Raw genomic sequence first — 57,671 nt, forward strand, 5'->3', positions numbered from 1 at the left:
ACAATCTTCTTGAATGGTCAGCTTGTGTTCGATCTTGCCCGCCAGTTGGGACTCGATCATAATCCCTTCAATGTACGGGTTCGTTTTGGTAGGCATAAAAGGAGGGTCGAGTCTACCGCCTACCAAATAACTTGCAAAATTTGCTCCGCTAGACATTCGCTACACCGCCTTAATATATTCGAGTTCCAGATTCTTAAATAATCCGTTCTCTCTGATAATAGTCGCTCTAACCGTACTGAAAGATGCGATATCCGTTTCCTCTTCTAATTCCTCATTGACTAAGGAAGGATATGTAATCTCTATCAGAAAACCTTCCACGATCAAATTCTCATCCCGTTCAAGGGTCAGAACTTCGATTACACCATTATCGTATGTGTATACCACAGAGGTTACGAGAGCAGAATAATCTGCCAATTCTCTGCGGGCTTCCACGTTAATTACATTCGGTTCTACAAGTGCGTCCATGACAGTTAAATCATCGCCGCCAGTGTATAGACCAGACTTCTTCATCTCCCTACGGATTAAATCCAGTATGGGATAGATTTCATTCGCGTTTACAAAGTTTCTAGTGTCCATAGCATACACCTCACCTTCCATAGCATTATAAGAAAAAGCAGGGAACAATTAGCGCCTTAAGCGTAAGTGCTCCCTGCCTATGTGGTTATCCTACTTCTGATATAGACTGCCACGTCAACTCTAGGTAGTTGACGATGCCATCGCTGTTACCGACGATTCTGTTCCCTTTAACCAAGAAGTAATTGGCAGTGAACGTCTTGGAATCGTATACGTAGACAGAGTCCAGCAGTTCGATTAACGGATTACCTTTGACGACGACGTTCTTCGTTCTTGCCTGACGTTTGTAATCGAAGAAAATCTTATTGGCTACATCCTCCTTCAAGTCCCTCATGGAGTTTCCGTCGATCTCTTCAATCCAGTCCAACTGAGCGCCCGCCGTGCGGATATTCCCCTTGGTTGCGATAATCAGAGACTTGTCGAAGAAGTGTTCCACGATACCCGCTGTACCGGAAACCATCAAGTGATTTCTGACACGGGAGTAATCCGTAGAAGAAGTAACTTCCAGTAGATTTTCTCCGTCAATGAACTCCCACTTCATGCCTGCTACCATAGCCCAGTCTGGTGAATCGAGGAAGTCCATCTTCTCCATTCGAAACGTCCCATACCTGTCGCAGTACGCACGGTAAGGAATATCTTGGATCAGGGACTGTACGGCATCTGCAGCGTTCGTACCTATTGGGAAGGATACACTTGCCACGAACGGATTCTGCCAGCCGCCTACTTCCATAATATTTTCCTGAGTCACGGCTTCAAGTTCTCCGCTCTCCTTATTGATTTTCATGAAGGTGTTCTTCCCTTTATTCACGTCAATATAAACCGTGTCCTCAATCACGTAGTCAGGATTGCTCATATCCTCCGAATGAAACTTCCATGTGCTCATTCCTGCATGGACAACAATGTCTTCTACAATGCTTGATTTTATCCAGGAGAACGCCCCGCTATCTCCTGAATAAGCTTCTTCCGGTGGGTACTGCATAGGCTTGTAGAAGATAAACTCCTCAAGCATGTCGTACCTGTCTACGCAGCTAAACGAGACGGTCTTATCTTCGGAGTTCTCCGTAATTTCGCCTTTAATCATTCCAGTGAATACACGGACAACTTCTTCCCCGTATCCCGCATAGATCCTGATTGGTGTGTACTCGCTTATAACATGCCGCAGTTCCCCTTCTTCGTAATAACTCAACGGAGACTTATCAGTCTTAAATGAGTCAGGGAACTCTGGTCTACGCTCCCAAGATGGAGAATAAATACCGGAAGAGTTGTCCAGCGTTAGCCGTGCGGTGCTGATCGTCGCATCGAGGTGTGTGTTGATTTCCCAACTCATGACGTCCTTGTCGATGGAGTACATATCCTCATATACGAAGTCCCCAACTTCGTACCACTTCTCGTCATACGTGTCACCGATCGCAGTAGCTAGTTGCTCAATGGCGTAGTCGTTGGAAGCGTACTTCACACTGTCGAGATACATCGTTCCATCCGTCACTGCGAACAGGATTCTGCTTTGGTACGGATAGTCGAATGCAGCCCCACGGATTCCAGTGTTGACCCAGACATCATTCATCTTCACATACACGTCGATATCCGTTTGGTCGTGGCAGACTACGGTGTACTCGATAAAATCAGAAGTCGTATTTAGCTTATACGTGCCGCCACCAGAAGTATAAATTTGGTCATCCTTGATGTTCAGAAGAAAACCCTTCTTTCCATCACTTATAACTAACTTACCGCTGGTACCTGCAGCTGTCTTCAGGCTAAAATTAATCGTAAACGGAAACTTCTTGATTTTACCCAGCCGCTCGATCCCAGCTTCCCCTCCGCTGGTCGAGATTGCCTGATAATCTCCCTTGTCCTTCTGTACAACTGTGCTGTACGGAGTCCACTTGTTGGCACTATTCATTCCATCTTCAAAGTCCCACATTGCCTTCGACTCAACGGTCTCTACATCGAACTCTTTCGCTCTGAGCCACAAAATACCGAACTTTCCTCTCGATGCTTTCGAAGAATTGGCAAAAGTGAATTTCACCACGTTATGTCCTTTGGGCATCGGGATGGAAGGTGGGTATGCCACTCCGTTTTTAGCGCTAACCCCGTTGATACGAACTACTTCGTAATCATTCACTGTGACGATCATCGTATCATCCAGTTCAAGGTCAGAGAAGTATGCCCAGCCAAGGTTTCCTGCCTTAAACCAATCATGCTCGAAAACCAGCGTCTTGGCCTGACCTGCCCCGCCCGTTCCGTTAAATCCGAGAACGTTCATCGGAGTCTTGTCATCAACAACGGTCATCTGCACTGCACCGTTTGTCTCTGTGTACTTCTTCACGTCAAGTGTGGTCTTCTTAGTTGTGAAATCCTTGAAGTAAGTTTGTTTAGTGGTTGTCCTGTTGTATTGGTACGTGACGATTTCCTTGTCGATGCTGGCATCTCCCGCCGAGTCTGCCGATCTTGGTTTACCATCGCCCCAGGACTTGACTCTTACAACAACGGGCTGTCTTCCAAACTTGAGGGCATTCGCCTTCGTATCATAAAGAATGTCAATCCGGTTGCCTTTGATATCCCCGCCCGTGTCATCCGCAAGATACTCTCCCCAACTCGTTCCATTGACAATCAGTTCAACTGTACTCTTCAAAGGAATAAGAGAGGGATCTACCGCGATGATCTTCCAGTTCCGCCATGTTTTTACGTTAGTTCCGCCCTTTGTAATTCCAATACAGCCGGGGCAGTCTGATACATATGCCGTTGCTTCCATATTGTATTCCACGTAGGAGGTCGAGTCTGCCATTACCTCTGAAGCGTCCATTAGAACAGACGCATCCTGAATGTTCCTTCGGTCAATTTTCTTGCTTGCTGTCTGGATGGTTTTCTTGCCCCGCAAGTATGGTTCGGGATTCTGTGGTACGTCGTTAAATCGCACTTCAAAGTGTAAGTGTGTTCCGTCACCGCCACCACTGGAGATGGAGCGTCCGGTATTGCCTCCAAGACCTACAAGACCACCCGCGTTAACCTTATCCCCCACACTGACACTGATTTTGTTTAAGTGCGCATATCTTGTCTGCCATCCGTTTCCATGATTGACGTAGACGACTTTACCGTATCCTCTTAAGGTACTGGCGGTGACTACTGTACCTGCCCACACAGCGTATACAGAATCGTTCATCGCAAGGTCAAGGTCAATCCCTTTATGTCTCTTACGGGAACAGCGGGGGTCTGTCTCGAACCAGTCGGTGATATACATCCCGTTGATGGTACGCTTGCCATTCTCTTTCCCGTGCATCGTTGAACTTGTTTTTATTGGCATGGAGAAGTCTGCGTTTCTCAGATCGGTGCTGGTATCAACCAGCGTACCGTCAACGTAGTTCGTAATCTTCTCCGCTTTGTCGATGGACAGCATATCATTCACTGCACTGTCTACCACGTACTGGACTGCATCGTATTTTCTACGAAAGCCCCGCACATATGATGTTTTGTCTAACTCTACGATTACCTTCGGCTCGTTCCCTAGCGCGTTCACACGCTCCATGATTCCTTGTAGCAACTGCCTTGAAGGGTAATTAACGTTAGATACATAAGCCACTTTAGCCACCTACCTTATCTATATTTCTCTGTAATCCACTCGATCAATCTGTTGAGAAAGGTTACGGCTTCCGCTCTTGTAATACATGCTTCCGGTTCGAACTTACCATCCTCATAAAGTGGGAACACATAACATCCGTCATGAAATTTTTCATCTAACAAGGTCAGTACATCGTTCGAGTACCATTTGGAAAGGATAACATCCTTATCCACAATCGGCCTTAGCGGCGTATCATTGTATGTGAATGCACGGTCGGTGTAACGATTATGCAGATTCTCGTAAATACGGCTCATGAGTGCGAAGAAGTCTCCGCGACGAATACGAACGTCTCCGAAAAATCGGTCGTTGTACGTCACTCGCCCTGATTCCACGACGACTGTTTCACTTGTACGTCTACTAACCTTTTTAATTTCGGCGTTATACCCTATGACAGCAGGGAAGCCATTGTACATGTATGGCAAGTAAACTTCACCTTTATGAATGACAAACACGTCACGCTGAAATCCGATCGCGTTCCGGATAACCACGCCCGCATCACTTCCTGCGCCAACGGTGACGAGAAGTCTCTTCAGCTTCACGCCAAGGACTGTACAAGACTCCGGTTGATTGCTGTAGCTAAAATGGTATGTAGAAGCATACTTCAGGGTAGCGTGTGGCATTCGGTAGTCACCTGATGCGCTGTAAGGGGTATTGACACACCCGATATCTTTCCGGTCAGGGATGCCATAAGCAATGACCACAACTTCAATGCCCGCCGACAGCGGGTTGGTCATGGTCACTTTTCCGTTCTCTACCTTCTCAGGAAGAACCTCCACCCCGTTCACGATCACGAACACCGGATTGTTTACGTGGTATTTGTAATCGGGTACAAGAAACTCTTGCTGTCCGCTTACGGTTACGAACCGCTTGACCATTCGTTCGTACCCCTCTTTGAACACGTTGTACGTCATGCCACTTAAAACCTCTACGTCACCCGTCAAATCCGTTCTCAAACGGGTAATCTCAAGTGTATCCCGGTAATACCAATCCAGCGGATCTACGTCAATCCATCTTTTCATTTCTTAGTACCCCCTCAGCAACTTGTCTACGTGTCGATATGTCCGCATAAGGAACGTAATGGATTCTGCTCTTGTAGCCGCTTCGTCCGGACGGAAGTAAACAACAGACTCCCCGTCTGCTTCCCAATTCGTTGCGATAAGTCCAAGCTGCTGCATATTGTCGATATATTTGTTTGCCCAATGATTTTCGATATCAATGAACTCTGTCATGTACTTGTACTCAAAATCTTGCTTGCGGACCAGAGTCATGCCGATGGTTACGATGTACTTCGTTTCCATCTCAGCGGTTTTAATATCGGGTTCTCCGGTCACGATGCCGATGTAAACTGTCCCCTTCTCGTCGTAATACTTATGTTGAGAGCCAATGAACTGAAGCCAGTCGGCATATTCCTTCTTAGAATAAAACAGCATGGTTAGGGTAGCGTTATAATGAGACGTTCCGTTCTGCACAAGTCCTGCTGAAGATGCCAAGGTCTGGTTTACATGGGTCTTCAGGTAAGGCGCCGGCGGTTTGTACTCCGTAATCAGCTTTGCCTTGACCTGGTTGAACTGTACTCCATTGTCGTAAAACAGTTTCTTCTTATATACCGAATCCTCTGACAAGAGGTCATTTTGTTGTGTCATGCTCATACCTCCTTATAAAATAACTCCCCATCTCATTATAAGACGGGGAGTGGTTTCGCTAACTTCTATAGTTGCTAGGATTCATAGCCTGTTGGCTACGAAGGTTTCCTACCCGACCGACAGACAATCCTTGTCCAATGGATTGTCCGACTTGTTGCAACTGGCGGTTTGTCATACCGTTGGTGATGTTAGGAAGCGTGATGTTGACGGTGACATCCCCTGTACCGATGGTTGTCGTGTTGTGAGTGTTGCCACGGGTAAGGTACTCGTAGCGGCTCATAGCACTTACTCCATTAGGCATGTTAAACGTTCCCGCTGTGGATTTCATTTCATCCAGGATACCCAACTGAGTCTGTAAAGATTGCTTTTGCAAGTCTCGGATTTCGGCGTTAATCTTAGTCGTTTCGTCCGCTCCCGCCGAAGGAAGTTTAGCTCTCAGATCGGCAATGACTTGATTGATTTCAGATACCTCTTGCTTGGCATTGGCAATCCGCTTGTTACGCAGGATGGGCGAGGAGTCGTCAGGGTTTCCAGTCCGTAACTTGAGTTCCAGCAACTCATTCTCACGGTCAGAACTGTTGTCCTGAATCTTAGCTCTGCCAATTCCGATGGAAGCAAGATTGTACTCCTTAATGCGCGCTTGCTCATTGGCGATTGTATTCCGAAGCTGTAAAACCTGCATGGCTTGGTCATCGGTGAGATCTCCGCTGGCTTGGATGGCTTGTAGATTCGCCAACTCATTTTTCATCTGAGATAGCTTACTCAGTGTAATTTTCTTCATGATGTCCAAGTATTCTTGAGACTGAGTGTCCATGTCGTACGCCGCCGCCAGTTCCTTGGCTTGAGCAATAAGGTCAATGCGGGACAAACTGTTGTTAACCTTACGAACCTGACTTTGATACGTTTCTTGTTTTGAGTTCAACTCTTCCGGCATAATAACAGCGTTTCCTTCGGATTCCACTTTATCTCTTGTCGAAACAAGTTTATCGTAAGCCGCTTTAGCATCGGTGTACTCTTGTGACCCAGGGGCAGCGTTGTCCATGACCGCCTTGGCGTTGGCAATATACTTGTCAATGATAGCCAGTTCTTCATTTAATACTTGTCGCATGGATTCAGTCTGCTTCTTACGAAGTGCAATGTACTCGTCGGAATCAGTCTTCATTCCACCCATGAGCGCACGAAGCGTGTCAATTTGGCTGGTGTCTTTAATCTCATTGATTCGGTCAGAAACACGGCTTAGAACAGAGCCAGAGTCGATGGAAGAGAACTGGGCTGCACCTTTCTTGTATTTGTCGTCATATTCCTTCTCCGCATTCTCTTGGAGTCTCTTGTCCTCTGCCTCTTTAAGCTTTGTTGCTTCGTACTGCTTGTTAATGGCTTTCTGTCGCATCTTTTCTGTTTCTGCAGCACGTCCAGACTTTGCATTAAACTCAGCAACGGCTTCCTCTACTGTCTGTCCGCCGCTGCTTTCCCGTTGTTTGAGCCATTTTGAAAAGTCTTCACGACTTCCTGAAAAATTGAAATAATTCTTCATCTCGTCCATCATCTCTTCGCCTTCATATAAGCCGAAGTTGGATGGAGTTCCATTGAATGCGGATGATATCTGGTTCATTGCGGAGTAGTAAAGCCCTGTAATATCATTCAGATCCCGACTCCAACCGCCTTCAGCCTGCGCGGTAATCTTGTTAGACAAGCCTTTCAGGTCGTTGTCACGGTCGTCAGCCTGAGCAAGTAACCTTTCGTCCTCTGTTGACATGTAAGACTCTGTCAATCCTTTAGCCGCTTGAGCGAGACCGATTGCCCCTGCAATCTCCAGCGCCATCTTAGCGAAACCTCCCGCCAGATTCTTAACAGAAACCAGAGCTCCCTTGCTCAAATCAGGAATATCCTTCAAAAACTGCTTGAACCCATTTTTGAGGGACGCCGTAGAAGACATTGAGGAGTTCATGCCTCGTACAGCATTGGACAGATCTCCGAAGGCAGGGGATGCTTGCCGAGCAGAAGCAGCGGCTTCCCGCTGGGTTTTCTGGTAATCATCCATCGCAGCACTCAGCTTTTGGATATCGTCAATCGGGGGTAAGCCGTTTCGCTGTCTGTCCACCAAATGGTCTTCAAATCCCTGGAAGTCTCCTTGCGACATTTGGGACATCCTATCGGTCAATTTAGAGTAGTTGTTATCGCTTGCTCTATGTGTATTAAACACTCCTTGATTAGCGGTGCTGCTGTTCAGGGTGGTCAAGAGGCTAGGGGTAATGACCGAAGCCAGTTCAGCTCGGGTACTTAGGCGATTGTGATACTGCTTCGTTCGGTCGAATTTTTCACTATTAGTTAAATCCTCCACTTTCTGCCAATTTTTAGATTCATCCATCGTACTAAATAGAGTCTGCAAGTCTTTGACCTCTATATCATTAGACTTCAGGTAGCTCTTAAAATGGTCGCTTTGCTCTTTCGTCATCCCGTTTAGTTCACGTAGATAACCATCTAGCAACGGGTCTTTCTGCATCTCACCTACCTGCTTACGCGTCATGTTCTTGATAGAATTATCAACACCATGCATTCCCGATACGTTCTCCAGGAATGCAGTACGTGCAGACTCTCTCTGAAAGTTTGGTCTAAAGGCGGCATCAACCTTCCCAGCTCCCCACTTGATCCCCTTAAGCAACATCATCCCAAGCAATACGTTAGATAATACGTCTCCTAAGGTGACGAACAATTGGGCATTTTTCGCCACGTTTTCTGCCATGTTCATAAGTGCGTAGGACACTTTATTAATGGTAGGTGTCATCTCCTGAACAAGAGCATCGAAAGCAATGGTTATGCCTTGTCCCGCCCGTTTAGTGTTGACGAGTGGGTTGTCTACAGATGACTTAACCATGTTCTCATATTTAGATTTATCAAAGTTTCCACTAACTTCCATGGTCTTAACAAACGTGTTCATAATTTCGTGCATTGTAGCCGCACCTTTGGAGGATTGGTACGTCCCGAACAAAGCATCGTTGGTATTGCGGACGGTAGAGCTGTCTGCACCGGACAACTTCTCGGCGATGGACTTAAATAATTCCTCCGCTGGAACAAGAATTTTCGCTCCGGTGTCATCAACTTTTGCTAGACCCAGTTCCTGCAATTTTTTCATAGCTTCAGGAGATTGAAGTCTGCTGGCTACTTCTGCACTGTCGTCGCCGTAGTATGAATCAACCTTTGATTTATCCATCTTATTCAGTGCATTAGGAGACTGTAATCTGTTCAGAATGGAGTCGTAGAAGTTACTGACATTCGCGCCTTCAAGTGATTTTGCTTGGAGGGTCGTACCCGCCATAACGATTGCCGTTTCAGGGTCAACTTTGGAATTTGAACTTTTCAGCGCATCGATAATTTGCTCAATACTTGCTTTTGTCACGTCGGATACAACCGCCAAAGGTTGTGCGATTCTACCCTCCAGATCAGCCACCTCAAGTCCAAACTGAGCCTTCGTTGACGCAAGACCATTAGCGATATTGACAGGATTACTTCCAGGGGCTAGTGCATTTAACTGTGCAGTTACACGGACAAACTCCTTCATCTCTACAGGGTCATCGAGCAAACCAGAAGCCATACCGCCTACTTGATAAAGCTTTTTATAATCTGTTCCGTAAAACATAGACTGCTGTCTGATAAAGTTTTGCAGATCGCTGACCGTACTCTCCACGCCAGCCATGTTCGTCCTTTCAAGCGGGTTGCCGTCTTTGTCTTGGTTGTATTGGTCCTTCTGCTTCAAGTTCTGCATCATGTTAAGCTTTTCGGGCTGAATATTCTTAAATGCTTCGACCGATTTAGACATCGCCATCATTAGAACATTATCGAAGGCTCCCGAAATTCTTTGACGCATGATGTTGATGATTGCCCCTTGTACAGCTTCGGCGTTAACCGCTCCCGACCCACTATCCTTTTCACTACTACCGCTTCCTTTGGATGCAGTTCCTCCACCGTCGTTGAGACTGTCAGAGGAAGACGAACCAGAGCGAGGAGTAGAAAGGCCAAGTCCTCCTGCATTCCGAATCTGGGTATCCCTGTTAAGTCCACCTGGTCCGGATTGAACCTTATTAATCTCTTGCATGATCGACTGCATCTGAACGTCAAATTGCTCACGGATTTTGTTAACTAATGCATTGTTGATGCGGTTAATCTGATTCACAAGATGATTCTTCAACTTAGGCTCAGGGGTGATTTCCACATCTTGTATGGCCTTTGTTAATTGCTCAATCTCTTCCTGAACATTGTTGCTCATTTTCTTGTCAAGAGCCTTCGCCACTCGTTCAAGTTGAGCCTTCAATCCAGCGCCACGAATAGAGCCTAAATCAACTGTGCCGAGCGCTTCCAGCTTGTCCACCGTAGTGTCCAGTTCCTGAGCAAGAATCTTCTTGACCTTTTTGCTCAGGTCGCCTAATGGAATCTGCATCTTGCCCGCCATTGCAGTATTAATACCAGCAACGGTTTTGTTGACATATTCATTCAGGCTTTGTTCGATTTCGTTAGGGATTCTCTTTACCTTGTCCGCAACTTCCATTCCGCTCATGTCAGGAATTTCAACATCCAGCGCTTTCAACAATTTTTCCTTAGCTTCCTTGATTACCTTGTTCAGATCTGCCTTGGAAATTTTCATGTCACCGGCATCAGCTACGTCAGGGCTCTGAAGCATATTCACAATCTTTTGTTTGATTTTATTGACGAAAGCCATAACCGTTTCCTTGCCAATCGTAATCTGTAAACTATCAAGAGTTTCCGATGTAACCTGATTGGATTTTTGCTTCTGAATCGTACTGACAAGATTTCGAATTTGTAGTTTGATGACCTTGGCTACTTCTTTATTAATCTCGTTAAAGCCATCTTTACCGATAGAAAGCTCCTGTCCGCTAGCGTAGTTAGGGGCGATTTCAATGTGCATGTTACGAACGTACGTCCGCAACTCTTCGTTGATTTCATTTTCTACTTTGCCCAAGATACCTTGAAGAGTCCCAGGTTTAACGCTGAGCCCAGCCGAACCTAACTGTTCAAGAACAATCCCGTTCCCTGCGATGAGATTGTTGAGTTCATTTGTCAACGACTGACGGAGATTGCTTCCAGACTCACGTGATACCTGCGATTGCAAACCGGACAGAGATGAACGCACCGCCTCAATCCGCTGCTCCAATCTACCAAAACGAGAATCGAGAGTTTCCATCTCCTGCCCATATCGAGTCATGTGATCTATGGATTTCTGCAACTCTAAAATGACGTCCGTTTGGATTTTGTTGTTCATTGTCTCACCACCCTCATAAAATAAAACTCCTGCCCCTCCCTAGAAGGAAGCAGAGCAGGAGGATTTATAATAGCTGTGCAAGGAAATTCATATCTTCCGCATCGGCTACTTTATAACCATTCATGTATTTACCGTCAGTTGTTACTTCCTCTTCACTGGTTAAATCCCCAGCAGGAACGCTTCCTCCGAACAGACCGCCAAGCGACATGGTAGAAACCTTGATTGTAAACTGAATGTGTTCGTTGCATTGTTCCAAGTAGTAACCTAACTGAGGTAAGGTTAACTGCCACACATCATGCTTTTTCAAGTGGCAGTAGTGGGCCAGTTTGAAGAAGATGTTAGCCCAATCGACAGGCGGCTGACTGTCATAGTCTTCTTCCTCTTCCTGAGTGGTTACATGGACTTTTTTAGCCCATTGAGACCAATCATGCAATCGATAATCTGTTTAGCCGTCTCCAAATCAACGTACTCGCCAAGATGCTCGACCGTCATGTGTTTGTAATATGGCTTAAATGCCACCAGGAGTACCTCAAGCAACTCTTCAAATCTATCTTCCTCATCTTCAGGGATAAGGTTAGCGATAATTACACCGGAATCAATCGTATTGAGTCTCTTCATCAACTTTCGAGCGTCAAGCAACCCTAGTGGTGGGATGTAATACGTCTTGCCGTCACGTAGACGAACTTGTTCATCTGTCTCAAAGAATACTTTTTCACGAATGTCAGCTTCGTCTTGGGTCAGTGGCTTCTTCTCTTCTTCAGCCGTTCCCTTTGGAGTCTGATCTTCTACTTGACTGGCCACTTCTTCAGCAATGCCTCCAGCTTTTGGAATAACTAAATCTCGTTCACTCATTCAAATAGCCCCCTTAATATTTCTCCCCCAAGAAAAGTGAATCGAATTGACTACAGGGCGGGGGAAGTCCCTGCAATCAACTCATAGAACATTCTAAGTAAGTCGTCCTAGACTCTAACATCAGAGATGTAAAAAGACTCCCCGAAGGGAGTCTAGTGATTAGCAATTTTCCGCAGATACAGAACCAGATTCGTAACGCTTGATAGAACCAAGCTTACCATCCGGACGTTCAGGGTCGATTACAGTCAGCGTTACGCTATGCGTGGATGCTTGTTGACGTTGTGCATCGAGAGTGAAGTTGGACTTCACACGGCATTGGAACAACTCGGTTTGATAACCTTGGATTGTGCCGTCCTTCTGCTCAAACTGACCATCGTGAACTACGTGTACTGTCAACGGCATGTCTTTGGTTGTGATATCGAGGATATCCACAACTTCGTTCCGCTTGTAGTTGACGTAAATGTTTACGTCTTTGAGAGCGGAGTTGAACTTCAGAATGCCGCCACTTACTACGTACTGGTCTTCCGTAGGAGCAGAGTTAGTCGTTTTCTTAAGCAATTTGTTACCTTGCAGAGTACGAACAGAAATCTGAGGGTCAACGTTCAGGGATGCTCCGTACACAAGATCAACAGTAAAGTCTGAGCCACTCTGTTTAACGGTGTGCTTTTCCTCCAGCACCCACACGAAGCCGTCAGGGTCTGGTGTGATTCCAGCCAGTGCGACAGCGTAAACGATGACAACCGTTTTACCTGCAAGCGCCATATCGAATACGACATCCTGACCACTAACCGTAACGTCTGTACTCAGGTCAGCGCCGCCCACAGCACCCTCGAAAGACTTAGGTGTTGGAGAAGCAAGAGCAACTTGAGTAAGTTTCGCTTGATACGGAGAAGAAGAAGGGACTACAAAGGTCTCCGTGACCATGCTGTACGCAGAACCAGAAACACCTTCACGGAGTTTCGAGCCAGTAGCCAAACGTACAAGGTTCAGATCGAACTTAGCGGATTCCGCTGTGATATCAATTGTCTTCTTACGAAGCAACGTATCCAGTGCTACGCTAGAGTCACCGCCCTCAATGTCCTGCATGTCCAGCTGAATATCCAGACGCATGTTGTTCAATGTACCGATTGTAACGAGGTCGTCACAATTCGGGATTTTCGCCATAAACTTACCCGCGCCCTTAATCAACATTTTTTTGTTCTTAGTAACCTTACTCATTCAGAAAACCTCCTTATATTTATCTATCCCAATGGTGAAGCATATTTGGGTGAAATACTTGTAGGTGTTCTCCAGGTCGATGTCGTCTTCAGCACTTGTGACATACTCACCTTTGAACACACTTCCTTTCGGCATCCAAAAGTATTGATCGTCGAAAATTTGGCAAATTCGGTCAGCGATGTTCACTGCCAGTTCCACGTCATCCTGTGTATAGATATCGAAGTCAACGATGAATCTATACTCTTGGTAATTTTCGCCTCTTGCGCCGGGATTTTTGTAGAACGTAATCAAGGGCAAGTTGTGCTGAACTAAGTCCTTCGGTTTCTTCCTCTTCTGAATCTTCGTTTCCAAATCTTCCAGATAAGTGTCTACCGTCAGCCCTAGCATGGCAAAAATTTCAGGATCTTGACGAAGCGTGGAATGAATATAGGCGTAAACATCAGAGACGCTGATCGTTCCCATATCATCACATCCTCTTATGAATGCTTCATATACCAATATAAGTTGAGATAGGTATATTTTTAACCGCCCTGCGTACTGCGTTGTCCACCATCGAAATGGAATTATTAAGGCTAGATGCGAACAGTAAGATGAGACAATATCTACTTAAACAATTGTTTTTTTACTTGATTTCAATAATAGATGCCACAGGCTCGCTACCCGAAGTCATAAATAGCTTCCGCGCCTTGAACGCCTTTTGCTCCTTGAAAAGCAAACGTTGATCCTCATTGCCCACTCGCAGATTCGGCTCGTCACTGACATAGATATCCCCGAAGCCCAAGTTCTCGACAATTAAGGTGCTATCTTCTTCTTGGGCGTTATATACGAACTGACCGGTGATAGAAAGCTGCTGGGTAAACTCTGCAACCACATCGCCTTCCAATCCATCTAGACTAACCGTCTCAATATTACCTTTATGCAACTCAGCTACTACTTTGGGCTTGGCTTTTTTTTTCGCGGCTGCAAGTGCTTTAGGGGCTGTAGCAGCCTTCTTCCGTTTGTTTGTTGTTTCTGCCAATGTTAAAATGCTCCTCTCATTGCGATATGTCTTAATTCAAAGCAAGTAAACTATCTTTGTCACAATTCATTATAGGTAGGTGGAGTCTCGCTTTAACCGAAAGGTTTCAAAAATCAAACAGCGTGACCCGCAGGGTAACGCCAAGCTTTGTCCTCGTTTCACTCCGCGAGTGATTTCACTACCCCTTGCCTATATTTTATTAATTTATATATCTTTACTCTTAATCTTTTATATCTCTTTATACGGTGTAAAATTTACAATACAGAAACTCAAACATATGCTTTTTTACGCCTCATAGGGATCTGTATGGTAAACTCTACACTTCAGACCTGAATGGTAAACCGTACACTTCAGACATAACATAATGTACGTATCTGGTAGTGAGATTCTAGATACTGTATACAAAGTAACCACCAAATTGAGAGGTATTTACTGGAGACTGAACTATTCGAGAGAGGATTGAATGCTTCGGCTATCACCACATATCTTGCGGTGACCAAGCTTCTTAGTGATGGTAGGACGGAGTTCCCGTTGCAAGATGAACTCTGTAAAGCGGACTAAATGGAGGGAAAACCATTGTTGTATCGTTACAGTCTTTGGAGAATTGCGGACTACTGGTCTACGTTTATGCCAAAAGAAACAGAGCCACGGCGTAAGTTGCCTGTGGCTTTGTGTTTAGTTTTGGATCCCGACAGAAGACATTATCTCTGGAAAATCAGGTCCTATTTTCATCACGATAACCCTTTTTTCTTCATACACGGTCTGCAGCCAGTGAGTGTTTTGGGTAGAACTTGCATCCGCTGGTTAGAATCATCTAACTCTTCAGGCAAGACCAAGTAGCCGTATCGGTTCATAATTTTCCCCGTAATTTTACCGATACAATGTAGACAAAGCAGAGGTTCTCCTTGAAGCCCTTCGGCAACAAAGTTCTCTCTTGCTTTATCTGTGACGTACCTGAACTCGCACTTCATGCACTTGATTAGCAAATCCACTTCTCGTCAATCCCTTTGTTCGACTCTTCTCGAACCAAACTATTGTACGGGTCAATAGCGATTCTCCTGATTGGCTGCTTACTAAGTTTCTTGTGTCTATGCCCAGAGTATAGAACGTGCGAATCCGATTTCGAAAGGCGTTTCAGGGCACTCTCACCGTTCAGTAGAATACGAAAGCTATGTCTATCAGACTCGGCGAAGTCAATCGCTCTATCAAGTTTCAGGTATACCATGGTTACCCTCCTAGTCCAAGTAATTTTCTCCGTATCTCCGCTTTCTTCTTATCTTGAGAGCAAGGCCGGCACTCGTAAATTCCCATGTACCTATCCACTAACTCTTGATAAGGAACATTCAAGGTATCTGATAGACAGTGGATACATTTCATGTTTTCCGTCTCATAGATCGTGGCTAGCGCCTTTGCATTCTGCGTAATAAACCTTCCGCAACCGCATTTCAATATGACCACCTCATGTACCAATATAGGTAGGTCTATATGCACTTGAACCTTTTTAAGTACTAGACCCGGAATGTGGAGAAGTTTGGAGTTCTTGCCACCTTGGAAGCGAACGATCACAGGATTAAGCCCCAGCCATTCTGAGTATAAGAAAAAAGTCTTGAGTATCAAGACTTTTAATACAAGCTTTTTAAGTTCAATCTACATTTAGGTGATTTTATTACCTTACTTCTTATTTGGTATGGATATTGATCTGGATGATCGCTATGACTCATCTAAGACAAACATGTATTATTACCCTAAGTAAGATTTAATGTATCCTTCTAATTGATCTAGCCAAACGTCGATTGACTTTTTTGCTAAAGCACTGCTGAAACGCCCTAGCTCTCGATCTCCGTGTTTTACAATCACTGTCGGGATGAACTTTACTTCCGTGTGAATGGAAGAATCATACTCAATCTTAGAGATGCTAACGTGCTGTCGTTCCTGAGCAATCTTGTCGAGAGTCTTCTGGAAGCGGCGGCAGTGACCGCAGTCGTTACTGTAATAAAGAGTCAGGTTCATTGGTCACCGTAAACATTCGGGAACTTATAGTACTTTCCGATAGTTACTGTCCATTTACCGAAGTACAAGCACACGTAAATATCTCTCTTCCCCATGCGATCGTTAGTGTTGAAGTTTGCTCCTAAAAGGAAGGCTTGGTTGTCATTGACCTCAATGTTCCAGCCGTGATAGTCACGTTCTCTCATATTTGCCCCTTTTTCAAAATATCTATTATTAGTTGTTATCTGCCGTATTGATGTTATCCACGAATAGTCATGAACATTTGAGAGGGATTAAACATCTTGTTGGATGGCTTTCTGACGGATATAATAGAGAACCCTTGTCGAGTAAGTGGCGGTATCGTAACCACACACCTCAAGCAGTTCCGTGATATCTTCGATACAGAGGTTCTTATTGCGCTCCTTGGTTTCCTGAGCAATAACGGATATTTCCCGTTCATACTTGGAAGAAGTCTTGGTTTTCTCTTCTTTTATGTAAGATTTACGGCTCTCGATCTTACTTCTAATCCGAGCCAAGGTACGGTTAATCGTCATCGGGTAAACGTTAAGATGTTCCGCAATCTGTGTGTTGTTGCTAGCATCCTTCAAGACTAAACACATGACCTTCTTCTCGAAATCCGTGAACATGGGGTCTTCTAGTAGTTGTTTTACATAGAGACGATTGGTAACTTCCTCTTCAATACTTCTCTCGTCGTTGTTGGCGAATTCGAAGTTATCGATGCCGTCGTAATGCTCAAGTTCATCACTGAACATCGCAATCTCTCGATAACGTTCGACCGTCACTTTAAGCAGTTTGGACATTTCATTCTCGTCCGGGCGATACCCAAGAGATTCCTCAATTTCGGCCATCCTCTTAATGAGGTCAACTGCACCGCGACTTAACCGAACAGACTGAGAATCACTATAAAGAAGCTGATTGATCTCCCAAAGGATCGGACGCACGACAAAGGTTGTAAACTTGATGCCCCTATCGAAGTCAAAGTCTCGAATAGATGTGAGTATGCCGATACATGCGTGTTGGTATAGTTCGTCTTCGGTGATACGAAACTTTATTACAAGTTCCTCGACACTCCCTTTAAAGTGCTTGATGATAGAGAAGATAAAGTCTCTATTGGCTTTCAAGAAATCGCCCATGAGTTCTCTATCTTCTTTACACGCTTTCAGGAGTTCTATATTGTGCATATCCTTCAGGTTGTCTTGCCTAAGTTGCAGGTAAAGGGGACTTAGCACTGTTGCTTCACCTCGAACTTTGTGACTTCTCGTACAATTTTCAAGAAGTTCACTGCTTTAGCTTCTGCTGTAACCACAACAGCCTGCGCGTTGACTTTGAAGATTTTCTTGAAATCGCCCCACTTCAATTTCTGTCTTTGAGGTGCCGTGAATCCGTTTCTCTCCAGAAACGTTTTGCACACAACGTCATCCCAAGTCTCGTTTTTTTTGTGGTTGCCTGTAGCTATGGCGTCTGTTACCTCAATAGCCAATTCGTTATAGGCTATATCGGGGATATTAACAACGCTCATGTAATCATCTCCTTCCGGTATTAACCGGGTTATTTGCTTCATACTCTAGTAGTCGCGCTATGTATGGCATGAGATGCGGAGAAAAAGAAAAGACCCCTTTCGGGATCATTCTACTTCAACGGAAAGGTTTTCTTTCCGAACTCGAGTCGTTTTTTGGCAGGCTCAGACGGTTTGATGAGAATTGCACGATAGGTTCAATGATCATCGGCTCTCCGGTCTGAGGATTCTTGACATGCTTTGCCTCATAGTCTTTGGGTCAAGTAACATATCTTCTGTAAATACCTCTTGATTGTCACCAGAGCTTCCTTTCCTATAATAATGTCGTGTTTATCGTAAAAATAAGAAGCGAATAAAAGAAAAAGGCAGGCGATTAGCCCGCCTTAACCATCCTTTGGTAAATCTCTTTACACCAATCATAGTCTCGCATCCATAATGCAATATCCATAAGGACGTACAGACCGATGTCGTCCAGGCTATCCATATCCCACATCATAGACTTAAGGTTTAATAGAGCGTGTGCCCGTGTCCCTAGCTTTGCTCTTACTCTGATATGGCTCTCGCTCAGTATGACCTCACTGCCATAAAGATTGACAGTGACCTTGTTCAGGGAGGCGGCGACAACTCGGCCAATAAGACCGTTCTGCGGGTGTGCTTCACTGGTAACTTCTATGAAATCATCCACTTCAGGGCGCATAGACATACCTCCTTTACTTCTTAACGTAGCCCTTGACTTTTACCAGATATTACGTTCACGATCTGCCAGGATATCTAAGAAGTCTTTAACGATTGAATGGTTGACTACATCTTGCCCAAGGTTGTAGTTGCTCTGTAGTACGTCCAGCAGGATCTTAGCCTGTCTCTCCAAAATATCAAGAGCGGCGGCTACGGTAGAAGTATCCTCCTCGTCTAGCTCTTGCAGGTAGAGAACTGAAGGCTCAACTCCGTGTTGAACCTGTTTCTCGACTTCAGGAGACCTATCATACCTACTTGGAACAGGTCTTCTTAATCAGCACCGGAAGAGTGTTTAAACCCATTAAGTAAAGGTACGTTCCGCTGACATAGGCTGTGTACAAGGTCTTGATGAGCAGTCACGAACTCGTGGTCCGTCATGTTACTTACGTTAGTTGTCATTAGACAACGTTCCCTCCGCTTCAAGGATTTCCAAGAGGGTCTCGTAGGAAGGCAGGTTAATTACGGTCTCTTCAATCCAATGCTGGAACATATCAAACTTATCTTCAGAGACCAATTTTTGTTCAGTGATGGAACTCAGGAAGATACGCTTCCCGTTCGCCTGGAAGTGAATCTCTCTGGTGTGTTTCTCGGGAACTTCTTTAAGTAACAAACCTGCGGCTATTCTGTGGTCCATGTTCATGTGTATCACTCCTTCTTTACTCTCAGTAGTAGAGTTATGTAGGGAGAAAGGTGCGAAAGAAAAAAGAGACCCGAAGGTCTCCAATTTGTTACAAGTCATCCCATTCGCTAAAAGAGGATGGGCGAATTCGAGGTACTACGCCGAAGCTTCTTTTAAAAGGTGGCGATAACCTAAGCTAACTCAGAATGAGATATAACCTTTAAGTTAGGTCTAAACAGGCAAAACAGGAGTTGGCTTTCACCCTGATAGCGTCGATGTTTTCGTTCAATTCGATGTCCGAATTGTACAGGTTTCCGTAGCTTTCTTTTAGGGCATCCAGTTCCGCAGAGATAAGGCACTTGCCTTCTCCTTCAAGCACATTGGTGTAATCCAATCCCATATCAGAAACAGCCCTCCTATTGTTCTGAAGGATTCCATAAACGTCTCTGAACTTCATTTTCATCGTCTTGTCCTCCTAATTGTGCTGAGACGGTTGGTATAGTCTGCCGAGAAGCAGTCCTGAAGACAGTGCTTGTTACCTTCCATTAGATCCTGAAGCCCAGATGTGGAAGAAACGTCAGCGTGCATAATACGTTCTAGTAATGCTTCAAGCTGATTCTTGTTCCTTCGAATTACGTCTACCGTGGCGGGGGATACATGCCGCATAGCTTGCTCCATATTCTTGATAGCACTCTCAATCTTCTCTACTTGCTCTGCTACAACTCCTAGAGTGTAAACATAAGTTCTTGGCATTTTATCCCTCCTAGTAATGTGCGGATTCGTATAATTCTCTCATAAGACACTGCCTTCATAGTAGATTGCTTTGTTGTAAATGATGCAGACGAATAGTGGGTCAACATAACACTCTGTGTTTGTCGTTTTATGTACGTTGTAAGGTGCGGTGCACGCATAGACCTAGACCTTCGAGCGACGAATCATCTTTTTTGCTTGTTTCTCAGCGGCACGGCGGGTGGATCGGTTATAAGCCATAAATGGAATAGACTTGTCCAACTCCCCTGCTTTAATCAAAGAAGCTACGTCAGATAGCGAAAATGGGCTGCTTCCCGGAATCATTGCGTTTTCGTGTTTGTCCATCGTCAATTTTACCTTCTTTCGTTACTTCTAGCAGTTGTATGGTCTGAACCCCCTCAATTAAGAGGTGCACTGTAACCTAGATCGTAGGAGCAAACTTAAAGATTTGGCAAATACAGTCAGGGACATTGCATTCGTTAGCGTTAGTGTTCCGTTCGCGAAGGATTTCTTGGTGCTCATAGTATCCCTGAGTTACGATCGTGATGATACGATCTCCATCGTGCATACGAATGATGGCTGAATCTCCTGCTCCAATGAAGTGGAAATTACCCGCTTCCAGTTTTTCCTGTTTGGCAGAAATTAGACCATCCTGTATCTCTCCGTAGGTAAGTTTTCCTACATTCCCAAAATAATCAAAATCCTGCGGAAATGAAGGGACTGCAAACGCTCCATCTGACTCAAGCGTTTGTTCAGCTAAAGTGCTTTCTAATTCCTTGATACGTTTCGACAAGTTTTTATTTAACTTGACCGTCTCGTCATAGCGCGCGGCTTTCTGAATGATAATAAGAAAGTTACTTCCCTCCAAACCAGGCACTACAGGGAAACCAAAAGGATTAATGGAAATATGCTTTGTCATTGTTGTTACCTCCGTAGTTTGTTTTGTTGTCTTTTATAGTGGTCGCTCGATACAAGTCGGTAGTTGCGATTGATCGTTAACTTCGTCGTGCTCCGTGCCTTCAGTATGATTACCGATATTGCTAACTACTCTATTTAGCCTCCACAGGTACAAGTCTTGTTCCAATGTCAATGTAGTCGGCTTGATTCATCTCAGCGAGAAGTTCAAGCTTCTCATGGGTAGGTTCTATGTCCAGTACCATGACTATGTTACGTGCCGATGAAGCGTGGAATCCGATGGTTACCACTACCTTGCGTTCAAACTTACGCATTTGCAACACCTCCCATTTCGTAGTTCTAGCAATATGTTCACACTAATTAATGATTGGAGATCTGATGCTTTCACTTTCATTGATGATTGTTATTGGTAGGCTCGGCTGCTTCCTCTTTGACCTCTTCCGCTTTTAATGTCCAGTACGTCACTTTGGTAAAGGGAACACCGGATACCTCGCCCGAAAGGTTTTCTACGGCGAATACCTCACCTTCCTTATGATACTTGCGGAATATTTTCTTGTATTCATCCTGTACATCCTTAGCCGCCTTGAGGATGATTTCCACAGGTTTGTCTACGCCACCTTCGACAATCTTACCTTTAAGCTTAGGGTCAATCTCGAACCAATCGATCGTCTTAACTTCTCCGTTGTCAAGGTGAAATTCAGCTGTTATCTGAACCTTCATGATTACTGGCACCCTCTTCGTCTGTATAATGGTAGTCTTTAAAGTCTTTAATATGAATCTCAATGCTCTCCATCCATTCACCTTGCTCATTAAGCATCTGTTCGATCTCCATAAGTTTTTGAAGGTTGTACTTGCTGACTGGAGGAACAATCGATTCCTCACCCTCGTCGTATCGCACCCACCACCTGCGGACAGTCTCGATTGTAAACGTTTGATTGATGAAGTTTCCGCAGTGACTGCACCACAGCACCAACGCCTTATCACATTCCATCTCTTCAGGTGTAAAAGAAGAACGTGCCCCACAGTGGGGGCACTTATTTAAGAATCCTATCAATAATGTCACCTCTCTATAATGGTCAGTGTAGGATTAATGGGAGTTTACGAAGTCCTTTCTTCAGGTCTTCAAAACTAGATTTAAACCTTTTACTTATTTGCGCTCTCCTCTGCGACACTGCGGGAAGGTTTAATGAATGAAGTCAGCAATACAATCCCTGCGAAGATTTGTGGCAAAGCGGAAGCGGAAATTGCTGTGTTGAAAATCGTACTCAGCGTACCAGCCACGAATGAACCGGCAATGAGTTTTAACCCGAATCCAATTACCCAACCTATCAAGAGAGCAAATAAAGGTTTAAGTAGCAGAGTAATAATAATAATTGCTGCCGCTCCTGCAACCCCGACTGCTCCCACTGCACCAATTCCCAAACCTGCCAATAACGCTCCGACTACTTTTTTCATTGTAAAATCTCTCCCTTAAAGTATTTGAAGTAGTCATGCTTATCACTTAACGGTTCGTACTTGATTCCGTTGTCGGCGGGATACGGCTTAGTATGTATAACTTTTAAATCCTGAATTTCTTTAGGTATTCCATTAGGGAAAGCCGCACAGGTCATGTTCTCCCGTTCGTCCCTATTAAAGTGCTTGCAAAAAATGCAAGGAACTGTAATGTCCATTACAAAAATCTCCTCTCCATTGCCGCCAAATCCATTACCATCCCTCACATTTGAATCCACCATACTGCTCATACCACTCCCATATCTTCGCATCAATGGGTACTCCGGTTATCTTCGCGGTGAACGTTTCAGGCATCAACTCAATGGGAAACCATTTGGTCGCATAGTTGCAAAGATGGTTCGCAATATAGGTCGACTCCGCATTAGTGAGAATTGTCTTCGCTCCATAGTTGTCAGGGTCGAGGGCAGAGTACGTATAGAACTGTTGTGCTCCAATATTGTGATAATGAAGCCAGTGCCCAATCTCATGAATGACCGTCCTCAGTTTATTAGGAGAAGACTTCTGACCGGTATCGTATTCCATTTGAGCGATAACATCAGCGTTAGCATAGTCATACGTCTTACTTACGACAACCTTTCCAGAGGAAGGGTCGAAGAAGCCATTCGCACCATTACCGTTCTCAATCTTAATTGTTAGCTTATGCTTCTGAATCATCTCAGCAAAGCCGCCGCAAGTATTCAGAAGTAACGCCAACGCTTCTGTCACATAGTTAGCTGCATCGATCTTCTTAGCGAAGTTTACTGACACTCCCAAGTTACTTGCCCACTTCTCAGCTTCAACAACGGAAGTAAACGGTTGCCATGCAACAGGAAGCTGTATACCGCTTGCCGGAGCGTCCGGTGGTTGTTGGTCTTCGGCGGGCTCTTCGGGCGGATCCGGGTAGTTACCTAAGTCAGTTGTTCCCGTGAGTACAAGGTTAACGTCAGGCTCAGTAAGGAAGTGGAACATCAACTCCAGATTTTTTCCGTCTCCGTGTGGTGTGTGGTACTCGAACAGGAACTCCTGCCCTGCCGCCACCGGATGCGCCACTTGAAAGTACAAGCCTTCTTCGTAGTTCTTGCAATGGATGTTCTTGGCAAGAACCTTTCCGCCCACAGTTAAATTCCAGTAGTCTTCGGCGGTGTTCATGTTCGTTCGGATGGATACCGCATAGAATTCGAGATTATGAGACATTGTAAAGGTATCCTTGATAACCCTATTCCCGTTCGCTTTGGCAGGAATCGTGATTGCCTTGCCCACAAAGTGAGGATGAGGTTTCGTAGGGTAGTAGGGTGGATCTAACCTCCCACCGACAGCGTAACGATTTAACATTGCTGACCTCCCTCAGTCTTGAATTCAAGTATCTCTGTATTCTCCCTTAGGCGGAACACACAGGTTACTTCGAGGTCGTTGAACTCTTCCAGAAAAGCATCTTGGATTTTACGGAAGTTTTCCAATTTAATCCGATGAACACTTAAAACTTTGGGTATCACTTCATCTACTCCCATCTATCGGAGAAGTTTGTATGACCAACTATGGAGGTAGAAACTACCTTCTCTTTCCTATGGCTGGCTTGTTTCTTTGATTTTCTATAAGTAGAGCTTTCTTTTTCTGTCGGTAAACCACTTCACTCTTTTCTTCTTTAGCAATGGTTAATCACTCATAGGTTCCTCCTAGTGTAAAATAGTTGGTTCTCCGTTCATCTGATGAACTTGATTCATGATTTGCATCATCTCTTGTGCGAAGGTTATAATCATTGCCGCAGCTACATCAGAATCGGCTTCCTCTTGCCGACCGCCATTCTTAGCGATGTTCCTTGCCGTGTGAGCAACCTTACCTGCGATGATTTCTGCATATTGTTCTGTTGTCATCTTCATAGCTTGCCGCCCCTTTCTCTATAGTGGTCGCTACATAGTCTCATATAGTTGCAAATTAAATCCGATTTTCATACGCTGAATGTCCCCGCTTTACGTCCAACCTGAAGTTTGTTAGATTGCAGGATGTAAAGGAGTTGATCAGTGGTCACAGAACCACCAAACTTAACTTCAATCTCACGAGTCAAGACATCTTGTGCGCGGTCAGGTCTCGGCAGGATTTCAGTAGGTTCTTCGACCAAAGTATAGCTGTAAATACCGTCACCCAAGTTGTCAACACGAATCTTGTAGCCTTGCTTGTACAGTTCTTGGAGACGCGCGGCCCACCGCTGGCTGATTTCATACAGTTCATAGTTGGCCAATCCCTTAGAACCTGCGTCACGAAGTGCGGTCAGCACCATCACTCGTTGAGAAGTACGCTTCTGCGTATTAGGGTTGAATTTTACTGTTGTCATGTGTCCCAAGCTCCATTTCGGTTGTTTTGCCTTACACTCACAGTAGTCAAGCTATCTGCCGATAAAGATGCGGAAAATAAAAAAGACCCTGCTAGGGTCTTTTAGGTCTTCATGACTTGTATTCTTGAGATTAATTCAGTCGGCCCTAGTGTAGGTTCACGTTCAGAGACCCAAACGGGCGGCTGGACTTGGTACGGCTCGTCTCCTATAAAGGCAGTAGCGCCAGTACCGGACACGGCCATTGTTACGTTTCCCCCCTTATCTACTGCTTCAATGACAAGTACCGTTCTTGGGTTATCGTCGTGGATGCCTCCCACCCTGGCGTACACAGGGCATCCCGCCGCTGTTAATCTACTTGCGATATGTTGAACCAGTTCGGAAGTTGCATGCGAATGGCTAGTCGTATACTCCCCTTCGTTTAATGTGATGGGATAATCCGTTCCGTTGACAGTTACGACGATGTTGTCATTAGCTCCGGTTTTAATCTCTGTGTCTTGGGCAAGAGGAACGTTTCCCCACACCCTAATTCCTGAAACTGCTGCCATATTATCGCTCCTTTCAGACTTGTTATCTACAATATAGGGTACTTATCTAAGATAGTAACAACGAAGCCGTTATTGTAAACCCTCCTCTTCTTCCTCTTCGTCATCCTTCTCAGCGAACATACCGATTTCATATTCAATACCGAACTTGGATAACTTATTTTTAACCTCCTCTTCGAAAATATCTCTCCAATCCAAAGTACCTTGGCTCAAAAGACGGATTTGCTCTTGCGAGAATTTGCCGCCCCAATAAGGTGATACCTCGATATCGGATTTGAAATGTACTCCTACATCGTTGGGGATAACACTAGCCATAGTGTCTGTAATCGCCTGAAGTGCGACAGGGTCAACGGTATCAGGGGCGTCGAAAATCAATTCGTCGTGTACCTGAAGAACAAGATGGATATCATCCTTTTCAAGTTGAGACACATAGCCATTGATTATCCACTCCCGACGGTTAAAGCACGTAGTTCCGTCTGGTCGTTTAGGGTAGAACAGTTCCACCATCGCCTTCTTGGATTGATCAGCGCTTGAGCCTTGGATTTTGGCGTTACAACTCTGCCGCTTACACTTTTCAATCTTCCAGTGCCAGCCAGAATTTTTCCACATATCCTCCTGTTTAGCTTCAGCAATGGTTTCACCGAATCTGCGTTTACGTCCAAGAACAGTCTCGATGTAGCCCTTCTCCATAACCTCTTTGTGAGTTGTTGCTTCCCACATACGGTAGTTAGGCATAGAGGACTTAAAGCTGTCAATTAGCTCCTTCGCTTCCTCTTTACTGGATTCAATTTGCTCACTTAAGCCAAGCTCCGTAATACCGTAAATTACACCGAATACTACGGACTTGGTTTTCTTACGAAGTAACTCAAAAAACGCGGAAAGTCGTTCAATGGTCGGACGGACAATCTCCCTAGTAGAAGAGTTAGCACCCTGCTCTTTACTATTCAAGTACGTTATTGCATAGAAGAGTTCCTGAGAACCTGCATATTTCGCAATCACTTCATCTACGTTGCGGATGGTCTCTTCTTCTGAATTCCCCTTATAACCGCGAATCTTCTCGAACATATCATAGTCCAAGCTGTGAATCTGGCATGTTACCCGACTGTGCATATCAAGTTCTAGCTGGAAGATTTCAATAAGGGTTTGTTCCTGAGTAAAGATAGCTAACCAGCGCAATTCCTGTTGAGAGAAGTCTCCGCTGACTAGCAGTCTCCCGCTAGGGGCTCGGAAGGCATAGCGAATCAGGTCAAATTTCGATGGGATTTGCTGAAGATTTGGTGCTGAACAGGAGACTCGTCCAGTCCTTACCAGTTGGTTATAGGAACAGTGTATGATCCCCTCTATCGTATCTTCTGGTAGTTTATTACAGAACGCATCAATGAGCTTGGAAAGCCCGCGGTATTCCAGAATATAGTCGATAATTTTGTGGGTCTGATCATCAACGGTAACGGTTACCTTCTTATTCCTCGTAAGTATCTTCTTACTTGTAGACTGCTTAGGTACTTTACGCTTCAGGTCTTTATCGTAAACCATTTCAGCCTCAAGAATCTTATGTTCTACATATAGTTTGCTGGCTAGTTGTGTGGGAGAGCCTAGGTTAAAATCTTCCACTACTTCGTACTCTTCCTTATACTTAATCCCCTGTCGCTGTCGGGTTCGTGACTTCATAAGAGTAATTGTGTCGCCTAAAACAGCGAGAATACCTGCCTTAAGTTCATCCAATTTCTCTTGTAATATTTTACTAATAATATCCTTTAGAAACTTGGAGTCTAGCTCTACTCCCCGTCGTTCTGCTGTAACAAAAACAGCGAGCAAAGGCATCTCCACTTCTCGGAAAAGACGGTAAACTGCGTCTAATCCAAAAGATGGATTTTCCACAATGCTTTTTTGATATCTGAACACCCAATGAGTCATGAATACGTCATGGCAAGCATAATAGTTAGCTAATCTGTGAGGTATACGATCGAATGGAATCTTGTCAAACATGCTACCGAACTTAAAAGTCGGGCGGCTAAGTTCATCTTGGCTCAATTTCCCCTGCTGAATTAACCAAGGAAGAGCGTAAGAGTTGTACCATTCCTTTAGGCCTTTGGGTTTATTTTCGTTTAACAGACCGCCCATAATCATCGTGTCCCAATGAATATTAAACGTAATGTCAATGTCTGCCCAATTCTTCAGTGCGTGAATGTCGAACTTTGCGTTGGCCATGACAATCATTTCATCTGTTTCTAACAATGGTTTAAGGGCGGTTGATACCGCATCGAACGATAAATGCTCTACATTTATTGACATTTCATGTAAAAAGGGGCGCATGGGTATATTAAAATACTCTTCGGATTCAAAACCTATGGAAATTGAGATTAAAGTGTCCCGCCAGTTGTTTAGTCCATAAGTCTCTGTGTCGAGATAGACAAAAGCATCGCCTTGATACATTTTTTTATATGCCTTGTAGTAGTTGACCAATCGCTGAAGTAACTCAGGGGTATTGATGAGCGTGTAATTGTGAGGCATGACGATTGATGCTTCTAAATCTAAAATTTTCTGTTCTTTCTTCGTGGGTTTCTTCGCCTTTTTGACTGTTTCCGTATTCTTAGTGCGTGTTGTTCGAGCAGACTTCTTTTCATTTTTAGTTAAAATGCTTATGAATTCGTTATCTGACATATACTGGTCTCCCTATCTCTCCTATCGATATATAAATAACGTTTTATAAAAATATTATTGTCTGTCGTGTCAAATAGGGGGATACAACAACGAGGGGCGTCCCAGCCCCTCAGGTCATTAAAGATTAGAATGGAAGTTTGCGTTGTGTTACAGGTACTTCTTTTTGCTCGTAGGCTGGCTTGCCACTGTGTCGTGCTTGATTATAAATGTTGGGTTGAGTATGGGCACCTACTACCACCGTTTGCATGAAATCTGCAATCTCCTCTGGGCTATGAGGAGTAATTTGCGGTGTAATATCAGGCATCTGGTCCATTAATTCTTGCGTAGGGAAGTTCAGAACAGGTTTTCCAGATTCGGGGTTTGCCACATAGCGGCGTGCACTGTAAGCAGTGTCGGAAGCGCCTTTACCGGTACGATAAAGGGTTACGAAGTTTTTAGTAGGGTCGCATTCGTCAAAATTGAATTCTTGGTTCAACTTTTGAACGTGAGACTTGGCCAGAGAGACAAATTTAACTTTCATCTCTATAGGGTCATACACACGGAACTTAATCCGCAATGCAGGATATCTGTAAGGGTTTGCTTTGCAAAGTGGGCAAATCTCTTTTCCGGGGCAACGAATGTATTTGGGCGTCAGCGCGGATTCGTAGTGCTCACGGATCCCGAACAGGTCTTCAAACCAGTCAATGAAGAGCATTGTCACCGGCTTTCCTTCTTCAAAAGTAATGAAATCTGCACCACCAGAAAGAATGGCTTCTAGACCACGAACTACTGTATTAGACATAATGTGTTTCCTCCAATGTATTTTGTGTTTGATGTTTGCTGACTTCTTACTATTAATTGTCGTTCTATCTTCTTATAGAGGAGCGAATGATTATTCAAGAAATTGGATACGATATAATTAAAGGAAATTTAATATTCTTTTATATTTGTTCAATAATATCAGTAGTGGAACTTATCTCTTTAAAAACCTTTGTCATTTGTTAGCTAAATAATGATTGAGTGAATAAGTAAGATGATGTGTAAAATTATAAAACTGTTACAAAACCTGGTTAATTACGCTGCTTTACAACATACTTTATTGACACTACCCTAAGTACAGTTGTAAAATGTTTCTATGAGAAATTCGAAAGATATGTATAGGAATAACTAAATGATTTCAAGGCACAGTATGTTATACTTTAGATATAGGTAAGTTAGGCGTTACTCCTGACATAGCTTTTTCAAGGTGTTCATTGCTCGGGAAGCATGGGATTTGTTCAAGCCAAGCAAGTTAGAAATCTCTGTTGGCTTCATACCTACTCCTTCTTCTGTGAAGAGCATGAAATCAATGATTCGACGTTGTTGCGGTGTAAACATAATGAGGTTGTTCAAGTAATCCGTTTTTACGTCGGACAGCCCATAGCCTATTTCTTCTGTTGCGTAAGAGAAGTAATCGCTAGTCGAACCATGTTCTTCATCTGCACCATCACAAAAGTTAACAGATGTGCTGTTCTTGCTAATCATACGGTTGTTTTTACGATAATAGTCAAATACTGCACGTTGGACGACTGTATGAGAGAATGCGAAGATATCTTTCTTAATTTGTCCCTTGTCGATGGCTGTAAGAATACGAAGTACGGCTTCTGATTGAACTTCTTCACGGTCTTCACTTCTCACGCCTTTCAATATATAATTGAAGATCGGTTTTAAGGACTCGATATTGAAGTTTGCTATAGTTGTTTGAGCTGTCATGGCTAATATTCCTCCAACGGTTTCATGTGTAATGTGTGTGCCTGTAATTTCAGTGATTGTTGTCTTGTCTGAGTAAGATCCTTTGAGAAAAATTTTGCCTACGTGAGCATTGACCCAATTAGGTTCACGTTGTAGGTGTCGAGCCGGTCTAGCAAACAAGCAACGAGCAGATCATTGCTGTCTTTGAGCGCAGGAAAGCTAGGGTAGCGTACACGGTTCACGATGAACCCTGCCCTATCCAGTAAGATTGCGGCGTCTTGCATCCCCTTCTCGCCCGCTTTATCGTTGTCTAGCATCAAATCAATTTCCTCGATGCCAGCCAATTGCAACTCCCGAATTTGATTCCTAAAAAGGATACGTCCGTTAATCGAAATTGCTGGAATACCCACCTGATAGTTGGACATACAGTCAGTAGGTGATTCGACCATTCTCACTCGCCTTATCCGGTGTTTCGTGGTTCTAAGTTTATTAATGAAATGGAGACCGAAAATGATATCCTTCTTTATCGCACTGCCTTCATTAATGAACTTAGTACCGTGATAACTGTTGCCGATTTTCCTCTTCTGTACAAAACGGAGTTCTCCGGATCTTGTCCTCTGGGGGAATACCAGCGTCGCTGTTGCAGTGTCAACACAGATTTCGTAAGTTTCAAGAGTCCTATCATCAAATCCCCTAGAACGCATATAATTCATGCCAGTCTGATAGAGCAGTTCATCACTAGCCCTCGAATTTTTCATGCTAGTAAGAACGCTCTCTTCGAGATGGGGAATAACGTACTTGTTCCTACGATTATCGATGAAGTCAACCATATCGAACGTTCTTCGTTTTTCCTCGATGATATAAGTGGAAAGCAGGACTTTAATCCCTTCTCCTTCATCGAGGTCTAGAGCGTTCTCTATCAAGGTGTCTATGGTTCCTAAATAACCACAGAAAAAGCAGTTACAGTGATAGGGCGGTTCTTTAGAAATACCAAAAGATGCCCTTGTTTCGGCGTGCAATGGACAGCAACTCATGACCCATTCGCCAGTATCATTCAGACCTGTGAATGCTTTAGGGTTACTTAGCACCTTCGAGAGATGCTGATAAGAGAACCTCAGCTCATCTGTCAACTCTTCAGGGTCGATGTGCAGGGAATCAAGAATTTCAATATTTGAATTCTTGGGTTCGCGAGAGAAATGAATCACTTCCCTTTCCCCCTATCTGAGCAGAACCGGGGGTGTGGATCTCTGCATCGTCCTTATGGACATCAACGTGAACGTTGAAAAGGTTCGAGAAGTGTTGGCAGTAAGCCGTTACTTCCTTACTCTCCCTATACGCCTCTAAGCCAACAGAGTTAAGGTACAGTTTTGCCCGCACGGGTTAGTCCTCCCTCTCTTAGAAGTATTGCTCGTGAATGGAATCATCCAGGATGGAGACGATACCAGAGTCGAAGTCGTAGCGCACAAGAAACGACTGTCCACTTGCATTTTCACGATTTTTTATGACCAGGATTCTAAAGGTGTTGTCACTCACTTTCACGATGGATATGCCCTTAGAAGCATCCTGTGCGATGGCGAAGGTTTCCCCAATATCCCCCGCATCAACGTTCTCGGTAGAGTCCTTCTTTACTCTCTTAAGAGCATCGCGGTTCGCTTGTGCGACAACTATTGCTGGCTTACCCGTATCGAGAATTAAATCTCGAACTCCTGCGGAAACATCAAACAGACGCTGTCTAAGGTCGCCGCTTTCGCGTGAGGTAAGTCGTAACTTTGATAATTGGTCGAGTGTCCAACGATTATGCCCTTCTCGTTCGAGTATCCGGCGGATTTCGTCAAGCATGAAAGGTTTGCCGCCATTGCTCTTAAGATCGTAAATTACCATGTCTTTCTTTTTCTTCTTAAGGCGGTCAATAAACTCTGCATAAGCATCTCTCTTTTCGTTAGAAAGCGTACCGCGTGTTAGAGCAAGGCGGGATACTTTGGCGAGTGTGTTGTCCCAGTTATGGGCAATTTCTGAAGCTCTTTGTTCCAAGGCGAAGTAGGCCGGATAGTCATCATCTAGTGTGCTGTTCCATGCCGCTGACATCATAAAGGATGATATCAGGGTCTTACCCATGTTTGTTGGAGCAAATACGAGGAAATAATCGACTGCACCATCTGTGTATTCAAGTCCGTTGGTTGCTAGATCAAGCGGCTTGAACCCAGTAGTCATTCCTATGATCTGGTCTTGTGCCCTACCGTGGATTCTGTCATAAGTATCGAGACGTTCTTGTGCGTTTTGGATGTAGGAGTAGCCCTGACCGCTTAAGCCGATCGACTTCAGAAATCTTCCCGCTTCCATCTGAAGTTGCTGAATAGCCGCTGTTGTTTCCTTTTTGGCAAAAGTCTCAGAAGCAGATACCAGTATCGGTTTGAACTCTCTATATAGAAAGTCTTCCCTCAACGCTTGCGCAACATGGTCGATGTTCTCCAATTCCACCAACTCAAACGTTTCGAACTTGTTCATTACCGTTTCTATAGTTGGCAAGAATCCTTTGTTCTTTTTAAAATTTTTCACGTACTCGAAGGTGTCTTTATATACCTGAAAATAGTCCTCAGTGATACCGGCATCCTCGACAACGCCCCACTCTTTTACGTTTAGGACGTGATTGAGTAGCTGAAGTTCTTCGATTGCCGCCATTGCGCTCTTCCTCCCCATTTCAAATTACACTCTTAGTAGTCGAGTCATGTTCGGAAAAAGATGCGACCGGATTCCGGCTAGGCACCCATATTTCGGAAATAAAAAAGGCCTCACCGGATACAATTAGATAAGTAATTGTATCCGGCGAGGCCTTAACGAAATGCACGATGTGTTTTCATGTAACATCTCGATAATATTAGCTCGATGGCGTTGAGTATATTAACGTTCGTATACAAATAAGATTCGCTTTCTGAGGAGTGATTTAGTATTTATGGGTACTATCGCCTCTTCGATCTCTTCCACCTAACGGAATGACCATCGTATTGTAAAACATACGAGATACAACCATGTCTCCAAGCATGTCATCTTGACGTAATATCGAACCGGGGAAATTGCTTGTAAAGATTGTACTTTTCTGTTCTTCTTTACGGGAGTCAATAACATCATAGATAAGGTCCCGGATGATAGGGGTAATTCGACCGCTCCCGATATCATCTATAATTAGTAGTGGAACGTCATTCATCAGGTTGAGTTCTCGGTGGGCTTCGTAGGTAAACTTCTCGTCATTACGAGTGTAAATATCCCGCTGACGGTTAGCCCAAGCTCCAAATTTTACATACATTCCCACGGGGGTTTCATAATCAAACCATTGTGGGTCACGACAAACTTTGTAAATAAACTCATTAAGAACGGCACTCGCTGTCCATGATTTCCCCGTACCTTTTCCCCTGTTAATCAAGGCAAGGTTCGTACCTGAAGTGACAAAGCCTACTGAATTAGATAGCAAGTCCTTCAGGATGGTTGCAAAGTCAGCATTGTCTGCATCCTCAACGTAATTGTTCAGGTTGGCAGAACGGTACTCCTTAGGGATTTTGGCCAATCCAAGAGCCTTTTCCAGTTTATCGTAGCCCACACAATAGTTGAGCATATGCTCGGGCGGCAACTTTACTTGACCGTTACGAAGTTTGCACCAGTCCTTTACAACACAGTTTTCACATGTGCTGAATAATTCTGTTTTTGTCTCAGTCGTCCATGTACTCATTCGTTACCTCCTTTAATCCTCTTCAGGAAGTCCTCAGCAGACATGCCGCTCTTTGTCTGTGATGTAGTCTCAACTATCTCTTTCTTCACTTGTGCCGCAATATAGAAGGGTTTCTTGCCTTGCTCGATGAACAAATCAATCTCAGCCGCCCGCCCTGAAGTACTGAACCATTCAAGGGATGGGTTGTCGTATCCAATTTGGAAGAAGGCATCCATTCTTAGCTTGATTCGTAACTTGTTGCCTTCAACATTTTTGAGTAATCGCCCAATCATTCCACGGTGTTTACTTCGGGCGCTTTCGTGTGTTCTGCCTGTTGCGTCGATAAACTTCTCGTAGAAGTACTGAACGAAGTTGTCGTTCTTCCATCGCTCAATGTCATCAGGCAGGGAGAATCTACCTCTACCTCCAGCCGAGTTGCCAGCTTTTTCGACAGTGTCGCCTAGAGCGGTTCCCGTTACTTCTTTTGTCGCAGCATGGTTGGAGATGTTAGGCTTGGCTTTTCCGTCGTACGGCGGGTTGAAATCGTCCCCTTCATTCTTCACCCTGCTTAAAAGAGTCTTACGTATATATGATTCAGTCTCGGCATCGACAGGAATCTCCCGAAAGGTAATTCCCTCTTTGTCAAGCTTCTCAAGTAATTTAATGAAGCATTCATATACATCTTCGTATAAGCATACTTCAACTTCTCTGTATACGGAATTTACAGCCCGCCAGAACATTTCGGATACATGCAGATGGTCAATTTTGTCTATGTCCATCAGATAGTAGGAGTTCGTCTTCCGATTACCGTTACGTTCCTTCAAAATGAATCCCTTTTCGCAGAGTTCGTCAATGTATTTAATTGCCGTTTTCTTGGTACAGTTGCAAGCCATAGCTATTCGTGATACAGCGGGAAATGCTTCTTTTCCGTTCTCAAAAACGTATCTGGATATCACGCCGTAGGCTATCTTAGACGTGTCCGATAATTCCAAACAAGAGACCACCATGTTCGGTAGTTGCACATGTCCTCTGTTCTCAGAATCACGGTAAACGAACTGCTTTTCGCTAGATACGATCACCTGTCCTTTGTATTGCTCCATTGTTAAATCATCTCCCTACTTTAAGTGGTCGGCGCAAGTATTATCAAAGTTGCGAGAGATGTCACGTCCAGCGCCTCTTCCGTAAGAGCTTCGTATGCAGCTGATCATTTTACTACAATGTTGTTTCGAAAATATCTATTTCGGTGAAATGTTTCAATATGCTGTGGTTTGTTTTAATTTATCAACAGCTGGCTTTTCGCATGATTACAGGCTCAATTAGCACATACTAAGGACAGTTGGCTTAAGATTACATAACGGGGGTCTCATCATGGTATTTACAATCACAATTATCATCGTTGCACTATTTGCAATATGGGGAGCTGTCGCACCAGAACAGCTGGCGGATGTGGCTACCGTAGCCTATAACTTCTCGATTCAGAATTTTGGCTGGTTTTATCTGCTGGCGACCCTGTTCTTCTTGGTATTCGCATTCTATCTGGCGTTCAGTCGATTCGGCAATATCAGGCTAGGGGATGACGATGATGAACCGGAATATTCTACAATTTCTTGGTTATCCATGCTCTTTAGCGCGGGTATGGGTATTGGACTGGTTTTCTGGGGAGTTGCTGAGCCGCTGTCACACTTTTTATCTGCGCCGGAAGGAGCAGAAGCCGGAACCGCTCAGGCAGCAAGACTTTCCATGCGGTATTCTTTCTTTCACTGGGGGCTGCATCCTTGGGCAATCTATACCGTCATCGGCTTAGCACTTGCTTACTTTCAGTTCCGAAAAGGATATAAAGGATTGATTAGTTCCACCTTTATTCCTCTGATTGGAGAGCGTCTTGCTGCAGGCTGGCTTGGGAAGGCCATTGATATTCTGGCGGTCATTGCTACGATTTTTGGTGTTGCGACCTCGCTTGGATTGGGTGCGCTTCAGATCGGTGGAGGTTTGAATTACTTATTCGGCATTCCTAACTCCACCATTGCTCAAATTATTATTATCTCAATCGTAACTGTATTATTTTTAATCTCGGCGACTACGGGTCTTGATAAAGGTATCAAAATTCTGAGCAACACTAACCTTGTTATAGCTGTTCTATTGATGATTTTTGTATTATTGGCTGGTCCGACTTCTTTTATATTTGACACATTCACGACAACCTTGGGCAGTTACATGCAAAATATTATTAACATGAGTTTAAGACTTACGCCGTTCTCAAGAGAAACATGGATTGGAGCATGGACGTTATTTTACTGGGCTTGGTGGATTGCGTGGGCTCCTTTTGTTGGCACTTTTATCGCAAGGGTATCCAGAGGAAGGACCATTAAGGAATTTGTCATTTACGTGATGCTTATTCCAAGCCTTTTTGGATTCATTTGGTTCTCTGTTTTCGGCGGAACAGGACTTCACTTGGAATTGTTTAATGCCGCCCATCTCGCAGAGGCTGTTAAGGAAGATGCGACGACTGCTTTATTCCTCATGTTAGAGCAACTGCCTTTGGGTACAATCATAGCATTCATCGCTACACTTCTAATTATGATGTTCTTTATTACGTCAGCAGATTCGGCTACCTTTGTACTAGGTATGCTGACTTCAGATGGCAGACTGAATCCCAGCACAAGAGTAAAACTAACCTGGGGAATTATGCAGTCTGCCATCGCGATCGTACTGCTAATTAGCGGGGGATTAAATGGTCTTCAGACAGCATCTATTGTGGCTGCGCTGCCATTTGCAGTTGTTCTTATTGGCATGTGCGTCTCTCTTCTCAAAGCTCTGCAAGCTGAGGATCGAGAGCGCCGTAAGAAGGAAAAACGACAGCGTCAAAAACTGAAACGACTGCTGGAAGAACAGGAAAATATGCAGATCTGAATTCACAACAGAGAATGTATTCCTGATCTCTAACGAGAACGATCTCTAGAGAAAGACAGAAAGGACACCCACTTTTGCGTGGGTGTCCTTATATTTACGCCTGATGCCCTTCTTATCAAATAAGTTAAAGCCGGTGCATGAAGCCTAAAATAACCTCTTTGTTGAGACGGCTTATGGTTTGATGTTATGCCAACCACCTACATCACATTGTCCATAATCATTATCACCCACCGCAACCATTGTACCATCTGATCTCAGTCCGATGGTATGGGCACATCCCGCTGAAATAGCTCTAATCTCACGCCAATTACTTACAACGCATTGCTGATGTTTATTCGAACCCACAGCAATGACCGTACCGTCTAATTTCAGGCCCACCGTATGATAACTTCCCGCTGCAACAGCAACAATATCACGCCAGTCGCTTACTTCACACTCACCTTCCTTATTCCTACCTACAGCCACAAGCGTGCCATCCGATCGAAGCCCGACCGTATGAAGATAACCGGCGGAAACAGCTATGATGTCGCTCCAACCTTTAACGTTACATTGTCCATATTTATTGTTACCGACGGCTGTTACTGTTCCGTCTAATCTGAGACCGACGGTATGCCAGTCCCCCGTCGTGACCGATACAATATCGCGCCAGCTGTTAACGTTGCACTCACCTTCATTGTTCCGCCCCACCGCAATGACCGAGCCATCTGAAGAAACCCCGACAGTACGACACCAACCTGCAGAAACAGCAACAATATCGCGCCATTCGCTTACATGGCATTGTCCATGCTTATTCCAACCTGTAGCGGATACTGTACCATCAGATTGAAGACCAACCGTGTGGGCATTCCCCGTGTTCGTAGCCATATGAACATTTGCAGCATCAACTGCGATGACATGGCTCCAACCGCTTACTTTACATTGTCCGGATTTATTATCACCCGCAGCTGTTACGGTACCGTCTGATTTAAGTCCAATGGTATGACGACGACCCGCCGCTATAGTAGAATTGCGAAGAAGTTTCGTATGTAATCTTGCTTTTTTTTGTGAATTGTAGTCCATATCGTTCCTCCACCATTAGAAATCCAAATGCTGCTTTCTTTTCATTCATTTAAATCATCTTTCTTCAATGTTTTGCAAGCGGATTATCTGCACTAACGAAAAAACCTCAGATGATAGAACTATTCTGAGGTTAATCGATAAACTATTTTTGAGCGTTTCTGTTATGTTGCATTCTATTGATTCAAGTGAATGTCGAATCAGTTGTTCTCAATACCTTTAATAACTTCAACCTTTTTATCTCCTGCTGTTTTCGCTACCTCTAACGCCGTTGTACCTTGGATCGCAACGATTACACCAGTCGCTAACATAGAAACGATTAAAGTTGCACTCAGGGCTGTGGAAATTTTCTTCTTCAACATAAACTTACCTCCCATATGGTTAATGAAATTGTTCTTTTAACGACATTCAGTTATGCGTCAGACTTCATAGAAGAATAACAATATTTCACTTTATTGTTGGCTCATTTCATCCGGTGATTGTATTATAACCCACTGATAATATTTGTAAAAGGTTTTTACTGACGTTCCAAATTATAGCCTTATTCCACTTTTCGATATTTAAACCCTACTGAAAACGATAGAAGTCTCCTGATTTTCTTGCAGTGTCAAGTTCACATATTTCTGTTTACCATTCATGTGTAATTGTGCCTCCACTCCATCAACCAGAGCAGTTGTCCATGGGAATCCCGAACTCAGTCGAATGGTATTATCTTGAATAAGTGAAGACAAAACTACGCTGATTATCCCCGTTGATTGATCCCATGACAAACGGTTTACTTTTACCTGTGTTCTTGCCATTAGCCCGTCGATGTTACCGGACATCCAGTCTGAAGAAAGTGCAGGCAGTACTTCTATTTCTCCTGTATTAGAATAGAGCAAAGCTTCCTGTAGAGCGGCAACTACACCAAAAGCAGTGTCTGTACAATAACAATGATTTCTACGATTTGTATCATGATCAGTCATCAAAGAAAAATAATAACCTTCTGCGGTCATCATCGGTAACAGTGAATGAAGGACACCATCTGCATTTTTCAAGCGTGCATGTACCAGTGCTTTATGCATCCAGCCATGACCTGCTGTTGCATCCGTTGTGTTAATCTTGTCTCTGTTTGCCAGAGCTATTGCAGAAGCTGATGCAAGATCAGCATCACCGTGGGTTTCGTAAGCAGGCCAAGCAGCATATAAATGACTCAGATGCCGGTGATCATTGTTTTCAATATACTCGGCCATAGCCCACTCACAGAGCGCACCATCTTCATCGTATCGATATGCTGGCAACTGACCCACAAGCTTATTCCACTTATCCACCGCTTTCTCATATCCTGGGCGCTTTAAAGCCATCTCCGCTTGAATAACCATATTTAATCCATCTCGTGCTGCAGAGATGTCCATCGTAGCGTTTGCGGTGATGGTGCTGTTATAACCAATCGGGTGATTTTCAGGAGAGTACGTAGGAATAATCATATAACGCTCACCGGCAAGTAAGGAGCTTTTGCCTGGTTCATATCGTGATTGCCCCGTAACATCTATGAAATACTCAGGTGTACAGATCTGTTCCCAGAAGTTAGCCTGCTTGGTGAGTAGTGGCAGCAAAATATCTTCGAGCAGATTAAGCGTACCACGTTCCTTCAAGCTATAGAATGCTGCATCGGATAAGCCGTTGTCATGAACAGATAACAGGAATTGCAGACGATCGATATCCATCTCCTCCACAATAGGAATATCGCGGTTTCCAAAACATTGCCAGTATTCAAAAATAGGAAGTAAACACCAGCTCGCACCTGCATTCCAGTATTCAAAAGGATAGTCGTTATCATATTCGACATGCATAGCACGATCTCCGTCTGAGTTAACACTTACCTGAATTGCATCATGCATGCCGTAGGCCATACGGGCGTTGGCTTCGAAATCCGGGGCGTTTCTGAGGAAAAATGTAATATATCCGAGCTGAGCCTGTGTTAAATTCCCCGTATTCATCGCTGCAACTTGCAGGTTCACATTCGCATCAAGTGTGTAAATGCCTCTCCACCCCGGATTCCATTCGCCTGTCCACATTCCGTATAAACGAGGGGCACTGCTTCCGCTGCAACAGATCATAGCATATCGCCCCTGGTTATAGACCTGTTCCATAAATGCATGATTAATTCGGTTTGCGGATGCCTGCTGCAGTTTAATGAGTTTCGAATTATCCATATCTTTTTGCTCTTCATCACCATGGAGTGCAAAACGTACAGCATTAAATTCACGAGAATGCCATTCGGCATGTAATAAAAGTGCTTGTTCATAGTCAAATGCACATTGTTCATGACTATATTTCTGTAAGACAGACTGAGTATGCTGTAACAACTCATCTATAAGGGAGTAGCCTGAACAGGAGGCAAAGTTCTCTATGCACCCCATTTCATGAGTTCGTCCCGAAGTAGTGATGAGGTACACGGCATCGGCATCTTTAATCTGAATCGCAGGGTTTTGTTCCAGTCCTACATTCATCTCCTCGCCTGAGTCTTCCAACACAATTCGTTCCTTCGTACCATTAACAACAATAACTTGAGTGACACCCGCATACCCTCCATGGCACAACTCGCTGCCTGCATAAGACGGATAATGAACTACTTGAGCAAGATAAGAAGCTTCGGTATCCACCATTTTTTTGTATCGAAGTGCATGAACTTCGGACATTCCGTTATGGGCTCCGTCCATATGTGAAATATCATCAAGCTGCAACACCATATTGATCTTCCGTCCAAGGTCAGAATGCTCCAGCTTGGTAATGGAAACATCATCTATTCTGGATGTAAACGAAGTACGTACCCACAGGCCATCGTTATCACGATATCTTACGCCCGTTTCGGCCGTTTCATAGTTCGTCCATCGTTCATAATCTGACACTTTTCCTCTGTTCACCATACTCAGACGGAGCTGATGACCTGGATGATAACTATAATAGAATGTTCTTACACGTGTCTCACCGTTGTCGTGTTTGATTTTCCATTGGTCATTCTGTTCAAACACATTTTGTCTGGCTTCCTGCAATTGACTAGTCAGTTCTGGTGGTATTTCTCTGGGGTCAGCTGAAGGAAAATTAAACCACATATGTTGAAAAATAAAGCTATCGGAGTAAGGTGAACCTGACGTGACATAACCGTTTCTTCCATTTCCGCTTACCATGCCGTCTCTCCAGGCGTGGCCCGGATTTACAGCGGGTATTTCGGTATAATTCAGAGCGTAATTGCCTTTATCATATAGATGAGTTCTCGTTTTTCCCAACTTCTTCTCCCCCTTTTGCCATTTCCCAATCCAGATTTCATAGATATAATTATAGGGATGGGTAATGGAGTTGCGTTATCACAAGAACCGACCAAGTTCCATATAAGATGTCGCATTATGACAGAGGAGAATAAACCATGAATCTACCCACGATCAATATTGATGATATCGATATCAAGTTACGACTCGATGACCTTGTTCTTAACGTACTGTATGTAAAATTCGGTTATTTTCATCAAACGATGCCCAAGCACAGCCACAGTCACGGCAGCTATGAGCTTCATTATATTCCTCGTGGCAGGGGTCTTCTTATTGCCAACGGGTTGCAGTATACCTTGACACCGGGCACTTTGTTTATGACCGGCCCTGAAGTTGAACATGAGCAAATCCCGGATCAAACGGACCCCATGGCCGAATATTGTATTTTCTTTGAGATTATATCGGGACCCTTCCACCTGAAACAAAACTCAAAGGATCTTTCAAGGAAAGGGCTACTCTCTAGGTGGTTGCTAGATACGCCTTTCTGGATCGGCCCTGATCAGGAAAACATGATGACTTTATTTGAAATGCTTGCTTGGGAGGTGTCTCTCAAACCTATTGGTTTTCATCACATGGCAACGAACATACTCGAGATGATTGTGGCTCGAACGATCAGACATTATCACCAAGGCCCCATCGCGGTACTGAATGCACCGGTTAAAACCTTAAATGATAGCAGGCTTGTGGCCATTGAGAACAGTTTCTTATATGATTATCAATCCATAACACTGAAACAGCTTGCGGACAAAATTGGATTAAGTACAAGACAGACAGAAAGAACCGTGCAGAAGCAATACGGAATGTCGTTTAAGGACAAAAAATGGCAAGCACGTATGGAGGCTGCAGCCCAGCTTCTGCTGACGACCGATTTGCTGATTCGAGAAGTAGCTATCGCCGCAGGTTTTTCAACACCGGAACGGTTCAGTCATTCCTTTAAAAAATATTACGACCAGTCTCCCTCAAAATATCGGAGTGAGCATCGTGTAGATGGTATCAATGGATAAAGGTTACTATCTCAATGAGCTACCATAACTACGGTCTAACTTTTCCGGTAGGCTACTTTATGAAAAGCGTTAATATATTTAAATATTGCTTTACCATCATCAAGCACAGGCTTACTTCTATCCAATAGCAATTTCATGGCCTGATACGGTTCCGGCACCATGCTATATTGATGAACATAGGATGTCAGGACAAACCCGTTGCGTTGCCAGAACTGAATGCGTTCCAGATGAGCCTCCGTCATCCCGGATTCGGCCTCGATAATGATACCTTCGACCCCGTGTTCCTTTGTGGCCCAAGCCCGGAGCTGCTTCAGCATCCACGTCCCTATGCCCGATCCACGTAGCTTCTGTTCAACCGCGAGATAGTCGACGATCAGAAGACGCTCTTTCCCCTTCCCTACCAGTCCAGTAACAGCCATTGCAACTACATTTTCTTGATGCGCGGCCATGTGTAAATAACCAATTCCACGGTCCAGCATATTGCATAGAATTGCTTTTGTCTTAGCGCCGGTTGGAAAAGCCTCTCGATAGATTCGCTCCATCCGCGCCCATAAGGCTTCATCCCACGTCTCTATAGTCGAAAACTCTAATTCCAGCATGTTATTCGCCTCCAGAATTTTATTTATGGAAATCTTTTCTCTGCTAGGTACACTTTTATTTATCACAATATACATAAAACATCAGTAAAACAGTTCGAATTCGATCAACGAAGAGTTTCTTTAATTATACTATGAATGGGATTCAACTAAATTAGCGGTTCTTCTGCTTTTTTCATTGATCGTGATCCAATCCATAACATGCTTAATGAAACAACTACCAGTAACACAATAATGGCTACAATAACAGCGGAAAAGGACCGATCAAACGCAAATCGTGCGGCTTGTTTCAATGTTTCCGATGCAGACCCAGGCAATCTTTCTGCTACGATTAAAGCTTCATCCAAACTATCTTTCACATTTACTGGAACTTTCAATCCTGTTGGAATTTTCATGGTTAACGTGAGAAGTACATTGCAGGTAAAGGAATGAAAGTAAGCGGAGATGTATATGCATTGGAACTGCACACCTATTGGACAGAAAAGAATCCAGACGACTATTCAATACGGATAATTGTTCAAGTCTCACATTAGTCTCTTCCTCATTGGAAAGCCAGATGAATAACAACCCCCCCCTTCTTTTCAGAAGGGAGGATACACTCTAGCGTTTAAATGAAGATCATTTTACGAAGATCGATGAACCTATACTCTCCTTCATTTTACTCTGAAATTGTTTGGAGCATATTTTCTGACAAGGGGCAAAGCACTGAACAGATAACCTACAGTCAATATAATTAGAGCAGCAGTTAATGCCCAAAGTGTAGGCCCTATAAACATCCCTATAACAATGCTTAATGGGATAAGACTGCTCGCGATTGTAAACAAGGGATTATTCGTGTCCAGCTCCGTTGTGTAGGGCTGAAACACATAGTACAACAACAGGTGATGTAATGAGAAGAAAACGGTCAGCGTAATAATCAAAATCCAGAGAGCAAGGAGTGAATCTATAATTCGTCCCTCCGTTAATATGAGTATGGGAACGCTCATTACAGCCGCGAACAATAAACCTAATTTTAGATTCATGTTTAATAAACTTTTAAATCTTAGAAGGAAATGCACGTTCGAATCCTTGCGGTAAAATGCATAACGCATAAGTGGTCTGTCACAATGGAAGAATAGAATCTTGCAGATTTGACTACCTACTGTCAGGTTTAGCATAACCAGAATGAGTAAAGGGCTAAATCTTGCAAGGTAATCCAGAGAGATGTGATCATTGAAGATGAATGCCAATAAAGAGACTAATAAACCAATGATCAAAATAGCTAACAAACGTCTTCGAAACGGTGTATGAAGAAGATGAACATGTCTCGTAACGAATAGTTGGTGAATTTGCTTGTATCCCTCTGGGCTTGAGATACTTTGCTCGCTGACATAAGGTATAGAGGATGAAATCCCGCTCTGATCCTTGTCTTTGGACTGGATCATTCGTTGTTGAAGATCAGCCAACATGATTTCTGTGTTTAACAATGGATCAGCATAGTTTGTTACTGCGCGCACAGCGGCAGAATAATCCGTATGTTTTAACAGAACATACCCAGCGACAGCACCTGACAACGTTATCCATGTCATAAGCCATTCTTGATCCAGTATCCGAGCCCCAAATAAAGGGATACCCCACGGAGTTAAGGGAAGGTAAGCAAGAGTCAGTGCGATGAACATCGTTAAGCTCATAACCCATGTTTTCTGTACAAGGACTATGCCCATCCGTTGAAATACTGCCAAATGAAATAATTCGCATAGCACTCGCCATAAGGTAATGATCCCCACGACCAGCAAAGCATGAACGATTGAAAAGTTGAAATAAACGGAAACCAAAGAAAACGAAATCCCTTGATATAAGAAGAAAGTTGTATAGCGGTGAAGCAGAACAGCTCGCATAAATCGGGTCGGAACCATTCGCATCAGCCTGGTCGCAGTGTATTTCATCTTGTTGGATTCCAACACTTTTGCACTAGTCATGCCTCCCATTAAGCCACTAATGCAAAAATACATATGAAGAAGAAGTGCCAATCGATCCGTAGAATGATCTTCCGTCCATAATAAGACGGGCAGTGCAAGCATTCCACAGAAGTAGAGTAAACTTTCTGATAATCCCGCGCCAAACATGAGAACTACGGCAACTGCACCTAATGTGCGTTTCGTCCGGAAAGCAGCATACGTTTGATCACGAATTAAAATGCCTACCACCGGTAACCTTTGCATGGAATATATTAAACGGTTGACTAACGTAATCACCTGCAGCTGCCACATGCGAGAAATCGTACTAAATATTCCCTGCATCGGCATTCTCCTCCCCTATACCAAGTTCATTTTCTTTTCGCAATAACTTGATAATTTGTGCTTCAAAGTCGGGTTGAGTGAGAATTTCAGGTGAGATTGAAGTCAGACTTCCATGATTTAAAATCATTAATTCATCGCACAGATCCGTTGCCAATTGCAAGATATGAGTGGAGAAAATCAAGATATGATCCTTCTTCATATCACGTAGCAGCTTTTTCATCTCGCTGGCAACGACAACGTCAAAGGAAGTAAGCGGTTCGTCCAGCAGGATCACTGTAGGTTTGATGAGTAAAAATAACAACATTTGAACTTTATTTTTCATTCCATGCGAATAGTGTTTAATGAGCTTGTGGCGGTCTTCATGTGACATATGCATCATATCGAATAAGCTATCCATATCGTTTTCTTGCCCGTCGATCACATCACCATTAACTTCAATAAAAAAACGTACAAACTCATATCCTGTAAGAAATTCTGGTAATATGGGCAGAGAATATACGTAACCTACATCATCCATCTCTAAATCACGTGATGTAGATTCGCTCACCAGTTTCATCGTGCCGTTATCCGCTTGAATCTCTCCACCCAAACAATTAAATAATGTTGTTTTTCCGGCACCATTTCGTCCAAGAAGGCCATAAATCTTACCCTTTTCCAATTGAACATTTACATCGGTTAATACCTTTTTCTCACCAAAACTCTTCCTTACATCTTTTAACACTAATTTCATTGATTAGCTCCTCGCTTTCACAGCCATTCATTTTTTGTATCCCGTTCGTCTGCATATTTAATAATTGTTTAGTTTTCATACAGATCATTCCCTTCCATTTTTTCTTAAAAGGATATCAACCAACATCCTTCAAAGGTGAATCGTCTCAGCTGACCCAAAAATATAATCATGGATAATTAGACGATCACTTCATCTTATTCTATTTGAGTTGTTATAAATCCTTGTATCTAATCAATAAAGTCTTCAATTCATGTGTTCAACATTTACGTAAATTTATACAAAAGCTCACAGCTACAAATCCATATGTTATTCCGGCCTTGCTTATGACAAACAAAAAGGCCCGCCTGTTTTGACCAGACGAGCCCTTGGGTTAAACTGTAAATTTAAAAGGAACATGATCCTTTTCTCAAATATATCAATAGATACTTACTTCCTTGGTAGCCTCATCAATAAGCAATGCAAGCTGCATCACGTGAGGCTGTCTCATCATCGTAACGTGATTTCCCGGAACATCAATGAAACGTACGCCTCCCGAACTATAATTGTTCCAGGCATCAAAGCGTTCTACAATCTCATCGGGGTGATCAGTGGTTTTCATGACAATAATAGGGATAGACAGCTTTGTAGCTTCCAGTTCCAGCACTCGGGACATCATTACATTATGAAGCTGGATCTGTAAATATTTATTGAGATAGTCTGCTGTCATGAAGTCCTGGACAAGCTCATCCTGTTTGGCTGCTTCAATAATTGCTTGTTTGGCCTTCTCATATCCTAAAGCCTTGATCTGGTCATTAGGAAGCCCTACCATGTTCCCCATGCCTAATACCAACAGCATCAGTTTCAATTCTTCCTCTGATACGTCTTCTCCATCATCTGAATCTTTTACGAGTTCAAGGGAAGGAGTTGTATCCAGAATAATTAAGCCTTTCGGCGGCCGTCCTTGCCGGATTAATTCCTGACACATCCCGAACGCGATATGACCGCCTACGGAATGACCACCCAGATAATCTGTTTTCGGATTATAGGTGTCGTTAATGGACTCTAGGAAACAGCTTATAAGTTCCTCATAGCTTAAATATTGCGGCACTTCATCCTCATACAATCCGGGACTTTGAAGTCCATATACGGGATAATCCAACTGCTGCGCTAAATGAATATAGCCCATAACAGTACCTCCTGCCGGCGGAGCAAGGATCAATCGTTTACCTTGGTTTGCTTTGGAGTTCAGATCAATAAGATAATCCTTCGGTCCTCTCTGTCCAACCTCAACGGGTTCACCGTTCGCAGCAATCTTTTCTGCTAAAGACCTTGGCGTCGAGAACATAAATATGCTTTTTGGGTCGACTTTGTATCCTCTATCCCTAAGTTTGGATACCACCTTGATGCTTAATAGCGAATCTCCGCCAAGATCAAAGAAGGAATCCATGAGACCAACTTTGGGCAATCCCATAACCTGTTGATACACTTCAACGATATCCTTTTCAATATCATTCGTAGGTGCCGTATCGTTCTTCTCACCCGTGTCTTCTACTCTGTCGGGCTCCGGCAGAGCCTTATAGTCTACCTTACCGTTGTTAAGCAACGGCAATTGAGCTAAGAGAACAATTAAACTTGGCACCATATACTCAGGTAAAATATGTTGCAGTTCATTTCTGAATTGGCCTACGGTCTTATCGTCATCTTCAGGAACGGCGTATGCGACTAAGTATTTATGGCCGCTCAGATCACTTTTGACTACAACTACAGCATCCTTGGCTAGCCCATTGGCCAGAATTGCATTTCGAATTTCTTCCGTTTCAATGCGGAATCCCCGTATTTTAACCTGATTATCTGTCCTTCCAATGTACTCAACGCACCCTTCACCATTTAAACGAACGATATCTCCGGTGCGATATAGTCTGCCCTTCCCTGCAAAGGAATCATGAATGAATCTCTCCGCGGTCCGTACCGGATCATTCATATATCCTCTCGCAACCCCATCGCCGCCGGTATAAAGTTCCCCATGAACACCGACAGGACATAATTGCCCATCTGGATCAAGGATGTAAACAGTCGTGTTACTGATCGGTTTTCCAATAGGAACGGTCTGAGCATACTCCCGCATAATAGGATAGGTCGTCGTAAAGGTCGTATTCTCCGTGGGACCATACCCGTTTATAATGGTTAGTTCAGGGCAGGCTTGCTTCACTCTGTTAATATGGCTGACTGACAGGACATCTCCGCCTACGATCAGGGTTTCAAGCGGTAAGAACATAGCCGGATTGTCTTGCGCCAATTGATTGAACAGAGGCGAACTGAGCCACATAACAGTAATGCTACAGTCTGAAAGATGATGAGACAACTCTATAGCATCCAATAACACATGGTCATCCACCATATACAAGGTCGATCCGTTTAATAAGGCACCCCATATTTCAAAAGTCGAGGCATCGAATGTCAAAGCCCCTGTCAACAAAATGCGATCCCGCTCATCTAACGGCAATGATTGGTTATCTCGAACTAATCGGATTACGTTTCGCTGCTCCACCATTACGCCTTTCGGTTGGCCGGTTGAGCCCGAAGTGTATAGAACATAAGCCAAGTCTGTAGCTTGATTGACAGATAACGGGTTATTCACATCACCTTCTAACAGCTGTAAACCGCCTTGTGGAATGCAATAAGCCGTTTTACCGGTAAGACTTTCGCAGCCTTGTAGCGTAAGCACCACCCGTACTCCCGAGTCTTCCAACATATTCGTTATGCGTTCCGGCGGATAATCTGGATGAATTGGCATATAAGCTGCTCCAGATTTGATGATACCTAGAATGCCGGCAATAGCATCGAAGGATCGCTCAACCATAATCCCTACAACCTCATCACGCTGTACCTCCAATTGGCGTAATTTATTAGCAATGATGTTGGCCCGCGTATTCAGATCGGCATAGGTCAGTTCCTGTCCGTTCCAGCATAGTGCTATTTTCTCGGGATTTGCCTCTGCCTGCTCCTCAAACAACTCCTGGATACTCCGATCACGCGGATACGAATGACGGGTGTTATTTACCTCCTGAATGAGGTAGGAACGTTCAGCTTCATCAAGGAAATCAGCTTCTCTTATCTTAAGAGCAGGATGTGAGCTGAAGACTTCCAGCAAACGCTTATAATATTTCATGAAGCGCTGGATGGTTTCCAGTCTAAACAGATCTGTATTGTATTCAAAATATACAAGCAGAGCTTCATTTCGTTCAAAAACATGTAGCGTTAAATCAAATTTTGCTACAGTATGCTCCTGAATAATTTCTTGTATCTTCAAATCCTTTAAATCCAGTTCCAGTGGCAGATTGGCCATTCCCATCATGACTTGAAAGATAGGAGTACGGCTGATATCCCTTTCGGGATGAAGCTCATCAACCAGTCTGTCAAAAGGATACTCCTGATGTTCATAGCCATCCAGAGCGGTTTGTTTTACCTTTTCCAGTAGATCCGTGAAACTCTCAGCAGAATCGATTTGCGTCCTAAGCGCGAGCGTGTTTACAAACATGCCTATCATATTCTCTGTTGCATGATTACGGCCTGCAATAGGAGACCCGACAATAATATCTTGGGTTCCCGTAAGCTTATACAACAGTACTTTGAACACAGCTAAGAGCGTCATAAATAGCGATACGCCATGTTTTTGGCTCGTTCCCTCCAGCAAACGGGCCAACTCAGATGGAATGGTCAGAAGTTTGGTATCGCCGCTGTAGGTTTGCATGACAGGCCTGGTGAAATCAAGCGGCAGTTCAAGGGCAGGAAGTTCTCCTGCAAGCTTGGCTAACCAATACTTACGACTCTTCTGATCTTGTTCCACGATCCTGTTATGCCAGGCAAAATAATCTGTCGGTTCAAGCTCCGCCTGCACGGCTTCAGGAACACTACCCTTAAGGAGCGTTTCATAGATGTCACCCAGCTCTTTCATCAGGAGCCCCAATGACCAGCCATCCGAGATGATGTGATGTTGGGCAACGAGAATCATATGCTGATCAGGCGCCATTTTTACGATAGTTAACTGCATTAGCGGACCGTGCTCCAGATCGTAGCTCTTCTCTGCTTCCCGCCTTACAATCTCCTGAATGGTATTCTTCCTTGATGTCTCCTCCATAGTTGAGACATCAAAATAGCTGTAATTGAGAGTTGCCTTCTGGGCAATTTGCTGTACAGGTGTTTCATCTACCATGACGAAGGTAGCTCGCAGCCCCTGATGACGGTTAATGAGATGCTGGAATGCTTCTTTCAGTATGTCTACCTTTAGTACACCGTGCATCTCCCATGTTCCGAGAATATTGTAATTATTGCTTTGCGAATCCATTTCCGTTAGAATATAAACTCTTTTTTGTGCGTGTGACAGCTCGTAATAACGTTGCACAGGAAGCTTCGGAATATGGATTTCTGTACTTTGATGAGACTCGCGTGTCTGATCAATGATATTCGCCAATTGTTTCACTACAGGATGCTGAAAAATCATCTGAACGGGAAGTTTGATGTTTAATTCCTGCTGTATTCTCGACAGCACTAGAGTTGCTTTGAGAGAATGTCCCCCCAGTTCAAAAAAACTGTCATTACGGTTAACCTGGCTAATTTGCAGTATTTCCTTGAATATGTGAACGATTGCGGACTCTGTTGCCGATGAGGGTTCTTCATCCTCAAGTACTATCTGAGGGTCCCCCTGCACAAAGCTTAAACGGGCATAATCAATCGTTCCCTCTATTGTTTCCGGCATTTCTGCCAGCTCAATCAGCCTGTAACCTTCCACGGTAAATTCAGCTAACGTATCCCTGATGGCCCGGGAAGATGCTGTATCCGCTACTTCAGAAGAAGTGTAATAAATGACAGGGGTAATTTCGATGCTTTGGTTATAACTCATCCCATGTCTGATATCTTGATGATTACGGTCCAGCCCTATAAAGATAAGTGGAGTGTTACCCGTAAGTCCGTACAGTAAGGAATGAATGCCCTGAGACCGGGACAACGGCAGAAATCCACGACTTGAAGTGGCTTGGGTAGCCAGATTATTACGACTCATGCCTAGGTTCTCCCACTGACTCCATGCGAAACAGTACGTTTTGGGATACCCGTTATGCGCCCTATAGATACTGAACTGATCAACAAAACTGTTAGCTGCAGAATATGCGCTAAAAGTAGAAGCTCCAAAATAGCCATTTACAGAAGAGAAAAGGATCAGAGCAGCCTCTGGCTCGTGCAGGAGCGCCTCATGCAATGCCAGTGTTCCATATATCTTTGCTGTAAACATACGCTCGTAGATCGCTGTATCCGTTTTATGAATCAACCGTTCTTCAAAATTCTTCCAGTGTTCTTCTAAGTTTCCTTCACCTGCCAAATGTAATGCTCCTGCCAAAGACGTATTCCATTTTTCCTTGCCTTGAGTAATAGCGTTTTTCAAAAAATCCACATCTGTCAAATCACCATGTACATAGAGAAAATCGACATCGTTTTTCTCAAGCTCCTTATAAGCTTTCAATCGGAGTGAAATTTGCCCACCAGTTGTGTTGCTCTCCCAGTGTTGCATTTCGTCATCCAGATTGGATCTGCCTACGACAATAAATTTCAAGTCCATCCGCTCAGCCAACTCTTTAATGACTTCAGTGCCGATGCCACCAAGCCCGCCAGTTATCAAGTACATGCCCTCAGCCTGTAAGTTAACTGTTTGCTTGTCGTTATATTGAATTTCCATTGGCACAAGCTGAGGAAGCAGCCTCTTATGTTGACGATATACAACTTCATCTTGGGGAGAGATATTTTTAAGTTCTTCAATCAGACCGCTAAATTCATTGTCCCTACAATCAAAATCCACGTGACAGCAGGATAGCCACGCATTCTCCAATGCAGCACTTTTTAGAAAACCTTGAATGGGGACATCGCCATAATTCAGCCACGGCTCGTTCATGCATTGCTGACTGTTTTTGGTTACAACGTATAGCTGAATCTTTTCAGGCTTCGCTCTGTCCAGTGTCTGTATGAGATGAAGTAACCCAAACAGGCCTTTCTGTTGGGAGGATTTAATCTCTGCTTCCGACAACTTTTCACCGGCAAACTGGGAATTGGAGATATACAGAATATCTGTAGGTAGCGGGCTAAGCGGGTAGCTCTCTTCCTGACGAGAGGTCAGCAATACTTGTCCGCCTTGAGCCGAAATTGCATGAGCCAGGAAATTGTTATCCCCATCATCAATAATCCAAAATGATCGTCCTTGAAAATCAGGAAAACTGGCAGAGGACAGTACATGACTCCACTTCTTTTCAAAAAACCAATTAGGTATCGTTCGATCATTTTTCTCAAATACATCTACTTCCCGCTGGATAGCGCTGAATTCCCCTGCCAGAAACTGTATCGCAAGTTTGGACCGCTGAATTTTTCCGATGTTGGTCTTGGGGATGTCATTCTTTGTGACAGGGATGATAAAATCAATCTTCAAACCTAAAGCATCACTTAACTTCTTCCGTATTGTACGAACTTGCTCCAAAGTCGCTTCGCGCTGCTCAAGCTCTGATACAAAAAATACGGCAATTTTATCAGTTTCGCTATTTTGACCCCGTATGGCGCAAACTGCCGTAAAAGAGAGGGCGATTCCATCGATCTCCTCGACGAGTCCCTCCAATTCAACATTACTATAATTGACTCCATTAATTATCAGCAGATCTTTTAACCGTCCTGTAATGGTCAGACAGCCTTTCCAAATGAAACCCTGATCACCCGTATTGAACCAGCCGTCCGGGGTAAAGGCTTTTTCATTTTCATCTGGATTATTGTAGTAACCGGGAGTTGTCGTGAGGCCACGGATTTGAATTCTACCAATGTCACCTTCATGCATCAGCTCATTCTTCGGGTTTACAATTCTTACATCTACTCCTGGAATCGGTTGTCCAAGCTCCGTAAAGGTTATACCATCTTCCATCCGGTTGGACATTCTAAATGACCCGGTTACTGCGTCTGTTTCAAGTACACGTATGCCTGAAAGAGGTTCGGCGTCAAAAGAATTAGAGTAAATAACCCCTGAGCATGTTTCAGACATCCCCCACGTGGGGAACATCGCATTTGAACGTAGCCCGAATGGTTGAAGTTTGTTCAGAAATAGTTTGCAGCTTTTAGCTGTGATTGCTTCACCTGCGTTAAGAATAAACTTCATGGCGGAAAGATCCCATGTTCTGCCTACGGTTTGTTCCAGTCTCTCGGAAACAAGAGAATAGGCAAAATTAGGCGCCCAAGTTAACGTGGCCTTATACTGGTCTATGATATCAAGCCAGTGCAAGGGCTCTGCCAGAATGTAGTTGGTTTGCACTTGTACCTGTGTACAGCCCAAATACATTTCCTTAATATGAAACATTACAATACCGCCCACATGTTCCAGAGGCATCCAGTTCACTGAAACATCTTCTGCATTAAACTGGTTTAAGAGGGTTGTTCCTCTCTCCCGACTAATGATGGTTTCGTGAGTTTGAAGCACGCCTTTAGGTGAACCCGTGCTCCCGGACGTAAACAATATGATTGCTAAATCCGCTGGATTGGCACGATGATGATCAGCATCATGAGCAGAATTCCCCTGCAACATCTCTTCTAGCTTGATCAGTTTTAGTTCCGGACCGGGATTGGCAAGCAGGTCTTTAATATCATCAAACCGGTTACTATTCGTTATGATATACGGCTGTTCCAATGTATTTATAATATAGCTGAGTGTATTCAAATCGGTACCAGATTGTGTAAAGGAACGAGGCACTGTAACGGGAACCGGGACAAATCCTCCTAATATGCATGCCCAAAATGCGAGAACGAAATCCTTTTTCTCTTCTAGCTGAAAGATGACCTTATTTTCCGGCTTCAAACCATGCTTCTTAAGTCCCGCCGCTACCTCTTTAGCCTGTTGAAAGAGAGCAGCGTAAGACTGAAAGTGGTTCTGGCCCTCATTATTGATATAGTGTATTCCATGGTCAGGGTAGTTCAGCGCAGCCCTTTCCAGTACATCAGCCAGATTAATTGGTTCATTAGACGAGTACCTTGGCGTACCTCCATGAATAATGGCTAATGGCCCGATGCTCATCCCCGTGTTAGCCCGTTCCTCCAACACCTCTCCTTGCGGCAGGGAATGTTCCTTCTTGGTGTATGCAATATCAATTAAATCATCGATATGCGCGTGTTCGATTTCATTTAGTATTTCTTCCGCAACGATCGCGGCTTTGCCGATCTCAGGAAGCGACCGGATGGCCGCTTCCCAATTCAGTAATTCTGCATTTTTTTCAGCATACGAAAAGAGAGTTTCTTTGTCGATCTTGCCTTCTGGTAAAAGCGGAAACGAGGATATCTGAATACAAACAACATGATCGCTATTCTCTGGCAGGTTGATTTCAGACCACAGCTTCCGGCAGTCCAGCCTGCTGGTGCTTGATACAAATGCAACCAACCGCAAATCGGCGGATTTCCCTTTCACAGCTACAATAGCACATTGTGTTACAGCCGGGTGTTTACGCCATTCCTTCTCCAATTGCGAGAGATCCACTCGCTTGCCATTAATTCTTACCAGGTTCGTAATACGACTGTTGGAATAACTCATTAAACACACCTTTCCCCTATACCAGGTCTAATATTTTTATCGTGCCATTCCCTTGCCACATTCCAATATCACCGGTCTTGTACAAACGCTTACCGCTGGTGGGAGCGAGGAAATGAGTTATCTCGTGTTCAGTCATCCATTCCGCCCAGCTTCCGCAATCCCGGTACAGGTCATCGCTGGCTACGCATATTTCCCCCGGAATTCCTATTGGGACCGGCTGCTGCCAAGGATCAAGAATATATACTTCTGTGCTTATTTCCGGGTCGTTTACACCTTTATATATTTCTTCCTGGTCTTCGTATAACACTTCTACTTTAACGTTATTGGCAAAATGTCGAAGAATGGTTTCACTCTCTTCTGTGGACAGAACCAAAATGTCAGCCAAGTTCTGATTGCAATCCATGACTAAGGACTTCAGCACATTCTCAAAATTATAGAACAGCCGGTCTATGAAATCCTGGTCCCACAAAGACTGGTTATAGTAAACTTCAAACAAAATGCTTTGATCCCGTGGGGCTATCTCTATAATAAGGTCATAGTTAATATCAACAGAGCCTTGCACGTGATCGAGTTTCAGCGCTCTATTAGAATTAGTCATATCCGTATCTACAGGGTAGTTCTGGTATATCAGTAAAGAGTGGAACAAAGCCTCTCCAAAAGGAACGGTACTGACTTCTTGAATTTCGGGCAATAAACTGTATTCGTATTCCTTAATGTCTAAGGTGGACGTCTGAAGATTCTCTAACAGTTCAGCCGTTGTTCTGCACTGAGTCAGATTAACCCTTAATGGCAGGGAGTTAATAAAGAGCCCGATCATCTTTTCTACATCCGGAATTGTATGCGGCCTTCCTGAAACGGTACATCCGTATAATACGTCTTCCTTGCCAGTGTACCGGCTTAAGAGCAATCCCCAAGCTGCTTGCAGCAATGTATTTAATGTATAAGGTTGTTGTCTGGTGAATTGTTGAATGAGCTCAGTAGTTCCAGACTGAATTGTATAGGTGAGCTTGGTCATATCTCTGATCTGCGGCGAAGTCTCTCCGTCACGGTTTAGTACAACGCCTGGCAGCGGAGTTGCCACTTTTATTCCTTTGAGATATTCCCTCCAAAATTCCTTTGCCTTGTGCCGGTCCTGGGTCAAATACCACTGGATGTACTCCTTGTAATGTGGCACGTGGGACAGCCCAATTTTACGGTTGTTGTAAAGAGCATCATATATACCGAGAAGTTCGCTTAGTAATGCAAATACACTCCATCCGTCCAAGGCAATATGATGAAAGCTGCAAATCAGTTGATTCATGTTCTGGTCGGACTCACTCCCCAGAAACATGATCCGTACAGGAGCTTCGTTCTCCAGATTGAAGGCCCTGTTCGTGAAAGCCTGGATTTGTTGCTCCCGTTCTTCTTCTCCATTAACACGTATACATTCAATCGGGTTGCTCAGGTTTTTACGCACAAGCTGAACAGGCTCTGTCCGGCCTTCCCATAGATAAGTTGTTCGCAAAATAGGATGTCTGTCTGCCATTTCCTCCCATGCTGTTTGCATCAAGGAAGGTACCAGCATACCATCTAAGTAGGCATGTATTCTGCCGCTATAAGAAGATGACACATCATCAGACAGTGCATGGTATAACATGCCCTGCTGCATCGGAGAAAGTGGATAGACATCCTCGGTTGATGCAGGGATCTTGGAAAGCTCATCCAAGGATAAATCTGCTAGTGGAAAATCCGATGCTGTAAACTCCCTGTAAGCCTCATTTACACAATGATCTGCAACTGCTATGACCTCCTGCTCAATATACGACACCAGCGCTGCTGCCATTCCGCGTTGCACCATGTCCTTCGTCACTGAGATTCTGACAATTAACTCATCATGTATGACCATGCTGTTCAATTCCAACAGATAAGAACGTTTGGCGGCAGGACTATGGAAATTCCCATTAGACTCACTCGCCAGTTCCATATTGAAGGAGGAACTTCCATCCATCTGACCGAGATAATTAAAAAGTACAGAAGGCGTTTGGCCAGCACAAAGCTCTGCATCCCTGGTTAAATACTTCAAAATACCATATCCGATACCCTTATTCGGAACAGCCCGGAGCGTCTCTTTAACTCCTTTGACCTGCTGGCCGATTAATTCGCTATTCTCCTTCAGAACAACCGGATAAGCACTTGTGAACCAGCCTACAGTTCTGGTGACATCGAGATCCTCCACTATATACTCCCGTCCATGGCCCTCCAGCATTACGGACAAAGTGTCATTACCGCTAAAAGCTCTGGTTGCTCTATAAAGAGCAGTTAACAGCAGGTCATTAATATCCGTATTGTAAGGCTGGTTGGCAGTTCTCAGCAGATTGTGCGTGTAATCCTTATTGAATACAACAGAGATGGTGGTTCCATCGTTTTCAACACCAAAGTCATGGAACAACTCTTCCGCAAAGCGGTTAATACTTAGGGCGGTTCTCTTCCAATAAGGCAGCTCTGCCTGTATTTCAGTACCTTGGGCATAGTTATGTTGCGCTTCAGCCCATTCCTTAAATGAAGTTGTTTTGGCCATAAGCTCTACTTGTTCATTATTCATCTTTGCATCCAGCAAGAGCCTCAGGTCTTCAGCAATAATTCTCCAGGATACGCCATCGACGATTAAGTGATGGACCACCAGCAGTAGCTTCTGCGTATCGTCACAGCATTTGAACAGTACAGGTCTGATGAGAAGGCTTGTATCCAGTTTCATGGATTGTTGTGCCCGGTTAGATTCTTCCAGAATAACTGCGTTTTGGGCTTCTAAGGACATTCCGGTACAGTCCACAGTATGCATTAAAATGTCGTGGATGATGGGCTGATTGATTTGTCGAATATCCTCGATGTTGCCCGAGAAGCTAATTCTTAGTCCATCATGGTGATTTATAACGTCCAACAGGGCCTGCTTAATTATATGTTCTGGATATGGAGCCGCAAGCGTGAAGAAAGCGGATAAATTCCAATGCTCAGGATTAGAGAAATTCTCATTAAAGAACCATTGCTGAATAGGTGTAAGTTTGATTTCGCCAGTCACGTCAACTTGAGTTTCGATCTTGTTTTGAACGGTCTTGGTTATTTTGCGGCCTAGTTGAGCAATGGTCTTATTCCGATAAACAGCTTTCGGCTCAAGACGATATCCCTGCTTGCGTAAGCGGGAAATCATTTGAATAATCGCTATAGAATCGCCGCCCAGTTTGAAAAAATCATCGCTTCTGCCCACGCGTGTGACTCCCAGTAACTCTTCCCAAACTCCTGCCAGTATCTGTTCTGTCTCGTCAGCCGGCTCAAGATAATTCTCATTGTCCTTCATTGAATTAGCTTCCGGCTCGGGCAGAGCCTTTCGATCTGTTTTGCCACTGGCATTGGTAGGCAATGCGTCCAGCTTTACGAAATAGTGTGGGATCATATATTCAGGTAACCGATCTCTCAAATACTCCGGCCAATCCATGCTCAACTCACTTGAAAGAACAAGATAGGCAGCAAGACGTTTGTTTCCAATAGAATCGCTTATCGTAGTTACTACACATTCTTTGACTTCTTCGTGCTGAAGAATTGTAGTCTCAATTTCGCTCAATTCAATCCGGATTCCCCTGATTTTCACTTGATGGTCGATACGGCCCAAGTATTCAATCTGGCCCTCTTCTGTCCATCGTGCCAAATCCCCGGTACGATATAATTTGCTTCCAACCTTAAGCGGATGGTCCACAAATTTTTCCCTGCTTAACTTTTCATTATTAATGTAACCTCTTGCAAGACCTGCCCCACCAATACATAACTCTCCAATAACACCTATAGGCTGTAACTGATTACAGGAGTTTACGATTAAGATGCCAATATTACGCATAGGTGAGCCTATCGGAACCGGCCCTGAACCCTGATTGTTGTCTAAAGAATATCGGGTAGCATAAATGGTAGATTCAGTAGGTCCATAAATATTTTCCAAGCGTGTTTTGTCTGTAATACTATAAAACTGTCGTATAGTGTCTCTGGATATTGCCTCCCCTGCTGCAAATACA

The 57,671-nt window shown here is 44.0% G+C and carries 46 protein-coding genes (2 of these 46 cut by a window edge); 2 read left to right on the forward strand and 44 right to left on the reverse strand.

Going from position 1 to position 57,671, the window contains the following annotated elements:
* From M3629_RS09010 to M3629_RS09185, 36 genes are all read right to left on the reverse strand, one after another.
* Positions 1–156, reverse strand: the 5' end (the start) of a protein-coding gene (locus M3629_RS09010) for a Low copy number virion structural protein (protein ID WP_251504897.1). 231 nt of this gene lie to the left of the window's left edge; 156 of the gene's 387 nt are visible here — the first part of the coding sequence; it begins with the start codon at positions 154–156; its stop codon lies off the left edge, out of view.
* 3 nt (positions 157–159) lie between these two features.
* Positions 160–576: a hypothetical protein gene (locus M3629_RS09015; protein ID WP_251504899.1), complete on the reverse strand. Its 417-nt coding sequence runs from the start codon at positions 574–576 to the stop codon at positions 160–162.
* An 85-nt stretch (positions 577–661) separates the two neighbouring features.
* Positions 662–4,150, reverse strand: coding sequence for a peptidoglycan DD-metalloendopeptidase family protein (locus M3629_RS09020; RefSeq protein WP_251504901.1), 3,489 nt, complete (start codon positions 4,148–4,150; stop codon positions 662–664).
* Between the two features lie 14 nt (positions 4,151–4,164).
* A complete protein-coding gene (locus M3629_RS09025; RefSeq protein WP_251504903.1) occupies positions 4,165–5,208 on the reverse strand; it encodes an S-layer homology domain-containing protein in 1,044 nt (347 codons plus the stop codon).
* 3 nt (positions 5,209–5,211) lie between these two features.
* A complete protein-coding gene (locus tag M3629_RS09030) occupies positions 5,212–5,832 on the reverse strand; it encodes an S-layer homology domain-containing protein (protein WP_251504905.1) in 621 nt (206 codons plus the stop codon).
* Positions 5,833–5,890: 58 nt separating this feature from the next.
* A complete protein-coding gene (locus M3629_RS09035) occupies positions 5,891–11,107 on the reverse strand; it encodes a hypothetical protein (RefSeq protein ID WP_251504907.1) in 5,217 nt (1,738 codons plus the stop codon).
* A 64-nt stretch (positions 11,108–11,171) separates the two neighbouring features.
* On the reverse strand, positions 11,172–11,540 hold the full coding sequence (locus tag M3629_RS09040; protein WP_251504911.1) for a hypothetical protein: 369 nt from the start codon (positions 11,538–11,540) through the stop codon (positions 11,172–11,174).
* Positions 11,501–11,959: a DNA polymerase III subunit gamma/tau gene (locus M3629_RS09045; protein WP_251504929.1), complete on the reverse strand. Its 459-nt coding sequence runs from the start codon at positions 11,957–11,959 to the stop codon at positions 11,501–11,503. The genes M3629_RS09040 and M3629_RS09045 overlap by 40 nt, the downstream gene beginning before the upstream one ends.
* 159 nt (positions 11,960–12,118) lie before the next feature.
* The gene (locus M3629_RS09050) at positions 12,119–13,177 is read right to left on the reverse strand and encodes a hypothetical protein (RefSeq protein ID WP_251504932.1); all 1,059 of its coding nucleotides are present in this window, start codon (positions 13,175–13,177) and stop codon (positions 12,119–12,121) included.
* On the reverse strand, positions 13,178–13,639 hold the full coding sequence (locus tag M3629_RS09055) for a hypothetical protein (protein WP_251504935.1): 462 nt from the start codon (positions 13,637–13,639) through the stop codon (positions 13,178–13,180).
* Between the two features lie 160 nt (positions 13,640–13,799).
* On the reverse strand, positions 13,800–14,195 hold the full coding sequence (locus M3629_RS09060; protein WP_251504937.1) for a hypothetical protein: 396 nt from the start codon (positions 14,193–14,195) through the stop codon (positions 13,800–13,802).
* A gap of 1,740 nt (positions 14,196–15,935) precedes the next feature.
* Positions 15,936–16,205: a thioredoxin family protein gene (locus M3629_RS28630; protein ID WP_353056738.1), complete on the reverse strand. Its 270-nt coding sequence runs from the start codon at positions 16,203–16,205 to the stop codon at positions 15,936–15,938.
* 272 nt (positions 16,206–16,477) lie between these two features.
* The gene (locus M3629_RS28635) at positions 16,478–17,053 is read right to left on the reverse strand and encodes a hypothetical protein (protein WP_353056739.1); all 576 of its coding nucleotides are present in this window, start codon (positions 17,051–17,053) and stop codon (positions 16,478–16,480) included.
* A 374-nt stretch (positions 17,054–17,427) separates the two neighbouring features.
* Entirely contained in the window at positions 17,428–17,724 is a 297-nt protein-coding gene (locus M3629_RS09075) for a hypothetical protein (protein ID WP_251504945.1), read from the reverse strand.
* A 370-nt stretch (positions 17,725–18,094) separates the two neighbouring features.
* On the reverse strand, positions 18,095–18,418 hold the full coding sequence (locus M3629_RS09080; protein WP_251504946.1) for a hypothetical protein: 324 nt from the start codon (positions 18,416–18,418) through the stop codon (positions 18,095–18,097).
* 426 nt (positions 18,419–18,844) lie between these two features.
* Positions 18,845–19,096, reverse strand: a complete 252-nt coding sequence (locus tag M3629_RS09085) for a hypothetical protein (RefSeq protein ID WP_251504949.1) — start codon at positions 19,094–19,096, stop codon at positions 18,845–18,847.
* A 199-nt stretch (positions 19,097–19,295) separates the two neighbouring features.
* Positions 19,296–19,538: a hypothetical protein gene (locus tag M3629_RS09090; RefSeq protein WP_251504950.1), complete on the reverse strand. Its 243-nt coding sequence runs from the start codon at positions 19,536–19,538 to the stop codon at positions 19,296–19,298.
* On the reverse strand, positions 19,535–19,828 hold the full coding sequence (locus tag M3629_RS09095) for a hypothetical protein (RefSeq protein ID WP_251504953.1): 294 nt from the start codon (positions 19,826–19,828) through the stop codon (positions 19,535–19,537). Before M3629_RS09095 ends, M3629_RS09090 begins: the two co-directional genes overlap by 4 nt.
* A 162-nt stretch (positions 19,829–19,990) precedes the next feature.
* Positions 19,991–20,170: a hypothetical protein gene (locus tag M3629_RS09100; protein WP_251504955.1), complete on the reverse strand. Its 180-nt coding sequence runs from the start codon at positions 20,168–20,170 to the stop codon at positions 19,991–19,993.
* Between the two features lie 76 nt (positions 20,171–20,246).
* Positions 20,247–20,744 (reverse strand): hypothetical protein, encoded by a 498-nt coding sequence (locus tag M3629_RS09105; protein WP_251504956.1) that lies wholly within the window; start codon positions 20,742–20,744, stop codon positions 20,247–20,249.
* A 130-nt stretch (positions 20,745–20,874) separates the two neighbouring features.
* Positions 20,875–21,054 (reverse strand): hypothetical protein, encoded by a 180-nt coding sequence (locus M3629_RS09110; protein ID WP_251504957.1) that lies wholly within the window; start codon positions 21,052–21,054, stop codon positions 20,875–20,877.
* 76 nt (positions 21,055–21,130) lie between these two features.
* Positions 21,131–21,460, reverse strand: coding sequence for a hypothetical protein (locus tag M3629_RS09115; RefSeq protein ID WP_251504958.1), 330 nt, complete (start codon positions 21,458–21,460; stop codon positions 21,131–21,133).
* A complete protein-coding gene (locus tag M3629_RS09120; RefSeq protein ID WP_251504959.1) occupies positions 21,438–21,794 on the reverse strand; it encodes a hypothetical protein in 357 nt (118 codons plus the stop codon). Before M3629_RS09120 ends, M3629_RS09115 begins: the two co-directional genes overlap by 23 nt.
* An 89-nt stretch (positions 21,795–21,883) precedes the next feature.
* Complete coding sequence (locus M3629_RS09125) at positions 21,884–22,195, reverse strand: hypothetical protein (protein WP_251504961.1); 312 nt, start codon at positions 22,193–22,195, stop codon at positions 21,884–21,886.
* Positions 22,192–22,410, reverse strand: a complete 219-nt coding sequence (locus M3629_RS09130) for a hypothetical protein (RefSeq protein WP_251504963.1) — start codon at positions 22,408–22,410, stop codon at positions 22,192–22,194. Before M3629_RS09130 ends, M3629_RS09125 begins: the two co-directional genes overlap by 4 nt.
* Before the next feature lie 34 nt (positions 22,411–22,444).
* Complete coding sequence (locus M3629_RS09135; protein WP_251504966.1) at positions 22,445–23,563, reverse strand: hypothetical protein; 1,119 nt, start codon at positions 23,561–23,563, stop codon at positions 22,445–22,447.
* Between the two features lie 341 nt (positions 23,564–23,904).
* Positions 23,905–24,108 carry a hypothetical protein gene (locus M3629_RS09140; RefSeq protein ID WP_251504969.1) on the reverse strand — a complete coding sequence of 68 codons (204 nt, stop codon included), beginning with the start codon at positions 24,106–24,108 and terminating at the stop codon, positions 23,905–23,907.
* A gap of 68 nt (positions 24,109–24,176) precedes the next feature.
* Positions 24,177–24,560: a hypothetical protein gene (locus tag M3629_RS09145; protein ID WP_251504972.1), complete on the reverse strand. Its 384-nt coding sequence runs from the start codon at positions 24,558–24,560 to the stop codon at positions 24,177–24,179.
* A 101-nt stretch (positions 24,561–24,661) separates the two neighbouring features.
* A complete protein-coding gene (locus tag M3629_RS09150) occupies positions 24,662–25,105 on the reverse strand; it encodes a hypothetical protein (RefSeq protein ID WP_251504974.1) in 444 nt (147 codons plus the stop codon).
* Between the two features lie 69 nt (positions 25,106–25,174).
* Positions 25,175–27,763, reverse strand: coding sequence for a DNA polymerase (locus M3629_RS09155; protein ID WP_251504977.1), 2,589 nt, complete (start codon positions 27,761–27,763; stop codon positions 25,175–25,177).
* A gap of 124 nt (positions 27,764–27,887) precedes the next feature.
* Positions 27,888–28,544 (reverse strand): hypothetical protein, encoded by a 657-nt coding sequence (locus M3629_RS09160; RefSeq protein WP_251504981.1) that lies wholly within the window; start codon positions 28,542–28,544, stop codon positions 27,888–27,890.
* Between the two features lie 419 nt (positions 28,545–28,963).
* Positions 28,964–29,494, reverse strand: coding sequence for a sigma-70 family RNA polymerase sigma factor (locus M3629_RS09165; RefSeq protein ID WP_251504984.1), 531 nt, complete (start codon positions 29,492–29,494; stop codon positions 28,964–28,966).
* Positions 29,495–29,592: 98 nt separating this feature from the next.
* Positions 29,593–30,678 (reverse strand): toprim domain-containing protein, encoded by a 1,086-nt coding sequence (locus M3629_RS09170; protein ID WP_251504987.1) that lies wholly within the window; start codon positions 30,676–30,678, stop codon positions 29,593–29,595.
* A 190-nt stretch (positions 30,679–30,868) separates the two neighbouring features.
* Positions 30,869–32,152: a DnaB-like helicase C-terminal domain-containing protein gene (locus tag M3629_RS09175; protein ID WP_251504990.1), complete on the reverse strand. Its 1,284-nt coding sequence runs from the start codon at positions 32,150–32,152 to the stop codon at positions 30,869–30,871.
* A 262-nt stretch (positions 32,153–32,414) separates the two neighbouring features.
* Positions 32,415–33,194: an ATP-binding protein gene (locus M3629_RS09180; protein ID WP_251504993.1), complete on the reverse strand. Its 780-nt coding sequence runs from the start codon at positions 33,192–33,194 to the stop codon at positions 32,415–32,417.
* Positions 33,191–34,273: a helix-turn-helix domain-containing protein gene (locus tag M3629_RS09185; protein WP_251504995.1), complete on the reverse strand. Its 1,083-nt coding sequence runs from the start codon at positions 34,271–34,273 to the stop codon at positions 33,191–33,193. Before M3629_RS09185 ends, M3629_RS09180 begins: the two co-directional genes overlap by 4 nt.
* A 268-nt stretch (positions 34,274–34,541) precedes the next feature.
* Here M3629_RS09185 and M3629_RS09190 point away from each other — a divergent pair, with 268 nt between their 5' ends.
* Positions 34,542–36,083 carry a glycine betaine uptake BCCT transporter gene (locus tag M3629_RS09190; RefSeq protein ID WP_251504998.1) on the forward strand — a complete coding sequence of 514 codons (1,542 nt, stop codon included), beginning with the start codon at positions 34,542–34,544 and terminating at the stop codon, positions 36,081–36,083.
* Positions 36,084–36,254: 171 nt separating this feature from the next.
* Here the strand turns inward: M3629_RS09190 and M3629_RS09195 are convergent, their stop codons facing one another.
* From M3629_RS09195 to M3629_RS09205, 3 genes are all read right to left on the reverse strand, one after another.
* Positions 36,255–37,142 (reverse strand): RCC1 domain-containing protein, encoded by an 888-nt coding sequence (locus tag M3629_RS09195; protein ID WP_251505000.1) that lies wholly within the window; start codon positions 37,140–37,142, stop codon positions 36,255–36,257.
* Between the two features lie 197 nt (positions 37,143–37,339).
* A complete protein-coding gene (locus M3629_RS09200) occupies positions 37,340–37,501 on the reverse strand; it encodes a hypothetical protein (protein ID WP_251505003.1) in 162 nt (53 codons plus the stop codon).
* Between the two features lie 198 nt (positions 37,502–37,699).
* The gene (locus tag M3629_RS09205; protein ID WP_251505005.1) at positions 37,700–40,408 is read right to left on the reverse strand and encodes a glycosyl hydrolase family 95 catalytic domain-containing protein; all 2,709 of its coding nucleotides are present in this window, start codon (positions 40,406–40,408) and stop codon (positions 37,700–37,702) included.
* A gap of 137 nt (positions 40,409–40,545) precedes the next feature.
* Here M3629_RS09205 and M3629_RS09210 point away from each other — a divergent pair, with 137 nt between their 5' ends.
* Positions 40,546–41,451 (forward strand): helix-turn-helix transcriptional regulator, encoded by a 906-nt coding sequence (locus M3629_RS09210; RefSeq protein WP_251505007.1) that lies wholly within the window; start codon positions 40,546–40,548, stop codon positions 41,449–41,451.
* Between the two features lie 35 nt (positions 41,452–41,486).
* Here the strand turns inward: M3629_RS09210 and M3629_RS09215 are convergent, their stop codons facing one another.
* The 5 genes from M3629_RS09215 to M3629_RS09235 all read right to left on the reverse strand — a co-directional run.
* Positions 41,487–42,050, reverse strand: coding sequence for a GNAT family N-acetyltransferase (locus tag M3629_RS09215; protein WP_251505009.1), 564 nt, complete (start codon positions 42,048–42,050; stop codon positions 41,487–41,489).
* A gap of 650 nt (positions 42,051–42,700) precedes the next feature.
* The gene (locus M3629_RS09220) at positions 42,701–44,326 is read right to left on the reverse strand and encodes a hypothetical protein (protein ID WP_251505012.1); all 1,626 of its coding nucleotides are present in this window, start codon (positions 44,324–44,326) and stop codon (positions 42,701–42,703) included.
* Positions 44,310–45,056: an ABC transporter ATP-binding protein gene (locus M3629_RS09225; protein WP_251505015.1), complete on the reverse strand. Its 747-nt coding sequence runs from the start codon at positions 45,054–45,056 to the stop codon at positions 44,310–44,312. Before M3629_RS09225 ends, M3629_RS09220 begins: the two co-directional genes overlap by 17 nt.
* 415 nt (positions 45,057–45,471) lie before the next feature.
* On the reverse strand, positions 45,472–53,634 hold the full coding sequence (locus M3629_RS09230; protein WP_251505017.1) for a non-ribosomal peptide synthetase: 8,163 nt from the start codon (positions 53,632–53,634) through the stop codon (positions 45,472–45,474).
* 16 nt (positions 53,635–53,650) lie between these two features.
* Positions 53,651–57,671, reverse strand: partial view of a non-ribosomal peptide synthetase gene (locus M3629_RS09235; protein ID WP_251505020.1) — the end only. 6,104 nt of this gene lie beyond the right edge of the window; only the last 4,021 of its 10,125 coding nucleotides appear in the window; the start codon falls outside the window, past its right edge — the gene reads right to left on this strand; the stop codon is at positions 53,651–53,653.

The organism is Paenibacillus polysaccharolyticus (assembly GCF_023714295.1).
Lineage (GTDB): Bacteria > Bacillota > Bacilli > Paenibacillales > Paenibacillaceae > Paenibacillus > Paenibacillus polysaccharolyticus_A.

Coding starts and splice junctions, on each gene's coding strand:
- M3629_RS09115 (WP_251504958.1), bottom strand. CDS start 21,460: ATGAAGGTTCAGATAACAGCTGAATTTCACCTTGACAACGGAGAAGTT.
- M3629_RS09015 (WP_251504899.1), bottom strand. CDS start 576: ATGGACACTAGAAACTTTGTAAACGCGAATGAAATCTATCCCATACTG.
- M3629_RS09175 (WP_251504990.1), bottom strand. CDS start 32,152: ATGGCGGCAATCGAAGAACTTCAGCTACTCAATCACGTCCTAAACGTA.
- M3629_RS09220 (WP_251505012.1), bottom strand. CDS start 44,326: ATGCAGGGAATATTTAGTACGATTTCTCGCATGTGGCAGCTGCAGGTG.
- M3629_RS09200 (WP_251505003.1), bottom strand. CDS start 37,501: ATGTTGAAGAAGAAAATTTCCACAGCCCTGAGTGCAACTTTAATCGTT.
- M3629_RS09030 (WP_251504905.1), bottom strand. CDS start 5,832: ATGACACAACAAAATGACCTCTTGTCAGAGGATTCGGTATATAAGAAG.
- M3629_RS09105 (WP_251504956.1), bottom strand. CDS start 20,744: ATGACAAAGCATATTTCCATTAATCCTTTTGGTTTCCCTGTAGTGCCT.
- M3629_RS09130 (WP_251504963.1), bottom strand. CDS start 22,410: ATGGACATTACAGTTCCTTGCATTTTTTGCAAGCACTTTAATAGGGAC.
- M3629_RS09195 (WP_251505000.1), bottom strand. CDS start 37,142: ATGGACTACAATTCACAAAAAAAAGCAAGATTACATACGAAACTTCTT.
- M3629_RS09050 (WP_251504932.1), bottom strand. CDS start 13,177: ATGAGTAAGGTTACTAAGAACAAAAAAATGTTGATTAAGGGCGCGGGT.
- M3629_RS09230 (WP_251505017.1), bottom strand. CDS start 53,634: ATGAGTTATTCCAACAGTCGTATTACGAACCTGGTAAGAATTAATGGC.
- M3629_RS09190 (WP_251504998.1), top strand. CDS start 34,542: ATGGTATTTACAATCACAATTATCATCGTTGCACTATTTGCAATATGG.
- M3629_RS09125 (WP_251504961.1), bottom strand. CDS start 22,195: ATGAAAAAAGTAGTCGGAGCGTTATTGGCAGGTTTGGGAATTGGTGCA.
- M3629_RS09210 (WP_251505007.1), top strand. CDS start 40,546: ATGAATCTACCCACGATCAATATTGATGATATCGATATCAAGTTACGA.
- M3629_RS09100 (WP_251504955.1), bottom strand. CDS start 20,170: ATGGACAAACACGAAAACGCAATGATTCCGGGAAGCAGCCCATTTTCG.
- M3629_RS09140 (WP_251504969.1), bottom strand. CDS start 24,108: ATGAAGATGACAACAGAACAATATGCAGAAATCATCGCAGGTAAGGTT.
- M3629_RS09075 (WP_251504945.1), bottom strand. CDS start 17,724: ATGAGCGTTGTTAATATCCCCGATATAGCCTATAACGAATTGGCTATT.
- M3629_RS09110 (WP_251504957.1), bottom strand. CDS start 21,054: ATGCGTAAGTTTGAACGCAAGGTAGTGGTAACCATCGGATTCCACGCT.
- M3629_RS09165 (WP_251504984.1), bottom strand. CDS start 29,494: ATGACAGCTCAAACAACTATAGCAAACTTCAATATCGAGTCCTTAAAA.
- M3629_RS09150 (WP_251504974.1), bottom strand. CDS start 25,105: ATGGCAGCAGTTTCAGGAATTAGGGTGTGGGGAAACGTTCCTCTTGCC.
- M3629_RS09215 (WP_251505009.1), bottom strand. CDS start 42,050: ATGCTGGAATTAGAGTTTTCGACTATAGAGACGTGGGATGAAGCCTTA.
- M3629_RS28630 (WP_353056738.1), bottom strand. CDS start 16,205: ATGAACCTGACTCTTTATTACAGTAACGACTGCGGTCACTGCCGCCGC.
- M3629_RS09080 (WP_251504946.1), bottom strand. CDS start 18,418: ATGCGCCCTGAAGTGGATGATTTCATAGAAGTTACCAGTGAAGCACAC.
- M3629_RS09135 (WP_251504966.1), bottom strand. CDS start 23,563: ATGTTAAATCGTTACGCTGTCGGTGGGAGGTTAGATCCACCCTACTAC.
- M3629_RS09095 (WP_251504953.1), bottom strand. CDS start 19,828: ATGCCAAGAACTTATGTTTACACTCTAGGAGTTGTAGCAGAGCAAGTA.
- M3629_RS09025 (WP_251504903.1), bottom strand. CDS start 5,208: ATGAAAAGATGGATTGACGTAGATCCGCTGGATTGGTATTACCGGGAT.
- M3629_RS09090 (WP_251504950.1), bottom strand. CDS start 19,538: ATGAAAATGAAGTTCAGAGACGTTTATGGAATCCTTCAGAACAATAGG.
- M3629_RS28635 (WP_353056739.1), bottom strand. CDS start 17,053: ATGGCCGAAATTGAGGAATCTCTTGGGTATCGCCCGGACGAGAATGAA.
- M3629_RS09145 (WP_251504972.1), bottom strand. CDS start 24,560: ATGACAACAGTAAAATTCAACCCTAATACGCAGAAGCGTACTTCTCAA.
- M3629_RS09045 (WP_251504929.1), bottom strand. CDS start 11,959: ATGAGTGAACGAGATTTAGTTATTCCAAAAGCTGGAGGCATTGCTGAA.
- M3629_RS09160 (WP_251504981.1), bottom strand. CDS start 28,544: ATGTCTAATACAGTAGTTCGTGGTCTAGAAGCCATTCTTTCTGGTGGT.
- M3629_RS09185 (WP_251504995.1), bottom strand. CDS start 34,273: ATGGAGCAATACAAAGGACAGGTGATCGTATCTAGCGAAAAGCAGTTC.
- M3629_RS09035 (WP_251504907.1), bottom strand. CDS start 11,107: ATGAACAACAAAATCCAAACGGACGTCATTTTAGAGTTGCAGAAATCC.
- M3629_RS09085 (WP_251504949.1), bottom strand. CDS start 19,096: ATGAACATGGACCACAGAATAGCCGCAGGTTTGTTACTTAAAGAAGTT.
- M3629_RS09155 (WP_251504977.1), bottom strand. CDS start 27,763: ATGTCAGATAACGAATTCATAAGCATTTTAACTAAAAATGAAAAGAAG.
- M3629_RS09225 (WP_251505015.1), bottom strand. CDS start 45,056: ATGAAATTAGTGTTAAAAGATGTAAGGAAGAGTTTTGGTGAGAAAAAG.
- M3629_RS09055 (WP_251504935.1), bottom strand. CDS start 13,639: ATGGGAACGATCAGCGTCTCTGATGTTTACGCCTATATTCATTCCACG.
- M3629_RS09180 (WP_251504993.1), bottom strand. CDS start 33,194: ATGAGTACATGGACGACTGAGACAAAAACAGAATTATTCAGCACATGT.